Here is a 48,028-nt window from a genome sequence, read left to right on the forward strand (position 1 = left end):
GTCGAGGAGTTCCTGAGGGTAAAGGAGACCGCTCAGGAGCTTGGGATAAAAGGGTACTACATCTTCTATAGCGCAAGCGGCTTCGATAATAACGCAGAGGCGCTGCTGCGCCAAAACGAGATAATGTATGCAGATAAGAAAAGCTGGAGGTTACAAGCCGCGCAATAGAATAGCTTGCGCCCCCCAGCATGTTAACATGAGGCGTATGAAGCAGTCCCCAGCTACCAGGGTATTCTCATCATCAAGGCAACCCAACCAACGTCGCGGGCTATAGGGCTATAGCTATCGGCTCGAGTTAGAACCTCAGGGTAACCCCCAGCTGATGGGTGTTGCCGAGCCCCTGGTCACCGGCCCTGAGGCCCGGCCCGAGGAACACGTAGTCAACCTCCAGACCATCACCCTCAGACCTGTAGCCTATCCCCGCGGTGATTGACCCGCTCGTCTCGTCGATTTGATAATAGCCGCCCCGGATGGCGAGCTTCTTCGTCAGCCATCTCTCGACGCCAAATCGGATCGTGCCGGGCGGCCCGCCCTCGCCAGCTATATCATAGAGGTCAAAGGCAACTGTGGTCGCGTTATCCGGCCGGTAAGCTATCCCGGGCCTGATATTTACTGCCGTAGTGGTCTGGCTCCCGTCGCTCCATGCGACCGGCGAGCCGTTTATATCCTGGACGAGCAATCCCAGCGAGAGCCTGGGACTGGCCTTATACAGCATGCCCAGGTCAATGCCCCACCGGTTGCCCGTCGCCTCCACTACATCGGGGCGATAAAGGTTGTGCTTCTCATACCTGATGTTCGCGCCGATGTAAAAATCACGCGATGGGCGCTTGGCGTATGAATAAGTAAACCAGTTGCTTGAATAATATAGCTCCCCCGCATTATCCACCCGGAGGAGATAGTGCTCCTTGATCCAGCTTATGCCCCCTGCCCCTTTGCCGGCATCAGGCTCAGCGTAAACCAGGAACTCATCATAATTAAATATATCCCTATTATTGAGGGTGTGAGTCAACGAAAGCTCCTTGGATTTAAGCTGAATCAGGCCCGCCGGGTTCCAATAAACCGCCGACGAATCGTCGGCGACGGCTACGAAGGCGCCGCCCATGGCCAGCGGCCGCGCACCAACGCAGGCGCGCGCCGGCAGGGTAAGGCTGAACATGAACATGCACGTGAATATGGAGACGGATATTGTGAGGATGGGGATAAATGATAGGGCAGGGACCCGTAAACTTTCGGACCTTTTAGGCATGACAATCCCTCGAGGCATGGAATTCTTCCCACCTTCTGGATAAGTTTCCTCTCGTATTTTATATGTTTCGCCTTTAAGGTCCAAAAACCTTCTGCCCCAGCAAATTTAGGCAAATTTAAAAAAGTGGGGGGTCTGATGAGAGTTAATGGGTCCGGGTCAAATTGAGCAACTTCTCGAGTTCTGCCACCCTCGCCTCCAGGTCCTTTACGGTCTTCACGAGCTCGGGGAGCTTCCGCCTCGCGACCTCGATCGAGAGGTCCTCCTCGTGCGGGCGCGCCGGGTTGCCCGAGTAAAAGCGCCCGGGCGGGATGCTTCCGGTAACCCCCGACATGCCGCCGATGAGCGCCCCCCGGCCGATCCTTACGTGATCGACGACGCCAACCTGGCCCCCGAGCACTGCCCCGTCCTCGATCACCGCGCTCCCGGCTATACCCGCCTGGCCGGCTATTATCACATTCCGGCCGATCTGGCAATTGTGGGCGATCTGGACCAGGTTATCTATCTTGGTCCCCCGCTTTACTATTGTGGCATCCATCATCGCTCGATCCACGCACGCGTTGGCCCCGATCTCGACTTCATCTTCAATTATCACGGTTCCGATCTGAGGTATCTTATGGTGCACACCCTCATCGTCCTGGACAAAGCCGAAGCCATCGCCCCCTATAACGGCCCCCGAGTGGATCAGCACATTTCTACCGATTCTGACCCGCTCCCGTATAACTGCATTCGCATAGATGCGCGTGCCGTCCCCGATTTCGGTTTCGTGGCCGATGTAGACCCCTGGATACAGGACGACCCGGTCTCCGATCCTGGCGCCCTGTTCCACAACTACAAACGGCCCGATAGATACGCCGGCGCCGATGGTAACGCCCTCGCCGATAACGCTGGTTGGGTGAATACCCGCGGGGGGCTCGCACTCCGGCGCAAATACCTCGAGCGCCCTGGCGAAGGCGAGGCGCGGGTTCTTCACAAGGATAAGTAGTTTGGACCCGGGAACATGCGATGGGCCAGACGGCAGGGATGCCAGAGCCGCCGGCGAGGTGATTACGCAGGCGGCCCTGCCCTTCAAAGCGGCCTGCAGGTGTCTTGCATCCACCGCAAAGGTGACCTGCCCCTCTTCTGCACCTTCAATCGATCCAGCGCCTGTGATCTCAACCTCAATGTCATACCCATCAGGACCCCCGATTATATCGCCACCTACGAGGAGGGCTAGTTCCTCAACCTTGATTGTACCCTTGGCGTCAACCTTTCCACCCAAGTCATTCACCATCCTATCCGTTAATCCCGTCAGGCGGGATAGAGGTGCGCCATCCGCGGTGAGCTCGCTAATGAGCCCGTTAGGCCACAAAGACCAATAAAGACCAGTGAAGGGCCAACAGGCAACAAGGGCTAAGAGGCAAGAATCTGTGCGCACCGCCCTGATTCAGTGAAAATACCGTATGACCTCGTCAGTAATGTCCAGCGCCCCGGCGGCAGTCACATCAGTCTGCTGCCCTCCCGGCTGTGCCCCTGGCTGCCCTTCCAGCCGCCCCTCCGGCCGCCCTCCCGCCTCGAGAAAACGAACTTCCAGGCCGCGCGCGTCAGCGATCGCACGCGCGGCAGCCTCGATTTCCCGCCTGATCTCAGCCTCGAGAGCGGCCCTCTCCTCCCGTAGCGCATCGTATCGCCTTCGAAAATGCTCCTCCTCGGCAGCCAGCCTCGAACCAAGCTCAGCCTGCCTCGCCTGGAGCTCGGCGTTGGCTTCCCTTATGATCTCCTCCCTGTGGCTTTTGGCATCCCTGGCCATCTCCTCATCCATTCGCTTCAGCCTGGACTCGGACTCCTGCTCGAGCTCTGCCCTGTAACGAGCAACCCTCTCCGCGGCAGCTTTGATCTCTCCAGCTTCAAACGTCGTGAGCTGCTCTTCGGCCTGGCGCCGCCTCTCGCTGGCGTACTGCTCGTAGCGCCCTTTCAATTCCTCATCCTTCGCCTTTATCAGGCCCTCCATCTCGCTCTGCAACCGCTCCAGCTCAGCCTCCAGGTCCTTTCTCTCGCCCTCCTTGAGCTGGGCGAGCTTCAACTTAAACTGGATATTGAGCATGGGCATGTAGTACCCCCTGACGGTCTCCTTCTTGAAATCATCAAATTCATTGTTCAACCTTCCCTGCTCGGCGTAGAGGTCATCCTCCACCTGCTGCCTCAGGATTTCGGCCTGAGCCTTGACCTTTTGATCCACCTCGGCCCTGACATCATCCTCGTAGCGACCGATCCTCCTCGTCATGGCCGCGGCTTCGCTCTGTATGCTGGCTGACCGCCTTTCCTCTATCGTCCGGGCGTCCTCCTCGAGTCGCGCCTTGACCCTGGCGTAGTAAGCATTGATATCCTGCTCGGTCAGAAGGGAATTATCCACATAGTCTTGCCATTTTGCCTTGCTCTCCTCCATCTCTCGCTCGATGGCCAGGACCCTTTCCCACCCGGGGTGCTCCTCTAATGCCCTCTTCATGTCGACGAAGGCAGGGGGTCTACTCTCCCTCCCCCAAACCCCTGCGAAGCCCGAAAGGCACAAAACGGCTAGACCTATGCCAGCTATTCCAGCTATTTCAGCTATTATAGATTTCCTCTTTAGCTCCTTGACCAAAACCAACACCGGCTTCGCTATCTTCATCTTCAACCAGCGCCCCCCTGGTATCAAAACGAGCAACCGAGCGCACTAGATAAAAGACACATGCGCCCGGCCGCCATACATCCACACTGCAAGATGACGAGAATGCCCAGTCATACCCGGCATACCTAGCTTACCAAGTTACATACATACTTACTTACTTACTTCTTCGAATTCGAACCCCCCAGCCTCTTTACAACATCATCTGTGAGGTCCTTTCCGCCATAGATCACTGCCTGATTTGAGAGCACCACAGAGATTCCGGACGCCCTTGCTGCATCCTGGATCGCCTGGTTCACCTTTTTCTCCAGGGGTCCGAGGACCTCGGATTTGCGCTTATCCAGCTTGGCCTGGTATTCGTCACGCATCTTTACCTTATTCTCGGCATCAAGCCCCGCGACCTTCGCGTCCAGTTCCTTTTGCATGGCCTGAAGCTCCTTTTGAAGCGCGGCCATGCCCTTCTGGAAATCGGGGTACTCTGCGAATATCTTGTTCACATCGACATAGCCAATAACCTGATTATCTTGCCCCGCGGCCCGCGATACCAGGGAGAACCCTCCTGCCGCTATAACAGCCACGATGACAATCCCTATCACTCCGAGGGCCAGAGCCCTCATGTTAATCCTGTTCATGCATGATCATTCCTTTCAATAATTCCGGAGATCTCATGAAGTCCGGCTAGAATATGCCCGGCCAGAATAGGTCTGCCTAGAATGTCTGGCCGAAGCTGAAGTAAGTCTGTCCCCCCTCGCGCCCGGTCCCATAATCGATGCGCAGCAACCCGATGGGTGTATCGATGCGCACTCCGGCGCCGAGGCCCGTGTAGAGGCTGTTGAGATCCATCGCCTCATCATTGGCCCAGGCATTGCCGGCGTCAGCAAACAAGACGCCCTGGAGACCCTTGGTGATCCGGAAACGATACTCCGCGTTGGCATACACCATCTTATCCCCGTAGAACCGGCCATACTTGTACCCCCGGATCGACTCCGATCCGCCTACCTTATACTGCTCTGTCAGCGGCAGCTCCCCGCTGGAGAAGCCGGCAGCAAGGTGCAATGCCAGGACCTGGTTTGGCCAGGTCTTGAAGTAGGTGCTGCCGTCGACCTGGTATTTCCCGAAGGTGTAATCCCCGCCCAGGAGTCCACCGGCAAGCTCCACGGATAGCTTCTTCCGGCTCCCTGCCGAGGGGTTCATAACGTTATCCCGTGTATCGTTGACGGCAGCGACGGTAATGCTCCTTGTTTCGCCACTCGCAGGGTTGACCCAGCCCAGGCCCTCGGTTATAGGTTGCAGATCTGTGTCATCGATTCTCAGGGTCAGGTAGAGCCGGGTATCGAGGTTGAGCGGCCGCCCGACTGTGACATCGCCACCCCTGCGGATTTCCGTGTACTTTACCTTTTCAGGAGGGTTCCCAGGATCGGGACTATACGTGTAAACCTCGCTATCCCAGCTTCTCTCGATATCGGCCCTGCGATTGTAGAGGTTGAAACCGAGGGATGTCCTATTTGCATCAAGCCAGGGCTCGAAGAAGCCTATCTCATACATATTCTTGTTAGCGCCAAATTCCCATCTCAGGTTGACCTTCTGGTGGTTCCCGAGGAAGTTCTCATCGCCGACATCTATGTACCCGAGGAATCCCTCCGTCGAACTCCAGGCAACCCCCAGGTTTGCGCTGCCGGTGCGGCGCTCCTTGACAACGTAGTTTACGGTGTAGCTATCGGTCTCCTTGTTGAGATCGAGCTTGACATCGACATTCTCAAATATGCCGAGGTTGTATATACGCCTCATATCCTCCCGGATCTTATTGACGTCGAATGTATCCCCGGGCTTGACCGATATCTCCCTGGTGATCACCCTTGCCTTCGTCTTCTGGTTCCCCTCGACCTTTATAGCCCCGACAGTGGCCTCGACAATCGAGACCGTCACCGCACCTTCCGGGGTGACGCTGACATCGGATATCCGGGCCGAATAGCCCTGGTTGTAGTAATACTTCAGAATCCTCTCGAGGTCGCCATTCAGCTTCTTGACATTGAGAACATCATTGATCTTCACGCTCATGAGCAGGTCTAGCTTTTCCGTGCTGACCATCTTATTGCCTTTAAACGTAATGCTTTTGAGCTTCGGGTTCTCGACCACCTCGTAAACCAGCCGGACGCCACCGGCCTGGGGCACGGTCTTCGCGCTTACATTATAGAAGTATCCCAGGTCGCTGATGGCCTTCATATCCGCCTTGACCTTTTCCTCTGAAAGCGTGTCGCCGGCCTTGACCCTCACGGCATCGAGAATGGTCTCGGATGGGATATTCGAGTTGCCCTGGACCTCCACGGCAACGATCTTATTCCCCTGGGTCTCCGCTCCGATGGCGGCCGGACCCGTCGCCATCGCTCCGAACATGACTGCCACGATAGCTACAAAAATCAGCACCTTCTTCAACCTTCCCACCGATCCTGCCTCCTTTTGCGCCCCAGAAAGACCCCCTGAGGCATATGGATTCGACTCACAGAGCATAATTCCTGCCCATGCCAATCAGCAAATGTTTCAGTACAAGGAATCCCCTTCCACCCTCTAGATCTTCCACCACCTGAATCAGACTCCCTGGGCTTTCTAGACATCTAGAGACCGCGTTCTAGATTTCTAGACACCGAATTTCTAGACACCGATTGGGTGATCATGACCTAGATATGGCTCAGAACCGGAACCTTGCCTCAACCCCAAGGCTGTAACGTCCCTCGTCCTCGAGCTGCCCGTTGAATATGATGTGGCGCCCTTGAAGGTATTCGAATCTCAGGACGTCGTGCTGCACAGGGCCAAGCGTCGTGGAATAACTCAGGTAGAGGTTATCGATCACGTACTTGCCCAGTTTGAGCGTGAGTTGCTGTTCCTTGCTGCGCTCGAGCCTGAATTCATCCAGGCTGAGCGCGTTCCTGAACATGTTCTCGATGCCCCCCACGACCTGGAGCCGTAGTTGCTGGTCGATGAGCCTCATGGCCTCGTCCTTCATGACGCCCTCAACATCCCCCCTGGCGAGCCGGGCCACAGCGCCTGGATAGTTCAACATCGCCAGGATCTCGCTCTGAGACATCGGGGGGCTGGACGTGAGGTCCGTCTGGATGGCGCCAGGACCCCCCTTCAAGGCAAGGTATATCCGCGTTGCATCTACCACAGTCTCCGCACGAACATCAACCGACGGCTCAATCCCCTGGAACTCGGTAAACTCTGCATAGGCCTCCGTCAGCCTGAACTCTGTCCCCAAATAGGCGAAAGTGCCGCGCCGGGACTCGACCTGGCCCACCAGCGCCGGTTTCCTGAGGGTTCCCGTGGCCTTCAAGCTGCCATGGAGCTCCACGTCTATACCATTCGCAACCAGGCGAACATCATTGCCCGTTGTAATACCCACATCCAGCCTGGTATCGAATGGAGCGCCGCCCGCGAGGCTCCAGCCACCAAGCCCGATCCGCGCCCTGGGAACCTTTACTGTGCCCTTGACCACGGCCCTCCCCGCGGGGCCCCGGACCGTCAGGTCCGCGTCGACAATCGCGTCGAGCTGCCCGGTGGCAATCCGTAAAGCGTTGGACTTCAACCAGAGATCAAGGTCGGGCTGCCTCAAGTCCTTGAGGCCGATCTCGCCCCCGAGGGCAAATTCCCCGCCCCTCGTGCTCCCCGTTATCCTGTCGATTCTCGCCCTATCTCCCTCAAAGACAATGCCACCCTTCAACGCGGTTACGGCATCCTGGAGGGGGGCGAGCTTGATGCTCCCGCCGGCGATCCTCACCGCGCCCTTTATGCGCGGCGAATCGAGCGCGCCAACGAGATGGAGCCCTACAGCCCCCGAGCCTTCAGCCCACTCAATCTGGTCGCTCAAAAGTCCCAGCAGAGACAGGTTGGCGGCCGGCATGTCGATATACAGGTCAAGGTCCTGTGTCCGCGCTCCTCCTCGGCCTCCCCGGCCTGGCCCTCCCCCCAGGCCGAGAGCCGCCAGGTATTTATACGGAACGGGCACCGAGCCATATACATTCAGCCTGTGCTGGCCCTGGCTCGCAACAACCCTTTCGAGGGCGACCACGCCGTTACGGAACCTCAGGGTCCCCTCCAGGCGATCGAAGTAGAGCCTGTCAAAACCCCAATTTGCGACCTCCCCCGTGCATGTGACCATGGGCGAGCCCGGGGAGCCGCTCACGTTGACCGTGAGGTCGGCGCTGCCCGTGAGCCTATGACGCAGGTTGAAGAACTCCCCCAGCGCGCTCAGGTCGAAACGCCTGGCCTCAGCGACGAGCGCGATATCCTTGCCTGGCACAAACATGCCCGAGGCGCCCAGGGTTCCTCTCCCCTGGGCGACCAGCAAGGACTTCAGGATAACCTTACCATCCTCACCCGAGATATTGGCTGTAACCCTCCCGATATTTGCCTCTCCAATCCTTGCGGCGTCCAGGGTCACCTTGAGCGAAAAGCTCGGTCGGCTCAAGGTCCCCGATATCCTTATCGTCCCGCTCGCCTCGCCGTCCATATCAGCTATGCCTGCAACCCGGGCAGGTCCCAATGCCGAGACGATATTCTTCAAGCGGACCCGTTTGGCGTCTATATCGAGGCTCAGGGGCGAGTCCTTCTCGAGGCCGGCCTTCCCCGTTACAACCAGCTCCCCGCGCCCGTCTTTAACGGTCATAGGCGAGAATGTGCATGCCCCGTCCTGGATTGCTATAATTCCCCTGGCGGAAACAAAGCTTGCAGCCTCGAGGGTTATATCCCTGGCCTCAAATTCACCCTTCATGGCCGGGTTAGCAAGCGTGCCCCCGACCTTCCCTTTGAAATCCACGATGGCACCGATGGCCAGCTGCTTCTCGCTGGCGCGGTAGATATCCTCGAGCCTCAGCCCCTTCGCGTCAACGGTGAGATCCAGCGACGCACCTCCCCCTGGACCCCCGCCTTTCGCTTTATTATTCCCAGGCCCGGACCGGATGCGCCCACTGGCAACAACCTGCGACCCGCCGCAGCGCGCCTCGAATCCCCTGATCTTAAAGCCCTCGCTGTCGGTGCTGAAGGAGAGGTCCGCCCTGTCGACCTTCCAGCCCTGTATGGTCCCGGGCGCGAGAGTCAAGGCCCCCTCGGTGGAAAGCTTGCCCGGGGCGCCCGACATGTGGAGGGCGCCCGATACGGTGCCTGTGATATCCGCCTCAATCCTGGAAAGCCTCAGAAGCTGACGCACATCAGCGTGGGTCACCTTCATGGATACATCCACAGGCCCCGCGCCAAACCCAACTACACCTGTTAGATTATAGCTGGCCGGGCCGTCCTTTATGCTGATCCCATTCATATGGAGGCTCTCTTTGCTTACAGCCACCCTGCCCCTCAGGCTCTGGTATTTCTCCCCGTAAACCGTGCCATCCCTGGCGTCGATGATCCCCTCGAGCCTGACCCCGCCGAACCGCCCTGCAAGGGCGCCCACGAAATCCGCAGACCCCGCGAGCCATCCCTGGCCCGGGACAAATAAGCCCATGAGTCCCTTAAGATCGATATCCTGGCCCGAGAGGCTGATATCAACCGATCTTGCGGCGAGCCTGACCTGGCCGCGGGCGTGAATATCCGTCTTACCGCACTGTAGGACCAACCGGTCAAATGCGATCCCCTCACGGGTAAACCTTGTATCGACCTCCACGTGATCAAAAGGATACTGGCCGACCGACCCGGAAGCGATATCAAACGACCCCGTAGCCCTGTAGCTATCGCCAGCGCTCTTCACGATGAGGCTCCCCGTCAGGCGGCCGCTTAGGCCGCTCAACCCGAGGTGACCCGCATCCAGCCCGGGCGCTACACCAGACCCCGATACCAGCGCGCCGAGCGCCGCCAGGTCCACATCCCGGGCTTTCAGGGAAAACAGGGAATTCCCTGCCCTGGCTGCCCTGAATCCCGGCGCCTTGGATCCCACCGACCCCGCCGGCGCCAGCGGGCCGGCAGCCAGCGCCAGGACCCCGTCGCCCGAGATCGCCCCGCCGCCGATGGACCCATATAATTCCTTGACCATTATAGAGCCGTTCCCGTAACGAAAAGCAACCTTCGCCCTTTGCAGACTGGCCTCCCCGATAGCGAGCCTGTCAAAGCTCGCCTCGCCCACGATAAATGGGGCATCAACCCTGCCCTTGATCGTGGCCTCGAGCGCCCCTCTACCGCTCACGGCGAACTTACCCTTGCCCTGCTTCACAAGGCCGGCCACGGTAGCTACATCAAGGCCATCGGCCGAGAGCTTCAAATCGAGATCCGGGTCGTTCAAATTCCTGATGGCCCCCAGGGCCTTCACTCGGGCCCCGCCCAGCATTCCTTCGAGGGAGGCTATGTTAATGCTATCCCCGCTGAACCTTACCCGAGCCTCCACCTTCTCGATGGGCGCCGCGAGGGATTTCAGCCTGAACGACCCACCGGCGAGCGCTACCGTGCCATCGCACGAGAACGCGCCCCCGTAACCCCGGACCCGGAGGTTGACTGCGGCCTTCCCGCTGGCTCCGGACCCGGATAGCATAGCTAGCGGCGCAGGCAAGGATCTCGACGATAACAGCCCGAGCCTGTTTAGACCCGCGATATTAAACCCGGGGGCTGTCACCGAAAGGTCGACCCTGGTATTCCTGCCCGGCCAGATGCGCCCCGAGATCGTCACCTCCGAGCCATCGATAACAGCGCGCGCCTGGACTATATTGATCTCCAGGCCGCCACCGCCCGCCCCGGAGCCTGAGCCGCCCGGCCGGGTTTCCTGGCTGCTGGCGCCGCTGGCGACCAGCGCCCCGGCCCCCGCGAGCCCCCCCTTGAACTCGAACTGCCCCTCCAGGGTGGCAGGCATCTCCGGCGCGGCCTCCGGCGCACCTTCGCCCCTGCGGCTCCCGGCGCCCCCGGCCCCGGCCTTCCCCAGCTCTATCCTGGCCTTCTTGAGGTTTATCTTCCCCCAGTAGCGCGGGGCGCTTCCAAACATCCCCTCGAAATTTATCTCGCCATCCACGGGCCCATCCACCAGCTTCAACCCGCTCCCGGAATCCCCGGCCCTAACCTTCGCGCCCGACATGCGGAGGACTCCGCGATAACCAGGCTTGTCTCCCCGCTTCCCCTGGAAAGCGACCTGGCCGTCGAGCGGGCCGCTTATCCCATCGATCCCCGGGATGATCGCTCCTATATCCACGTGACCACCTGCGATGGAGAACCGCCCGCTATAGTTTACCTCCTTCAGCAAGGCCTCAATACCGCCCACAAACTCCGGCCCGCTTGCTGCCGGCTTACCTGCCATCTCCGGGCCCGCACTCCCTCCCGCCGCCAGCAAAGCAACGGGGACCTTGCCATCAAAATCGATCTCGCCATTTACCCCGCCGGATAGCGACCTTATATCCTTATATACTTCCCTCGCAACAATATCGCCCTTGCCCAGGGCGATCTTTCCCTTTATGGCTAAATCTTTCGGTCCCTCGCTCTTGAACTCCACATTGCCGCTGAGATCGCCGCCGAAGCTCACCAGGCCGCCCGGCATGTTGCGTAGCTCCACCCTGACCCGCTTCAACGTCAACTTCCCTGAATATACAGGGGCGCCACCTGTCGCCTCCTCGAAGTCTACCTCGCCCTCGACCTCGCCGGAAAGGGCATCAACCCCCGGATAGATCTTGCTCAAATCCAGAATACCCTTTGTAATGGAGATTTTTCCCTTGACCGATGGTTGCGAACCAGCTACGCCGTTGAATTCAATGTCCCCTGTGGCCTCAGCTGAGAATTCCTTGAGGATTTTGAGAAACCCCATAAGGGCTTCAGGTGCATTTGAAACCCATACATCCTCAGGCAGCTTGAAATCCCCGAGGCTCACACTCTTCCCCCTTGACCCGGCATATCCGGCAGGAAGGGCATCGGCTCTGATCTTGAGGCTATAAGAGCGATCCCGGTAATTGAACCACCCGTCCGCCGTAATCCTGCCATCCCCGCCTTTCCCAGGCTTCACGGTGCCGAGCTTCATAGTCCCAGTGACAAGGCCATCTTTTGCGAGGGACAGGCATCCATTAACACCGGTAAAGATCTCCCGGGAGCCCGGTCCCCCCAGACCAGTGACTGTAACCTGGCCATCGACTATCTCAAGGTCGCCGGTGAACTGGCTCAGCCCATCGTTCTCCAGGGTCTTCCCTGCTAGGAGGTCCCCAAGGTTCCAATGGCCATCCGCATCCTTGGCAAGCACGACCCTGGGTCTGACAACCGTAATCCGCTTTATGCTGCTCGCCACGCTTGCCTTCCGCATCAGAATCCCCAGGGGATTGTAATTCACAACAACCTCGGGAGAACTGAGCAAATCAGCGCTCCTATAGGCTCCGTACGGGGCATTCTTCATCCTGACCCTTACGCCCGACATTCTGGCAACGCCAGGAGCGCCAAGCGTCACCCTGTCGATCTTCATTTCCACGCCAAGATTCCTTTCGAGCTCGGCCGCGGCGGCAAGCCTGACCCGCTCGCCGAGCACGCCCCGCTCAAGCAGATAATACCCTGACAGCACCGCGATGACCAGCGCGCTCGCGAAAATGGCCAGGATAAGGACCTTCTTTCTCATAGGCCGGCCCCTCCTCAGGAAATGGATCATTATGGCAAAAAGTCAGGAATGGCAGACAAAGTACACTTCGACGCCCCGCCTGCCATTCCTTCAATATTATCGATCGAAAGATATATCCTTTGGCGGAGGATTATATCAATCATACCATTTCTTTGCAGACGAGCTCGGAATCCCGGCCTCACCCTCTGGGGGACCTGCATCTACAGACTTTGCCCCCGTCTCTCCCTCCGGCCCCGGTTCCGGCTTCGCCTCTCCAGCCTCGCTCACCTGGATCTCTATCTCCTTATATCCCTCTATAACATATTCGGTTGAGATCTTCGATTTTATGGGCTCGCTATCGAGGGGCACAGCAGGAGCAGAAGCCGGTGACTCCCCCGGCTGGGCTCGCCGCTTCGCCCCGGGAGGTCCCGGAGGTGGCTCCTTATCCCCCTCGTGGCCACCCCCACCCTGACCCCCCAAGCCGTTTGAAACGCCGGAGGCGCCCAGATCGCCCGGGTTCGGGTAGAACTCCGCCACGATATCATTGTTCCTCTCTCGCTCTGAGAAGTCCTTGACCATCTTATCCAGGGCATCCCATTTACCCTTCTCCCCTTCTTTAGGTGGCTCCTTCCCACCAGCCCTGCGGGCTTCCTCATCTCCAGGCGCCACCCCGCCACCCCTCACAGTTACATACAAGCTCCCGGGCGCTGTATCCTCGGGGATGGTGAGGGCGATCACCTGGGTCACCGGCTCGGCGCGGAAGGGCCTTATCTTGACTTCTATGTGCACCGTATCGCCGGGCTTCACGCTCGTTTCCTTCACGGCCGCGCCCTCTATGCTCGCGGACACCCGTCGCTCATCGATATCGAGCTGGGCTGTAACCTCCTGGATATCAAGATCCTTGAATTCATTCGTCATGAGGAGCGAAACGGCCTCGCCCAGCTCCATGACGGAGCTCGCAGCTATGTCATGCTGGCTGAAGAACATATTCTCCCGCACCAGGCGATTCTCAAGCCCCCTGGCGGCTACCTCGAACTTCACCAGCGAGGTCCCACGGCCGATCCGGTCACTTGTGGCATCAATGGCCTGAAGCGCCAGGACCGTGATCAAATCAGGCGCCAGGTCCTCATCGGGAACCACTTCGGCCTTGAATTCCTTCGCCCTTTTCAAATTCCTGTCGTTGACCTTGACCTTCACAGCTATGGCTTCAGGGTTCGCCCTCGCATCGCCGAGAACGCCCGCGGTCCTGTCCTGGGTTATCATGCCCGCAGGCTGCGTCGGGGTCCCGATCTTAAACGGCATCAGCATGCTGGGGACCACGCAGTGAATATATACTCCGCTGGCAAAGAAGTTCACGCCCCCCTTGGCCATAAAGGGATGACCCAGGCCCAGGAAGGTGTCGCCCCACTTATATGTCACGGTTCCTATTGCCGTTACATTGGCGTCGCCCCGGACGAGCTGGATCCCAAAGGCGCTGCCGGGGGCGATACTATCATCCTCGCTGCCGCCAGAGGCAGAGGCACTGGCAGGGGGGGCACCGGTATGACCCGCGCCGACATACGATGATGTTGTTGCAGGCTCGGCTGCAGGTACCCCTCCCGCCGGCACAAGCATGAAATTCCCTCGTTTCTTGAGGCGACTGGAGAGGATGTCGAGCGCCCGCCCTGTTATCCCGCTCACCATGACCGGTGTTGATACAGGCACCATGCCCGGCACGCCCGGCGCCGCCCCAGCGGCAATCCCCTCGGCAATCCCTCCTCCAACCTTTATGGGGTCTGCCATTTCAAAGAGCTTCAACATGCTCTCAATGGGCGTTACCGCCCCGATGAAATGATCGGACATCTGGTATGTCATGGATATGGCGCCCACCAGCTTGCCATCGATGTATACAGGGCTCCCGCTCATTCCCGCGGATATTCCGCCTGCCGCCTCAACGGGCTTGCCGCTCACCCTGACAAGGATCAAATCGCCCTCGCTGAGGTCGCCCTCGAGCACCCCAAGGACCTCCACCCCGAATTCCTCGACCTTCGTGCCCTGTACCACCGTCTTGCCTATGCCATGCATCCCGCGTTTCACCGCGCTAAGCGGCATGAAATCGTCACGGGGGGGCCAATCCCTCCCGGCTGACCGGACCTGTGGCCCGGGCAACACGAGAGCGGCCAGTGCCGAGGTTAGAAGCAATACCAGTAACAGCAGCACCAGTGATGGTCTGCGAGATTTCCGCGTCTTGCCCATGTGGATCCCTCACGTCCCTTCCCTTTCCTACGCCGCCCGGGCCGCATGCCATTCTGCCGGGCTATTTACTGAGCCGGCGCGGCCATTGATCGGGCCGCTCCGTGATCAAACAGCCCCGAGCTTTCAACAAAAACGAGAATTGCATCGCTCACCTTGCGCTCAACTCCATCTGAAGGCAGGTTTATGACGTAGTCCCGCACAACCATCGTCGACGAGCCTCCCCCGTCAAGGTTCATAGCATCGACCGCGCCTTGCCGGACCATGAACTCGGCAAGCTCCTCCAGGGTCATCCCTATGCTTATATCCCGCCTCCTGCCCGAGACGGCTACCAGGAGGAGATGCCTATCCGCGGTGATCCCCACAGCCGTCCTCGGGGCACGGCTCAGAGCTATATCGGGTCCGAAGCGCTCCTCGGCGCTGGTTATATGAACCTGCCCATTCTCAACGAGCCTTGGCCCGCCCCCGACGGCGTAGACTACGCCCCTCTCCATCCAGTCGCTGGTGAGCCCGACCCTGATCTCCACCTCGTCCCCCGGCCTCAGGCCGGCGATAAGCTCCTTCGCCCTCCCGTGCGCCGAGATGACATACCCATCCCAGGGGATTGCGAGATCGCTATTCCCGACCTCCGTGACCCTCCCGCCGGCAACTGCCACCTCTATACCGTAGTCATTGGTCCTGGTCGTGGCGCCGAAAAAGGGCGTATAGAGGATGACCTCCCCCTCCCTGCGCACCCTGTTGATCCCGTCGATTGCAAAGCTCCTCGATACGAGACCGCCCGCCCTGACGGTCACGGTTGCATCAAAACCGACGTTGCCCATGAAGACCTCTTTATCCCGCGTTATCCCAAGCGCCGTCCGGCCGAGGAGGGGCTCGGTTATGATCTGGCCATCAAGGATTATAAGGCCGAGCGGCCTCCCTGTCGAATCGAAATACACGCCATTTACCCCGGCTATAGCCCCCTCGCGAGCGACCATTGCACTCACAGGGGCGCGGCCGAAGCCCGATTCCTGAGCCAGGGAGGTCCGTATACTGATCTTCGGGTCATTCAGGTCTACATCAAGCATGTCGATCATCACCGGCCCGAGCGCAGTCCCTCTATCGATTTGAATGTACCTTATGCCGCTCGCGATGGAGATGCGGCGCTGTTCCTCGTACTGCTTGGGAATATCCACGACAATCCGGTCCGGGTCCGCCAGGGCAAAAACCTGGCACCTGGGCAGCGCGTACCTCAGGTCGAGCACTGCGCGCACGCGATCGCGATCGACCTGGTTGATCCTGATGGCTCGGAGCGTTACATCATCAACCGCCTGGACCTGTCGGGGGGCATTCTCGCGGGCCTCGTCGACATATACATAGGTACTCTCCATTTCTATTACGATCTTGGGTGGGTTATGCAACTGCGATACCGTGTAGGTCGCTGGTGAGGTGAGATCGAATACGACCCTAACCTTTTCAGGGTAGGCCCTGAATCTGACGCCCGTGAGTATAGAAGGGCCGGGGCTCGCCTGGGAACCCTCCAAATCCCGGGGGCCTCCAGAATCCGGAGCCTCCTGAGGACCCTGATAACTCTGAGGACTCTGGGAGTCCTGGGAATGCTGAGAGTCCTGGGAAACCCGGAAATCCTGGGGATGCTCAAGCTCCCCGGAGGCTGCAAGGGCGCATGGTCCGGGAAGCCAACCAATAAAGACGAATGCCAGGAGGATAAGGGAAATGGTGAACGCAGGGAGAAAAACGGTGAACGCAGTGAGAGAAAAACGGGAGGGGAAACACCTGTACATCACGGCACGCCTCCGGGGTCAGAGTAAGCAATTTATAGCCTTACTCTACTTCGCCGCGCCGCTTACATATCCTTCTTGATACCGCGATTTTGCCTCGAGAAGGGGAAACAAATGGTGTGAATCAGCGAGGCTCTCGAGAATCTTCCCGGTCCCCCGCACAACACAGCCGAGGGGGTCCTCGGCGACCTGGACCGGGATACCAGTCTCCTCCCTCAGCAGGCGGTCAAGGTCCCTTAGTTTCGCCCCCCCGCCCGTCAGCACCATCCCCTTATCGACAATATCCGCAGAGAGCTCAGGGGGGGTCCTCTCCAAAACGCCCCTGACACTATTAACGATGGCGCTAACCGGTTCGGCGAGCGCTTCAAAGGCCTCAGAGGACGTGTACCTTATTGTCCGGGGGAGCCCGGTCAAGAGATCACGCCCCCGTATATCGAGGGACCGGAGTCCATCATCAGGGTAGGCGGAACCTATCTCCATTTTGATTTCCTCTGCCGTCCGTTCGCCGATCATCAGGTTGTACAGTTTTTTGATGTGCCTTATAATCGCCTCGTCGCACTTGTCGCCACCAATCCTCAGAGCCTCAGCAACTACGATCCCATTCAGCGACAGGACGGCAACGTTAGTCGTACCCCCGCCTATATCCACAACCATATTCCCGCCGGGCTCCGATATATCAAGCCCTGCCCCGAGCGCGGCCGCCACCGGCTCCTCAGCGATGTAGGTGCGCCGGGCCCCAGCCTGCGTAGCTGCCTCGAATACCGCTCTCCTCTCTACATCTGTAACGCCAGAGGGGACGCAGATGACCACCCTTGGCCGGAACAGGCTGCGTCTACCGCATACCGCGCCAATGAAGTGCCTGAGCATGGTCTCAGTCACATCATAGTCTGCAATCACCCCATCCTTGAGGGGGCGGACCACACTGATGTTCCCGGGGGTGCGTCCAACCATGTCGCGGGCCTCATTGCCGACAGCGAGAACCCTATCGGTCTCCTTGTCCAGGGCCACGACTGAGGGCTCACAGAGGACTATTCCCTTCCCCTTGACATAAACCTTGATATTGGCGGTCCCGAGATCGATGCCGATGTCTGGAGATAGACCAAACATGGCTGGATCCCCCTTCACCCTCCGGATGATATGGATGAAACTATAGATGCCAGTATTGGGACTTCTACATACGTACATATTTTCCTCCCGAAATAACCGGAAATTACTCCTTTTTTCCCTTATATTTTTTTCTGGTGGCCTCCCCACCCCGGATATGTCTCTCGGCTTTATTCTGTTCGAGTATTTTCTTAACCTTTCGCGCAAGCTGTTTATTCATTGCCGGAAGCCGCTCGGTCATGTCCTTGTGGATGGTGCTCTTGCTGACATTATAGAGGCGCGCCGCTTGCCTGACCGTGGCCTTCGTCTCGATTATGTAATTTGCCACCTCGATTACACGGCGACGTATGTAGTCCCTCATTCCCCTGGCCCCCCACCTCTGGTTTAATACATTTATATGCGGGGACCAGGTGGATATGCTACTATCGCCATTACTAGTGCCATTACCGGGATTACCGCCGGGGTGAGAGCCGCAAGAATGCCCCGGGGTCTACCGGTTTGCCGCCTTTATGCACCTCGAAATGCAGGCAGGGACCGATGGGTTCTCCCCCATCATAGACCCTTCCGATCACGCTCCCCTGCTGGACCTCCTCCCCCTTTCCGACAAGAATCTCCTCACAGTGATCATAGATTGTCTGCACGCCGTTATCGTGCAGCAGGACCACCCTCCTGCCCTCGGGAGGGCCACCCTCAGCCGTGTCCACATCAGTCACAACCCCTGAGAGCGCGGCGCGGACCTCCTCGCCGGGCACAGTGGCTATATCCCACCCCCCGTTATACCGCCAATCGTCGTAGAGAGGGTGCTTCACCCACCCGAATCCCACGGCTACCTCCCCATTTACCGGCTCCATCATAGTCTCCGTAGCTTCCGTAGTTTTCATGGCTTCCATAGCTCCCTGTATAGCCCCCTGCCCCCCTGGTTCCCGCTCAAACCCCGGGGGTTTGGGACCCCGGGCCCCGGAATTCGGACTCTGTGTCCGCTGTATCTCCGGCCGCTGCCCAGCTTGCCCAGCTTGACCCGCCGGCCCGGCCACGTGCGCCATCTCAGTCGATTCAGTTGCTATGGTCGATATAAAGGACTGGCCCGCCAGGATGAGCCCGATCGAGAGCCCGGCCGCCACCGCCCCCACAGCCAGGCCACGCCTCAATCTAAGGGCTGACCGGAGACCTAACCGGAAGCCTGACCAGAGGCCCCCCACAAGCCTCGCCCCTGATGTGAACCGCACCGTAGTGGCCAATAATAAAGCCCGGGGCGAGATCCATGATTTCCATTTGGGCGCCTTGACCATCTTATCACCCCGGGCTTTATTATCCCCACATATTTCCTCTTTATGCAAACCCGACCCAACATGATATTTTTTAGCAGATTCACCGCTCAACGCCGGTGGTGAGCCTGACCACCTCAACCCCTGTGTAATAGTACTTTAAAATATCCTCAAAGCTCTTGCCCTGCCGCGCCATACCATCCGCCCCATACTGGCACATGCCCACGCCGTGGCCATAGCCGGTGGTCTGAATCAGGACGCTATCCCCGTTTATCCTCCAGGAAAGCCGGGTCGACCTGAGCCCGAGCCTATCCCTCAGGTCCGCCGCGCTAAATGTTCTATTCCCTATCCGGATCGTCTTCACGCGCCCTCGCGGGGATTGGGCTAGCACCTCAACCGGCCTGGCCATGGGGTCGCGGCTGATCACTTCCACGACCCTCCCGTTCACCCTCTGCGTCGTTACCTTCCTCACCCCGAATGTGACCCCCAACCTCCGCTCGAGTTCCTCCAGGCTGAAGACCCTCTGCTCTCGAAAGACCTGGCCGCCCCTGTGAAAATTGCAGGGCTTCCCCTGAAGATAGGGAACCGGGGCCGACCATACGTCTGCTGCATCATCCGTCGAGCCCCCGCAATTCGAGTGGTAAGCTGCATCTATTAATTCCCCATGGTAGGTTATGACGTAACCCTCTGTCGCCCTGACAGCCTGCGAGATCTTGTAGTAATAAGGGATGAATTCAAGATAGCCCCATGTCCTCCGCATATCATCCGTGGATTTCCAGGCCTGGCAGTGGCGATAGTCTGTACATACGTCGGCCCCGGGGTGTTCGAGGCACCCCTTGCCACCAAAGGCCCTCATACGCTTTAAAGCAAAGGTGCGGGCGGCTACGGCCTGCGCCTTGAGTGCCTCGAGCGCAAAGGAAGCAGGCATCTCCGCCGCAACGACCCCAATAAGGTATTGCTCTAGGGGCATCCGGACGATCTTCTTTTGCGGCTCAATGTATACGGATATCTCAGGACTCGAGGTTTGCGGGGGTGCAGGCGGCACATTGAAGCTGCATCCCCTGAGAGCTATGATTGAGGGAAGGACAATGATGACCACGAAGCAGAAGGCAACGATGAAAAAAACCATTCTCTTCATTAAAGATAGCGCCCCCTGGACTGGATCGCAGAGCTCCGCCGCAGGGCTGGCTGGCCAAGGCGGAGCCAAAACCAGATATGCTTGTCTAAACCGTCTATAATCTATCTATATTGCGATGTCCAAGGGTTTAGAACCTTCCAGGCACCCGGCGAGCCCCGGGCCAGCTTGCTCTCTCTCAACCCTCTCAATCGTTGCGCCCAGCTTCGAGAGTTTAATTTCGATATTCTCATATCCGCGATCGATGTGATGAACCTCTGATACCTCTGTTTCGCCTTCTGCAACAAGCGCTGCCAGGATGAGGGCCGCACCGGCCCGCAGGTCGGTGGCCTTCACTGGAGCGCCCGTGAGGCGGGGCATACCCTCAATAATGGCCGTCCTCCCATCGATCTTGATGTTCGCACCCATCCTCTTCAGTTCATCAACATACATGAACCTGTTTTCAAATACCGTCTCGGTTATAATGCTCGTGCCCTGCGCGATCGACAGCAATGCCGCCACCTGCGCTTGCAGGTCGGTGGGGAACCCGGGGTACGGCATGGTCTTGACATCAGCGCTCTTCAACATCACGCTGGACCTTACCCTGATCCCTGTAGCCTCCTCATCGACACGTACACCTATTTCCCGCAATTTGGCGATGAGCGGCTTGAGGTGTTCAGGCAGTGCATTCTTGACAAATACATCCCCATGGGTTATGGAAGCGGCTATCATATAGGTACCAGCTTCGATCCTGTCGGGCAGGATCGCGTGGGTTGCTCCCCCGAGGCGTTTCACGCCCTCGATGCGGATGATATTGGTGCCGGCGCCGCGGATGTTGGCCCCCATGGCGTTGAGAAAGCTCGCCAGGTCCACGACCTCTGGTTCCTTGGCAGCATTCTCGATGATGGTGGTCCCCGTGGCCAGCGTTGCAGCCATCATTATATTCTCGGTCGCCCCCACGCTTGGAAAATCGAGATAGACATGGCCGCCCGAGAGCCCGTTCCCGGCGGTGGCCTCCACATACCCATGTTCCCTAGCGATGCTGGCCCCCAGCGACTCAAAACCCTTGAGGTGAAGATCAATGGGCCTGGTCCCGATGGCGCACCCACCAGGCAAGAATATCTTGGCATACCTGAAGCGGGCCAGCATGGGCCCCATAATAAGAAAAGAGGCCCTCATCTTCCGGACAAGGTCATAAGGAGCCTCTACGGCCCTGACATCGCTGGCATCCAGCCTCAAAACGCTCGATTTCGAGGATTGACCGGCTGCAATCTTGACACCGAGGCTGCGCAGGACCTCCTGGATCGTGCGAACATCCTCCAGCCTCGGGATATCCTCCAGGATCACCTCGCCGTCCGACAAAAGGGATGCCGCCATTATGGGCAATGCTGCGTTCTTTGCGCCGCTTATCTTCACGATGCCGTCAAGTCGTCTGCCACCTTGAATTCTGATCCTAGTCACCGGCTATCCTCCCAGATTAGTGGCTCCCCTACAACGTAGAGTGTAACATCTGCCCAGCTAAATATGCAAGCGGCAATTCATGGATTTTAAAATCACAGCTTCATGGATTTCAAAATCATGACTGGTTGGTCCCGCCGCATGTTACGGGGCCGATCCCCCGCTGACCGCCCTGACATTCTCAGCAAACTGGGACTTTACAACAAGCTGCCTGAATTCCTCGTTGCTCTTCGTGTGGGTGAGGCGCTCCAGCACGAGCTCAGTTGTATCGGCAATTCCAAGGGATCCGAAAGCCTTCCTCAAGAGCCAGACCATATCCAGCTCCTCCGGCGTCAGGAGCAGCTCCTCTTTCCGCGTCCCGGACCTGTAAATATCGATCGCCGGGAAAATCCTCCGCTCGGCAAGGCGCCTGTCGAGGTGGATCTCCATATTTCCGGTCCCTTTAAATTCTTCGTAGATAACATCATCCATGCGACTCCCTGTCTCCACAAGAGTCGTCGCGAGGATGGTCAGGCTTCCTCCTTCTTCGATGTTGCGCGCGGCGCCAAAAAAGCGCTTGGGCCGGTGAAGCGCGCTAGGATCCAGCCCTCCGGACAGCGTCCTGCCACTAGGAGGTTCTACAAGATTGTACGCGCGAGCGAGCCGGGTTATACTATCCAGCAGGATAATCACGTCCTTTTTATGCTCAACAAGCCTCCTGGCGCGCTCGAGAACCATCTCGGCAACCCGGATGTGGTTATCAGGCGGCTGGTCAAAGGTTGAGCTCGTCACCACCCCTTTGACCGACCTCTCCATATCTGTGACCTCCTCGGGCCTTTCATCGACCAGGAGCACGAGGATCTCTATCTCGGGGTGGTTGGCGGATATGGCGTTCGCGATCTTCTTGAGAACGGTCGTCTTCCCGGCCTTGGGCGGGGATACTATCAGCCCTCGCTGCCCCTTGCCGAGAGGCGCCATGATATCTATCATGCGCGTGGTGATCTCCTTTGGATCGGTTTCCAGCTTGATCCTCTGGTTTGGATAGATCGGCGTGAGATCCTCAAAGTGCAGCCTCTTGCTGGCGGCCTCCGGGTCCGCCGAGTTTACAGCCTCAACCCTCAGGAGGGCGAAATACTTCTCGTTCTCCTTGGGCGGCCTGACCTGACCGGATATAAGGTCACCCGTCCTGAGGTTAAACCGGCGTATTTGAGACGGGGAGACATAGATGTCATCCTGGCTTGGTGACAGGCCCGCAACCCTGAGAAAGCCGAAGCCATCCGGCATTATCTCGAGGATTCCCTCCGCGAATAGCAGGCCTTCCCTTTCGATCTGGACCCTCAGGATTTCAAATATGAGATCCTTCTTTCTCATCTTTGAGTAGCCCGCAATCTGGAGCCCACGGGCGATTTCATATAATTCTGGTATCGTCTTGCTCTCCAATTCGGCAATATTCAGCATTGGGTAACTCACCCTCCATAGTCTCTAAACGTTTTTCCCAACCGCATCTTTTCCTGGATATATCTTATATGACAAAAACATACAATAATACAGGCTTCTATAAATCTAGCCACATCCAAAAATGATTCCCAAGGGAGCCAGCTCCCACTGAGGCCGGCTCGTTTCTCTCGTATTCATTTCCATGACATATCTGCACCAGTTAGGGTATCGACAGCCCCGATAATCCACCCGGTGGCTGTCATAATCAGCAGGAGAATCCATGGGCAACGCGATAAAATAGATACGGGAAAACTCTGCAGGAGAGAGGTGTAGGCCCGCGGTCTCAGCTCTTCTTATGCGTCTTGCGTGTACCGAACTTGCCGGCATCGATACAATTGAAACCGCCCTTGGTAAGCTCGATGCTCTTTACCTTCCTGATAACGTCGAGGTCCTCCCTTGTCTCGGCATATATTATGTTTATGCTATCGCACCTGGGACAGTGAAGCTCCAACTTCTCGGGGTAGATATCCACTTCGATATTATAATTACCACATTGACAATATAAATTCCCGGAGCTTGCGATCTTATGAAGGAGCTTCAAAGTCTCAAGCATGACCTCAGGGGTCTTGAAGTAGCCCTCGAAACCGAGATCGCTTATGAGGGCCTCCACATCATATTGATAACTTCTTATTGCGCTCTTGATCTTCTTGGTACGGCCAAGATATCCGAGCTCCAGGGCTGTTTCGGGGCACACCAGGGTAGTCAAGTCATCCTGGCAGAACCTGGCTCCATCAAGCGGGATTACATGAGAGGTCTCGCACACCAGGCAGGGGATATTAAAGAAGTACCTCCTGTAATCTTTGGTTGATATGACGGCCTTAGTCTCGCCGCAAGGGCAGGTGACCTTAAGAACCCTGTTGTGGGTGAAGTAGAAAAGCGAGAATACATGATAATCGAGCCTTCCACACGAAGGGCACCTCAACGCCAAAGTCCTCGTCGTCTTGATCAACATCTTGCTACCCCCAAGCCCCGCCCGACTTCACTATCACGACTTATTCGCCGCCCGCATAGAAATTCCTCTTTCCCATGCAGGAGGATAACACAAGTATTACCCTGCACTAAAAATCTATTCCTGGGAACATCCTTGTGTGCCTCTGCATTCTCTACATTCCAGGGCAGCTCCAATAAAGCTCTTGAAGAGAGGGTGCGGCCTGTTGGGTCTCGACTTGAATTCCGGGTGGAACTGGGTACCGACAAACCAAGGGTGCCCGGGCAGCTCAATTATCTCAACGAGCCGTTTATCCGGGGAGATGCCGGCTATCCTCATGCCAGCATCCACCAATTTAGCCCTGTATTCATTATTGAATTCATACCGGTGACGGTGCCTCTCATATATCACCTCACGTTCGTATGAGCGCGCCGAGATGGAATCATTGGTCAGGCGACACGGGTAAGTCCCAAGCCGCATGGTGCCCCCGAGATCCTCAACGTCCTTCTGCTCCGGCAGGAGGTCGATGACAGGGTGCGGCGTATCGGGGTCGAACTCAGAGCTGTTGGCCTCCTCGAGGCCACATACATCCCGCGCGAATTCTATGACCGCACACTGCATGCCGAGGCATAAACCAAAATACGGCACCTTTCGCTCCCGGGCGAAACGGGCAGCCTGGATCTTCCCCTCGATGCCGCGGTTGCCGAAGCCTCCCGGCACCACCATCCCATCAACCCCGCTTAACTCAACCTCAGGGTCCCTCTCCTCGAGCAACTCAGAGTTTACCCAGCGCACCTTGACTTCGGCCTCGTAGGCTATCCCAGCATGACGCAGGGCCTCTGTCACGCTGAGGTAAGCGTCGGGCAGGGCGACATACTTCCCCACGATGGCTATCTCGACCTGGCGCTTCGGGTTCTTGATCTTTGAGACAATCTCCCTCCACTCGTTCAGGTCTCTATTGCCGCAAGGGAAGCCCAGCCTCTTCGCTACGATATCGTCAAGACGCTCTTCCTCAAAGATCAACGGGACCTCATAGATGGTCTGGGCATCTATATTGGGGATTACGGCCTCCTCATCGATATCGCAAAACAAGGCTATCTTGCTCTTGACCTCCTTGGACAACGGCCGGTCGGACCTGCACACAATGACATCGGGCTGGATTCCTATGCTCCTGAGCTCCTTGACGCTGTGCTGAGTCGGCTTTGTCTTGAGCTCCCCGGCTGCAACGATATACGGCACAAGCGTTACATGAATGTACATGACCTCTTCCCTGCCGAGATCGGTCCTCAGCTGGCGTATGGCCTCCAGAAACGGCAGGCTCTCGATGTCGCCGACCGTCCCGCCGACCTCGACGATCGCCACATCCGCGTTGGACTCCTTGCCAACCCTCAGGATGCGCGTCTTTATCTCATTGGTTATATGAGGAATGACCTGAACTGTGCCGCCGAGGAAATCACCCCGCCTCTCCTTGGAGATGACCGACCAGTAGATCATGCCCGTCGTTACGTTGTTGGCCTTGCTCAGGTTCACATCCATGAAGCGCTCATAGTGTCCCAGGTCCAGGTCTGTCTCGGCGCCATCGTCGGTGACGAAAACCTCACCATGCTGGTAGGGGCTCATGGTGCCCGGGTCGACATTTATATATGGGTCGAGCTTCAGGGCTGTGACCTGCAATCCTCTGCTCTTTAATAACCTCCCGAGGGACGCCGCCGTTACGCCCTTTCCAAGGGCGGAAACAACCCCGCCCGTAACGAAGATATATTTTGCCATAGCCTGCGGTGCTATCGCCTACCCCCTTGCATCCTGAATCCAGCTCTAAAATTCAGCTCCAGAATCCACCCCTGAATATCTCACGCACCGGGGATAACCGTGGATCACTCGTAGGAGAACACATAAATCGTCCTCTCCCCCGGGATATCCTGGGCTGAAAGCTCGAGTGATACAGAATTCGTCCGCACTATATTATCCTTATCTATGAGGAACTTGTCAACAGGATCTATGGGAAAAGCCAGGGCAGGGGTCTTATAGTGCATCGGGACTATCACGGCTGGCTTCAGCGCGTCAATAACCCTCGTGGCGCCCGCGGCATCGATGGTGAAGTTGCCTCCGACCGGGACCAGCAATATGTCGACATGTCCTATCTCATCCACCTTGGCAGGGTCGAGCATGTGACCGAGATCACCTAGGTGGCATATCTTCAGACCATCCACGCCAATAACAAACACGATATTGGGCCCCCGCTTCCTGCCCCCCTGGTTATCGTGGAAGGTGGAGACCCCATGGACGGGCACGCCCTTTGCCTCGTGCCTGCCGGGCGTCTTCACGACAACAGGGTCGCCCTCGACGCACCCGACATTGTTGTGGTCGAAATGGTCATGGCTCACCGTGACTATATCGGCCCTGACGGATGGCACGGGATAGCCTACCGTTTCATCAAAGGGGTCGGTGAGGATCCTGACCTCCGGGGAAGAGCTCGTGATCATGAAACACGCGTGACCAAACCACCTAAGCCTCATCATCTACACTCCCTTCTCCTCTTCATTGAAACTCCTTTCTCCAGTGGATGATTCCTCCGGGATGCCTGGGATTTCCGGGGTATCCAGGATATCCGGAGTATAGGGTTCCTCCTCCGGGACCGTATGGATATTATATTTCTTGAGCACCTCCACGGCGCCATTACCCTGGAGGAAGCTCAGTATCCCCATAAAAAGCAGCGCAAAAGCGGGAGCGATGACGATGCATACGACTGCCACCAAGAGGTTGAAAAAAGACATGAGGATCGAGAAAAAGGGGTTATCCAGGATGAGTAGGGCCGACCGCTTTAACGCCTTCCCGGTGCCGGTATCCTGCTGGACAACCAGGGGGATCAGGTAGTTCATCATCATCAAGACGAAAAGAAGGGCATATATCCATATGCCGCCCACGGCCTTGATAACAGGGTTCTTATTTGTGAAACAGAATACGATGTCAGCGAGGAGAACCGCTATCAGGAGAAGCTCCGCAGCCATGAGGCCCAGCGCCCGGACGCCAAATCGCCTGAAGCCCACGATGAAATCCCTGATCCCGATATCCTCCCTCTTCAGGACCAGAAACACGACATATGAAGCGGCGGCGGTGGCTGGCGCAGTCCCCACCAGCGCGAGCCCCGCCACCACCCATGGCGACCTTGTGAAGAGTGAGGCTCCCATGACCACAATGACGGCCCAGGCAAACCACATAATGCTATTCATGAGCACGGTGCCGAGGTAACCATAGGAATCCTTTATTGATTTGACAAAAACGGATCCAGCCTTCCTCAATTCCTGGCCGGCTCTCCCCATCCCCTTGCCCCCTCCCGCCTTCTGAGTTATTGCACGCCTAGTGATATGCTATTGCACGCCTGGTGATGCGCCTGACGATACGCATGGCGATACACATGGTGATTGCATGCCCCTTACAGGTGGATCACATGCGCTCCGGAGCCGAAACCCCCAGGATCCCCAGCAGGTTGCGTAGGACAATCCGGGTTGCATTCGCCAGCACCAGCCTGGCGGCGGTCAGCTCCCGATCATCGCTTATCACCCTGTAGCTGTTATAAAAGGAATGGAACATGCCCGACAGGTCCAGCGCATACTTGGCCATGCGATTCGGCGCCCTGTCCCGGGCCGCCGCGATGATCTCATCCGGGAACGCCGCGAGCTTCTTTATGAGCTCCACCTCGGCATCCTCGACCAGGAGCCCGAGGTCGGCCTCTCGCGCAGGGACGCACTTCACCCCAAGCTCAGCGGCCTGTCTCATGATGCTCGAGAGCCTGGCGTGGGCATACTGGATATAGTACACCGGGTTCTCCTGCGACTGCTCCTTGGCGAGCTCCATATCGAAGTCGAGATGGCTGTCGATGTTCCTCATCACAAAGAAGTAACGCGCGGCATCCCTCCCGACTTCCTGGATCAGATCGTCCATTGTGATGAACTCGCCGGCCCGCTTCGACATCCTGACCTGCTCACCGTGGGAGTAAAGGGTCACAAGCTGGAGGAGCAGGACCTCCAGGGCGTCCGCAGGGTAGCCAAGGGCCTGCACGCCCGCTTTCGTCCGTGCGACGTAGCCGTGGTGGTCGGGGCCCCATATATCTATGACCCTGTCAAACCCCCGGTCGAGTTTGTTCTTGTGGTATGCGAGGTCGCGCAGGAGGTAGGTGTATTTCCCGTCGCTCTTGACGACAACCCTATCCTTATCATCCCCGAAGGCCGTCGACTTGAACCAGACAGCCCCGTCCGCCTCGTAGAGCAGGCCCTTCGAGCCCAGGATCTCCATGACCTGCTTGTCCGCGCCAGAATCCTCCAGGGTCTTTTCCGAAAACCATACATCGAACTCCACGCCAAAGGCGCGGAGCGATTCCCGCTGCATGCGCAGTATCTCTGATACCGCGTAGCCCTTGAAGAAGCCCCGCCGTTCCTCGCCGGACATGCCAGCGATATCCTGGCCCTTCTCCTCAAGGGCCCGGCGCGCAAGGTCGGTGATATATTCCCCCTGGTAGCACTCGGGGGAGAGCTCCACGGGCTCCCCCAGCAGCTGCCTGTATCTCAGCTCGACGGACTTGCCGAGCACGTCCACCTGGTTCCCAGCATCATTAATGTAGTATTCGCGCGACACCTGATAGCCTGCGGCCGCGAGGATGTTGGCCAGGGTATCGCCGACGGCCCCCGCCCGGGCGTTCACCACATTCATCGGCCCGGTCGGGTTTGCGCTCACGAATTCGATCTGGATCTTCGCGCCCCCGCCAAAATCGCTGGTCCCGTAGGCCTCGCCGGCCTCCTCAATCATAGCCAGCGTTTCCTCGAGCCACGCCCGCCTCAAAAAGAAGTTTATGAAACCGGGGCCGGCGACCTCAACCCTCTCCACGTAGCCGCGAGGGGCGCCGCTAACGCTGATGCGCCTGGCCAGAATCGCGGCGATGTCGCGCGGGGACCTGCGCGCGCTCCTGGCCAGCATAAGCGCGACGGTGGTTGCAAAATCACCGTGCGACCTGTCCCGGGAGGTCTCTATTGGAATGGCCGGTATATCAAATGGCGGAAGCTCGCCTTCCGCCTGCGCCTCGCGAATCGAGTTCCTTATCATCTCCTCGAGCTCAATCCGGATTTTCTCTGAGATGTTATACGACACTGTTTCCCCTCCAATTTCCCACCAGACACTCTTTCCCAATTCCCCCTCCGGCGATTTCCCCACCGGATATCCTCGGATATCAAATATCTCTAAACCTAAATACCAGTTATCCAAATACCAATATACCAATGCGGGACCGCTACTGCACCATCGTCGCCGCCTCCATGTCCTTCTCATCCTTAAAGGGTCCGACGGCCGCCATCCTCAAATCATCAGGGCGAAGGATGTCGGCAGCGACGCGCTTGATATCTTCTAAAGTTACAGCCTCGATCTTGGCCAGGACTTCATCCACCGGGATCACGCGGCCGATAAGAAGCTGCGAATCGCCCATGCGCAGCGATAGATTCAGCGTATCCTCGAGCCTCAGGGCGAGGCTTCCCTTGAAGAAGTTCTTCGCGAACCGGAGCTCCTCCTCGGAGAGGCCGTGGTCCCGGATCTTCCAAAGCTCATCAAGGACAACCCTGGTCGCCTCGGGCCCCTTGGCTGGGTCCACGCCTGCGTAGACTTTAAAGAGACCCGTGTCAACGTAGGTCTCGAAGTCCGACCCGACGGCGTAGGCAAGGCCCCGCCTGACGCGAACCTCCTGGAACAACCGGGAGCTCATCCCCCACCCGAGAGCCGCGTTGAGAACCTCCAGGACGTACCGGTCAGGGTGGGTCCGCCCGTAGGCTCGAAGCCCAACTGCGAAATTGGCCTGCTTGATATCGCGCTTTTCGACCAGGATTTTCGAGCCGCCCGGGGTGTTCGAGCCGTTCTCCCCCTGCCCGGGCTCCGTCCGCTTGCGGCCGGGCTCGCCCTTCCCTCCCGACCCTTCCGAGAAGTAGTTGGATACCGCATTGATCACATCTTCAGTCTTGAAATTCCCCGCGATGCTCACGACGATGTTTTTAGGGACGTAAAGGCCGTGGACATACTCCAGGATATCCTCCCGGGAGAGGGACCGGATCACGTCCTCGGTCCCGGCGATGCTCCGGCCGAGGGGATCCCCCGGCCACATAAGCTCATCCAGCAGGATGTGGACCCAGGCGTCGGCCTTGTCATGGACCATTCTAATCTCCTCAATTACGACGGTCCTCTCCTTCTCTATCGCCTCGGGCAGGAAAAGGGAATTGAGAACAATGTCGCACAGAACATCGAGCCCAACCCCGAAATGCTCGCTAGGGACCTTCACAAGGTAGCATGTGGCCTCTTTATTAGTGAAGCCGTTAATGGTGCCCCCCACACCCTCTATCGCAACGGACAGCTTCTGGTTATCCTCCCGCTTCCGGGTGCCCTTGAACAACATGTGCTCTACGAAATGGGATACCCCGTTGATGCTCTTATCCTCGTATCTCGAACCCGCTCCGATCCAAATGCTGATGGATACCGATTTCATGTGAGGCATCTCCTCGGTGACGACGGCGAGGCCGTTGCCGAGGACCTCAGCGTGAGCCATGCATATCACCCCTGAGTATCTTTTCCCGAGCCTGAGAATATCTATACCCGGGCCAATAACCCGGGCTGATACCCGGACTGGCAACCGGCCTACGCCCGGGCTACACCCGGACCGACCCCCTGCCGAGGCTCTCGAGCACGCGGCGTATCTCCGGCAGGCTCGCCCTCGCAGCATCCCTGCCGCGCTCTATACATTCGGGGATTCGGTCGAAATCCAGGAGCCCCACATCGTAGATTTTCGGTTTTATTATCACGTCAGCCGAGCCCGCAAGCTTGACATCTGTGAGCTCACGCCCCATTATGTCACTGGCCTGCATCACTATCTCGAGCACGTTGTCCACGGGCTCCCGCCTCTTGCCCGCATATCCCAGGTCCACGGCTATGACGGCATCCGCGCCCATGCTCTTCAGGATGCCGGCCGGGACGTAGTCCTTGACCCCCCCATCTACAAGGGAGCGCCCCTTCACCTCAAAAGGGGTGAAGATGCCTGGAATGCCGCTGCTGGCGCGCGCTGCAACCGAAACTGGCTGGTCAGTGATGAATACCGTATCGCTAAATGCTGTGTCGCTCTGCACGCCCCGGTGGGGGATCCAATGCGGCGCTGTAAAGATTATAGTCTCGCCGGAGTTGATGTCCGTCGCGATTATAGCGCAGGGTATGTAGAGGTCCTCGAAGCCCTTGCCGCCCGAGGCCTTTCCTATCAGCGCCTCGAGCTCCTTCCCGTCTATGATGCCGGCTGGCACGCCCTTCAGCTTTGGGCACTCCAGGTGCAGCCAGTCGCAGACGATCTTGAGGAGCATCTTCCCTAAAACCTTCAGGCTTATCTTTATCGTGAAAAGCTCCTCCGGGTGGATACCCCGCACCAGCCTCTCGAGCTCGCCAGGGTCGAGCCCCGAGGCGTAGAGGCCGGCCACTATGCTCCCCGCGCTCGTGCCGGAGATCATGTCGGGATGAATACCCTCTTCTATGAGGACCTGGAGCACGCCGATATGAGCGGCCCCCCTCAGGCCGCCTGCACCAAGCGCCAGGCCGATAGTAGGCTTCCTCCGTATAAAGGCCAGCTTCCCGCTCATCCCTGCCCACCTCCGATTTCCATGCCCTCGCTATGCATATATTACCATAAAATCATCCCTGCTACATCCCCGCTCCCCGCTACATCCCCGCTACATCGTGCCAGGCCACTCATGGTGTTCCATCTTTACATTAATATACTATACCGTATTTAAAAAAAATGATAGTTCCCGCTTGCGCTCTGAGATTCCTCCCAATCCAACAGGGGGAACTAGAAGCTACATCCATACCGGTCAGGCCCCGCGTTCCCTGACTATCTCCTTGACCTTCATGAGCCTGGTGAGATTCCCGCGCTCCATCTCGTCGAGCTTCATGGTGATATAGCGGGCCGTCTCCTCAAGCTGTGGGATCAGGACGTATTCCAGGGCGTTGACGCGCCTCCGCGTCTTCTCGATCTCGGCCGAGAGCAGCTCCACGGACTTCTCCACCTCGGCGAGCTCGACCATCCTGGGCAGGACCCCGGCCAGCGAGCCTATGGCGAAATCAAGCTCACTTGCGGTAGCCGCCAGGCCGTACGGATATATCTCGCTCTCCTGCGCCTCGCCCCTTTCCGCCCATGAGAACTTCGGAACCTTCACGCTCAGGACGTTTACGCTGGTGGCATCAAACTCCAGCGTCCGCTTGGGATACATGATGGCCTCCTCGATAACCTCGGGGGGCATCACGGCGCGGGCCATGAGAAAACTCTTGAAGGCCTTCCCGAGCTTACCCTCTACCTCCTCCCGTAGCTCCTTGTTGCGTCTGACGAGGGCGAGGAACTTCTTCATAAGCTCATCGCGCTTATCCTTGAGAAGCTTATGGCCCCGCACCGCCATCGCAAGACGCCTGCGCGTGCGCAGGAGATGCATCCGGGTTGGGCTTACCCTTACCTCCATCTACCTCACCCCTCCCCACAGCCAAGACCTAGGACGCCGCGGCAGCCCCAGGCAGGTACTTCTCGAGGTACTCATCGCGCACGCGCTTGAGCTCCCTCCTGGGCAACATGGCGAGGAGTCCCCACCCGATATTCAACGTCTCCTCGATGGTGCGGTTCTCATCCCTGCCCTGGGTGACATAACGCGCCTCAAATGCATCGGCAAACTTCGCAAACTGCCTGTCGATGCCGGACAACGCCGCCTCGCCGAGGATCACAGCCAATTCCTTTGCCTCCTTGCCCCGGGCGTACGCGGCGTAAAGCTGGTTCATGGTATCCGAATGATCCTCGCGCGTCTTGCCCTTGCCGATGCCCTTATCCTTCAGCCGCGAGAGCGAGGGCAGCACGTCGATGGGCGGGTAGATGCCCTTGCGGTGCAGGTCACGCGACAGAAATATCTGGCCCTCCGTTATATACCCCGTCAGGTCGACTATGGGGTGTGTCTTATCATCCTCGGGCATTGTCAGGATCGGTATCTGGGTTATCGAGCCCTTCCTGCCCTTTATGCGGCCAGCCCGCTCGTAGATAGTCGCCAGGTCCGTATAGAGATAGCCAGGATAGCCCCGCCGGCCCGGCACCTCCTTGCGCGCAGCGGAGACCTCGCGCAAGGCCTCGCAGTAGTTCGTCATGTCGGTGAGGATGACCAGCACGTGCATATCCTGTTCATACGCCAGGTACTCGGCGGCCGTCAGGGCCATCCTGGGCGTCGCGATCCGCTCGATGGCAGGGTCGTTAGCGAGGTTTACGAAGAGCACCGCGCGCTCTATGGCACCGGTCCTGCGGAAGTCCGAGATGAAGTAGTCGGCCTCTTCGAAGGTAATCCCCATGGCGCCAAAGACCACTGCAAACTTCTCCTCCGTGGCCAGGACCCTGGCCTGCCTCGCGATCTGGGCGGCGAGCTCGGCATGGGGCAGGCCCGACGCTGAGAATATGGGAAGCTTCTGGCCCCTCACGAGGGTATTCAGGCCATCTATGGCGGATATCCCCGTCTGGATAAACTCCGACGGGTAGTCCCTGGCATAGGGGTTTATCGGGTTCCCGTTGATATCCAGCTTCTTCTCTGGTATGATCCGCGGCCCCTTATCCCGGGGACGGCCGAGGCCGTCGAAGACGCGGCCGAGGATATCCATGGATACGGCAAGCTCGATGCCATGGCCGAGAAATCTCACCCTCGCTGATGAGATGTTGAGGCCCGTCGAGCCCTCAAACAACTGGATAAGGGCATTTGTCCCCGATGCCTCGAGCACACGCCCCCGGCGGACCTCCCCGCCCGGGAGCTCGATCTCCACAAGCTCGCCGTATTTCACGTCCTCCACCTGCTCGACGAGCATCAGGGGGCCGGCAACCTCGCGAATCGTCAAATATTCCTTAAGCAACCTCCTCGCCTCCCGTCTCCGTCGCACCAAGCGCACTGACCTGCTCCTTTATATCCCTCTCGATATTATCAAACCTCTGCATCTCCGTCTCGGGGATATACTTCATCCTTGCGATGGACTCCCTCACGGGCAGCTCGAGGATGGCGTCCAGTGCCGCGCCACCCTCCAGGACGGCCCGGGCTGCATGGTGAAAATGAAGAATCGCCTTGAGCATCCTGTACTGCTTCGCAAGGGATGTATACGTATCAACCTCGTGATAGGCGTTCTGGTGGAGGAAATCCTCTCGCAGGGACTTCGCCGTCTCCAGCGTCAGGCGGTCCTGCGTCGAGAGGGCGTCCACGCCAACCAGCCTCACGATCTCCTCCAGCTCGGACTCCTCCTGCAGGATCTTCATGGCCTCCCCCCGCAGCTCCCCCCAGTCGCCCGCTATGTCGCGCTTTATATACTCCTCGAGCCTATCGAGGTAGAGGGAATAGCTCCTCAGCCAGTTGATGGCGGGGAAATGCCTCCTCGCCGCCAGCGCGTCATCGAGCCCCCAGAAGACCTTGACGATCCTCAACGTGGCCTGCGTCACGGGCTCCGAAAGGTCGCCGCCCGGCGGCGAAACCGCCCCTACAACTGTGAGCCTGCCCTCCCGGCCGTCCTTCCCCAGGCAGACCACGCGGCCAGCCCTCTCGTAGAATTCAGCGACCCGGGACCCCAGGTAAGCTGGATACCCTTCCTCGCCGGGCATCTCCTCGAGCCGCCCCGATATCTCTCTCAGGGCCTCGGCCCAGCGCGAGGTGGAATCCGCCATCAGGGCAACGCTGTAACCCATGTCCCGGAAGTACTCTGCAATCGTGATGCCCGTATAAACCGACGCTTCGCGCGCCGCAACCGGCATATCCGAGGTGTTTGCAATCAACACGGTCCGCCTCATGAGCGGCTCGCCGGTGCGAGGGTCCGTCAACTCCGGAAAATCCATGAGCACCTCGGTCATCTCATTGCCGCGCTCGCCGCACCCGATGTAGACTATGATATCAGCATCAGCCCAGCGCGCGAGCTGGTGCTGGATGATGGTCTTCCCGCTCCCGAACGGCCCGGGCACGCACGCCGTGCCGCCCTTGGCCACGGGGAAGAGGGTGTCTATGATGCGCTGGCCCGTGATGAGCGGCTCAACGGGCGGCAGCTTCTCCCTGTAAGGCCTGCCCCTGCGAACAGGCCACCGGCTCATCATCGAGATCTCGCGGACCCCGCCCGCAGTGCTGATCCTGGCTATCGTCTCCGTCACAGTTGCCTCGCAGGGCTCAATCTCCTCGACCAGTCCCTCGACGCCGTAGGGCACCATTATGCGGTGCTCCACCACAGGGGTCTCACTGACCACCCCCAGGACATCGCCGGGACCGACGTGATCGCCAACCCTGGCCCTGGGCTCAAACCGCCACTTCCTCGCGCGGTCCAGGCCCGGCGCCTCAACGCCGCGCTCGATGCGGTCGCCTGCGGTCGCGCGGATCACATCGAGCGGCCTCTGAATTCCGTCGTAGATCGCCTCGATGAGGCCCGGTCCCAGCTCAACGCTGAGGGGCTCACCCGTTGTGTATACCGGGTCCCCAGGGCCAAGCCCGGCCGTCTCCTCGTAGACCTGTATCGACGCCTTGTCCCCGCGAATCTCGATTATCTCCCCGACGAGCCTCTTCTCGCCCACCCGGACTACATCATACATCTTGGCATCATGCATCCCCTCGGCGACTACGAGGGGGCCTGAAACCTTGATGATCCTTCCTCCATTCATAGCTGCTTACCTGCCTCTTTTTGAAATAGGATGTCGGCTCCGACCGCCCTCTCCACGGCCGCCTTCATCTTACGCATAGCTATGCCCAGGCTCCCTGCGTTATTTGGAATGAGAAGGATAGCGGGAAGCGGCTCCTGGCTGAACCGCTCCAGCTCCTCTTCCATGCCTGCCGCAAGCGCCTCGGTCAGGAAAATACAGGCAAATCCCTCCTTTACTATATCGCGGAGGGTTTTCTTCGCGCTCTCGGCATCGGCAACAGGAAAGACCGAGACGCCCAGGGCTCGAAAGCCCAGCACCGAGTCCCTATCCCCTATGACACCGATCTTATACATAGACATCACGTAACCTTTCCCTGATGGTCTCCCTGGGAAGGCCGTTGGCCTTGCCGACCAGGATGATCCTGAGCATCCGGATCTCATTCTCCTTGGCCAGGAGATAGCCGATCAAGGGCTCAGGGCCAAATGCGACATATTTTGCCCTTTTTAGATAATTGAGGAGGTAGACGTCACGGGCTTTTTCAAAATATGAAAGGCTTCCGTCCACAGCGAGGCGCTTGAGTCCATCCTCAATTATGGACGCGTAATCGCTGCCGGCAAACTCATCCGCTACAGCCTCCATGGGCCGGTCATATGCGTCCAGGAATTTGCTCAACTCGAGCCTGCCGCCCGGCAGGAAGGCCTCCGCAAAGGAGGTTCTATCCTTGCCCATCTGCTTCGACCGGATGAGGGCCGCGATATTAATGAGATCGGCCTGCCTCGCCAGGTAATCCACAAGGAAGTCGATCCCCTGCCCTGCCGCCTCGGCGCACATGAAAGAATATGCCTCCCTGTCCAGCACATTATCTATCGTAACAGGATCACGAGTCTCTTCATATGCGGCTAAGGCGCGCTGGAGGGCCGCCCGGTGCGGCTCGGGAAGGTCGCGGACTTCACCCTCATTCACGGCCCGCGCCAGCGCCTCCAGCCTGACCGAGCCAATATCGAACAGCCCGCGCTCCAGCGCCTGATCCGGTCCCGATCCTGGCGCCCCCGGCATCTGGCCTTCACCCAGCCCACCTGGCACGCCCGGCCCGCCTCTTCCCGAACTCTCCCTCCCAGAGCTCTCGCCCAACAGGTGCGCCTTCAGCAATACCTTCAAATTATGGAAGTCGTACCTCACCAGGAAAATCCGGATAAGCCCGGGATCCGGCGCCATCTCCGCGAGCACAGCATAAATCCTCTTGAGCTCATTTGAGAGCATGGCCTCATAGTCGGAGGCCGAGACGGAATACTCCGTTTCCTGCAGCACCTTGAGCGCCTCATCAACATCAGGCGCGTCCAGCATTCTATCAAGCCTACCCCAGTCAAGGAGCCTTGTCTCGAGGACGCGCGTCCTCGCAACGGCATAGGCATACTTTGACTCAAACTCCACCATTGATTATCCACCCTTCTCGCCTGCGTGCCTGCGAGCTCTGCGGGCTGGTGCCTGCGGGGGAATGCCTGCACAATGCCTGGGCAATACCTGCACAATGCCTTAGGGAATGCCTGCGGGCACCGCGCCGCCGCGACTATGCAACTATGTGTATGCGGTGTATGCGGCTGGTTATAACCGGTTACGGCTACGGCTCCTGGCCGAAGAGTATATCCGCAACCCTGGCCAGGAGCTCCTCGCGCTCGCCCGCCACCACGGCCTCCATGGAGCTGTTGATCTCCATCGCCTGGGTCTTGAGGATAAACCCGCCAGCCAGCCCCCTCGTCTCGGTGGACATGACCAGCCGGCCCGACCCGCGAGCCGCCCGGAGCCCCTCGCTCACCTCATCGAGAAACGCCTGCCCGAGCCTCTCGCGGTCGCGAGCGGACAAGATCACCTCGATCTCTCTCGCGCCTGCGGGGGCGGCATCAAGGATCATGCCCTTCAACATGGCACGATAGCTTCCCTCATCGAGGTCCAGCAGCGCCTGGAGCCCCTCGCGGAATACCTCCTCGATGAGCTCCTCCTTCGCGCTGAGGATCGCCTTGCGCGCCTCGAGCTCCGCGAGGGTGATCATCCGCTGCTTTCGCCCCGCCGCCTCCTCGCGGGCGCGGCCCAACATCTCATCCCTGCGCCTCTCAGCCAGGACCCTGGCCTCCTGGAGTATGGCCTCAGCTTTCTTCTGCGCCGCAGCCCGGGCCTCCCCCGCGGCCGCCCGGGCCTCCTCGAGGATCCTACCTTTCAGCCTCGAAAGCCCTTCGCGTCCCGCAACCACAGTGCTTTCGCTTTCTACCCTCTCCATCATCGATTATGCCACTCCCTTGATGGGGATCCCGAAGATCAGGAGCAGGGTCGCCAGGAATGCGAGAACCGCGTATGTCTCGACCATCGCAGCAAATGTAACGGCCTTCCCAAGCTCCTCAGGCCTCTTGGCCGCTACCCCGACGCCCGCGGCCGCAACCTTACCCTGGTGTATTGCGGAGAACCACCCGACAATGGCTACGGGGATGGCCGCCATGACAACGAGTGCCCCTTCATGTGTAGTGAGCATCAATGGATTGCCGAAACTGAAAACATTCAGCTTGCCCATGAGAAGTAGCCCAGATAGAAGACCATAGATCCCCTGAGTGCCCGGAATGACCTGCAACAGCAATATCTGACCGAACTTATCAGGGTCTTCCGTTACTACGCCAGAACCAGCGGTCCCAACGAGGCCAACCCCTATGGCCGAGCCCACTCCCGGTAGTGCTACCGCGATTGCGATGCCGAAGAATCCTAGGATCGTCCCAAGTGTAATGTCCATACGTTATGCCTCCCTCTCTCCCACTAGATCTATATCATCTATATCTATATATTTTGTCCTGACTCTAAACGGGGAGAATCTCCTCCCGCCGCCCTCAAAGAATTTATTGAAAAACTCTACATACTGCAACCTGCTCGAATGGACAAATGACCCGACGACGTTGATGAGAAGATTGAAGGTGTGACCTACGACCAGGAGGATTACCATGCCGATCCACCCGAGGATCGGGATTCCCGTCAACCGGAGGGCCAGATCATCGATGACGTTGGCTATGACGCTCGATGCAAGACCCAGGGCCAAGAGACGTGAATATGAAAGGACATCGCTCAAATAGCCAGTGATCCCGTAAAGGCTCAAAACCCCAGAGGCCAGCCTCTTTATAATGCCCTTATTGGCCCGTCCCTGCGTCGCAATGAGCCCGACGGCCCCGACCGCCGAAAGCCACGTGGCGAGGGTCGATATGCCGGCCACCTTGACCTGCCCACTCACCATGATCAAAGCTAGGCCCAAGATGAGCAGGAACCAAAACCCCTGGTCGAACACGGCATCTACGATGCGTCCCCTCCTCACGTTCATCCCGAACTTTATCCCAAGGCCCACGAGTATCTGTATGAGGCCGAGCGCAAACGAAACCCCCAGCATGAGGATGGGATTATCAAGAGGATTGAACCATAAAGGCTTGACCTTGACCAGGTTTCCAAGCCAGCTGCCCGTGACCGCCCCCATCACCGCAGACGAGACCCCGCTGATCGCAAGGAGTATGAAAAGCTTCTTACCGAGGCCGGCCATCCTGATCTTCTTGAGCAGTATGACGCAAAGCAGGGTCAAGAGGATGCCGTATCCCACATCCCCGAGGCACATGCCGAAAAATACGAAGAAGAACGGCGCAAGCCACGGTGTAGGATCGATGCCCTCTGGATGAGGCATGCTGTAGATCTCGGTCACGGCCTCAAACGGCGTCACAAGCGATGTATTCTTGAGCGTAACCGGGACGGCCTCCCCATCCGCCGGGGGTTCATCCTTGATAACGATGGAGTCGAACCTCTTCATTAGCAAGTCGCGAAGCGCGGGAATATTATCGCTCGCCACCCACCCCTGGATGGCAAAGGCTCGCCTTGTCGCGACCGACTGTCTCGACGCCGCGAGCCTGTCCCTCTCGAGGGAGAGCGAATCATACAGGGCATAAATTCGAGTCCTGTAGCTCAGCAGCTTACGCGCCTCACCCAGGATGCCCTCCCTCTCCCCTGAGATGGCGTCCAGGCGTTGCCTGGCAGCCCCGGCACACTCGCGCGGCGTGCCCGTCAGGGCCGGAAACTGGTGCCTTGTATATTCGTGCTTCTTGAGCACGTCGAAAAGGGCCTGCTCGTCCTCGCGAGCATAGATAACCACGAAGTAGACATCTCGCCCGTCGTCCGATCGCCTGGCCTCGATGTAGAGACCATCACATGCAGATCGCGCCTCGCTGGCCAGGTTATCGTAAGCCTTTGCGGCTACGCTCCCCAGAACTATGCCCGCGTGCCGCGTGCCCCCGAGCTCCTCCAGAGGGAGATCGAGCCATACCCACCCCGCAAGCTGCCTCAAGAGGTTTTGAATCTGGTTCTCCTCGTTACGCAGGGCGGACAATCGGCTATCGTAATCCCGGCACTGGCTGTGGACCGGCCGGAACCAGCCCTCATCCCGCGTCATGTTGCCGAACTCATCAAGATCGACAGGTATCTTTGAACCAGCGAATTGCTGGATGAGGCCCTTCTTTACCCTCTCGAGTTTATCGAGGAAATCGATGCAGAACTTCAGCTCGGCGATCCGCTGCTCAACAGCACCGGTCTCGACGCCGGTGCTAGCTTCCACGTCTCCCGGGCCCGCGCCTCCCGGGCCCGGCCCGGACTCGGTCTCCTCCTCGATGGCCTCGAGCTCCATGACGCCCGCTCTCTGCAGCTCTCCGGTAATCGCTGCGCGATCGGCGAGATGCCCGATTATGGTAACCTTCCGCATCTCAGCTATGGCCATAAGCCTTCACGACCTTCTCCACCACCAGATTTACAGCCTGGGCCTTGCGATCTCTCGCCGCCCGGATGATCGACTCGCAAAGCTCCTCGTTTCTCTTGCGAATAGATAGGGCCTCAGCCTGCCCCTCGCTCTCCGCCGCCGCGATCAAGCTATCCGCCTCGCTGCGGGCTGCCTCGGTCGCCGCCGCGACAATCTCCCGGGCCTTTTCACGGGCCTCGGCCACGATCCTGCGCGCCTCATCACGAGCCGACTTGATCGCCCGCTCCGCCTCGAGCTCAGTCTCTCTTATCTCCTTCAAGGCCTCGATCGCCATGCCGCTTCACCCCCTGGAGCAACGTTACCAGCATTAGCTCACCGGCACTAGTTCGACAGCTCATCCATGTTTTCCTGCAAATCTTCTTCAGAATTCGTGAAATCTGTTACGATTCCCTCCAGGCCCTCATCCCTGCTGACGGTAACCGCTGGCCAGATTCCGTCCCGCAGGTATACAACTGATCCCAAAAGACCCAAAATCATTTTAAAATAATCAGCCACAACAGCGCAACCCCAGGCCGGTTGCGATAATGGCCTCCCGCACAAGCTTCGCCGCCAAAAGTGACGTTATCTCGCCGCAGTCGTATGCTGGAAGGACCTCCACCAGATCAAATCCGACAATATGAAGACCCGCAAGCGCCCACACGGACTCAAAGAGCTCTCGGGGGCTTATGCCGCAGGGTTCCGGCGCACCCGTCCCAGGCGCAAAGGCGGGGTCGACAATATCGATGTCTATGGTCACATACACTGGCCTGTTTTTCAAGTGCGAGAGCCTGCCCACCAGGGCCCCGGGCAGCTCCCCCGGAATCAAGCTGCCCATCTCCCGGCCGAGAGCGAATTCCTCCCTTGTGCCTGACCGGATGCCGAATTGAAACAGGGAGCTTCGTTGTGGGGCACGCGGTGCACGCACACCCGCTCCCGGCCTTGATGGACCCATGCCAAGCACACCAGCCACCCGCCTCATGACCGTGGCATGCGATAGCCCCTCGCCGATGTATTCGCCTCTCAGGTCAGCGTGGGCATCAAAATGCAACACCACCACATCGGGATAGACGGCCTTTACCGCTTGGACCACCGGGAGCGTCACAAGGTGTTCGCCGCCCAGGGTGATGGGGATTTTCCCATCGGAAATGATGCAACCCACAGCCTCACGGATCACCTCGAGGCTGCGGGCCACGTTCCCGAAAGGAAGGGCAGGGTCCCCTGCATCGAAGAAGGGGATTTCAGCAAGCTCCTTCTCCAGCCTCGGGCTGTATTCCTCGAGGCCCCTGGAGACGGATCTTATCCTTTCCGGTCCAAACCTCGACCCCGGCCGGAAGCTCGACGTGTAGTCCATGGGCGCGCCTAAGATGACGAGCTGTGCAGCCTCATAGGAGTCGACCGCGCCGATGAATCTATCCGTGTGCTCGAACGAGAAGTCCTTAAACACCCGGATCACCTCGTATCTCCGGAGAACCATGTTATGGTCATGCCATGCTTCTCATGCCTGCCATGCTTGTCCCGCTTGCGGTCTAGGCTTGTCCCCTCCAGGATTCACACGCGCCCCTCACGAGCGCAGAAGCTCACCCACAAAAGCCGGTAGCATAAAGGCAGCCCTGTGTACGTCAGGAGTGTAGTACCTGGTCTCAAGGCGCGCGGACCTTCCCCCGCCCGGGTCGCGAGGCTCTGCTGGATCATACACCCTGGACCCCGCCGTAAAACTCCAAAGCCCGCTCGGGTAGGTTGGCACCGGGGCGAGGTAGAGCTTAGCGATGGGGAACGCCCTGGAGATGTCCGCGTAGACCTGTCGTATCAGGCTCTGGTTCAAAAAGGGCGACTCCGTCTGTGCGACGAAGATGCCGTCCTCCTCGAGGGCATCGGCCACAGCACTGTAAAAGTCGTATGAGAAGAGCCCGACGGCGGGCCCGACCGGGTCTGACGAATCAACGATGATCACATCGTAGGCCCGCCTCGCCTCCTTCACGTACTTGATGCCATCCTCTATGCGAATATTTACCCTTGGGTCACCAAGCCCGCTGCTTGTCTCGGGCAGCAGGTCCCTCGAAACCTCCATCACGCGCCGGTCTATTTCCACAAGCGTAACCTCGCGCACGCCCGGGTGCTTCAAAACCTCCCGCACCGTGCCGCCATCACCGCCGCCGATCACAAGCACCTTCTCAGGGGCAGGGTGAGCCAGCATCGGGACGTGAGCGATCATTTCGTGGTAGACGAATTCATCCCTGACCGTTGTCTGGACGGCCCCGTCCAACACCAGCATCCGGCCGTATTCAACGGTATCGACAACGGCCAGATCTTGAAACTCCGTTTTCTCCCTGTGCAAGGTCCTGGTTATCCTGCATGAAAGCCTGAGATCTTTCGTCTGATTCTCCGTGAACCACAGCTCCATCAGATCACTCAAAACCCCCTTAATTACAACCCCAGCAATACAACCCCATTAATACCAGAGGGCAGCCCCAGCAAAGGCGCAACCGATCTTCTCAACCCTGTGCTCGACGCCCTTGACCATTATCTTGCTCAAAGGTATGTTCCGGACCTCAAACGCCTCGCGAATCATCTGGCTTATGCGCTCCTCAGCTTCCTCTTTCGAGCACTTACCCTCGTATTCCATTATAACCCCGAAGCTGCCATCGTAAATGCCCACACCGATCGCGGCCGCAATCAGTTCACCCTCAACTTCACTTATAATCGAGCCATACGCCGTGGGTGTGAGGGACCCCGGCGCTATATCGAGCTTCTCAACATACTCGGCACCCGGCGGCAAGATACTGCTCACCTTTAAAAGGTTGAGGTTCCCTATCCCCGCGGCGAGGAGCGCCTTATCAAAGGCAGTCAATGGGGTCTTGCCCTCTGCGCTACCGCAGACCAGTGTGAACTTTTTAGGCGTCGGCAACATCCTACTTAGACCCTCCCAATCAGTTTGTAAAGATAGAGTCTTAGGGGCCTCTATCCCTTCACTCCATTATGATATGAAGAAAACCTAAATTGGCGCATATCCACTTAATTCTACCCTGCCTACCCTGTCATCAATGAATCCCCTTCTGGTGGTTTACCCCACCATTACCCTTTCCTCGGGGAATTTAACCCCGTTTATACAAAGCCTCTGGGCTATGGCTGTAGCTATCGTAAGAGGACCGACCCGGCCCGCGAACATGGTAAGAATTATAGCGATCCTTCCAGCCATCGTGAGGCCCGGCGTGATCCCGGTGGAAAGCCCAACCGTGCCGAAGGCCGATGTAGCCTCGAATAAAACCCTAACAAATGCCGTTTTCTCAGTAATGGAAAGGAGCATGGTAACCACTACAACGAGCGTTAGCGAAATCATGGCGACGGCCAGCGCCCGGTAGACCGCTCTGTGTGGGATCCTGCGGCCGAAGGCCTCGGGGTCTTCCCGGCCCCGCACGACGCTCCAGACCGCGATCACGAGGACTCCGAAGGTAGCAGTCTTGATTCCACCCCCCGTGGATCCCGGTGAAGCACCGATAAACATCAATATGATCGTGAAGAAAAGCGTCGCGCTGCGCATATCGCCGATGGGCAAGGTATTAAACCCCGCCGTTCTCGGCGTTACGGCTTGAAAATAGGAACTCAATACCTTGCTGCCAAGAGGAAGCCCTCCCATTGTGCGCGGGTTGTCCCATTCGAGCAAGAGAATCGTAGCCGTGCCGATCAGGATCAGCATCGCCGTCACCGCCAGCACTATCCTGCTGTTAAGCGAGAGGTGTTTTGTTGTGAAGTACTGCCGGACATCGGTAATAACGGCGAAACCTATGCCCCCTATTATTATAAGGCTGGTCATGACCAGGTTGACCAGGACATCATCCCTGTAGCCAGTGAGGCTCCTGAAGCCCCCGAAGAGGTCGAACCCGGCGTTGCAAAAGCCCGACACCGCGTGGAAAGCCCCATAATAGAGGCCCTTCACGAATCCCATTTGCGGGATGAATCGAAACGCTAGAAGCAGAGCGCCGGTCCCTTCAACGATGGCCGTCACAGCGATGACCTGCTTGATCAGCCTTATCATTCCTTCGAGCGTAAACTGGTTCATGGCCTCCTGGATCAAAATCCGGCCCCTCAGGCCTATCCGGCGCCCTAGGATGAGGGCGATCAATGTCGAAACTACCATTATGCCGAGCCCGCCGGCCTGGATCAGGAGGATTATCACCAGCTGCCCGAAAAGGGAAAACTGATCATGTGTATCAACAACAACCAGGCCGGTGACACAAACAGCCGAAGTTGCGGTGAAAAGGGCATTGATAAAGCGTAACGGCTGGCCGTCCCGGGATGCGATAGGGAGGCTCAGCAAAATGGCGCCCAAAAGAATTAAGCCCGCAAAGCCTATAACCAGGACCTGTGATGGAGTTAAACGCTGAAGCCTCGGTAGCTTCTGATACAGGTGAAAGATAACGTCCAATATGCCAGCCATGTTCCCACCCCTGTCCCGACTCGCACTGGAGGAAATGACCCGTGACATTAGCAAAGACCTTGCCGGAGATTCGCGCGCCCTCACGCGCTCGCCCCGACGAAGGTCTTTTGCGTCCCAATTCCGTGCAGTCCTGTTTTATTATAGCACCCGTTCCCCCTATGTCAATACCTGCAATCCCCCTATTTCCCCCCATTCCCTGATTATTCTTCTCCTCTACCCTTCAATCATCTATTTCGCTATGGCCCCGGGGACTGGGGCATCTATCTCTACCTCTTATGCCTCTTCGACCATGCCAAGCCGGAGCTCTTCCGCGACCCTCGCTATGAAAAAGGAATTGGTCGGCGGCTTACCATCCCGTAAACTGATAGCATAGCCGAAGATCCTGTTTATATACTCCAGATTGCCCTGCTTCCAGGTCTTCTGAATCGTATACCTTATGGCGGCCTCGACTATCAAGGGGGTGGTCCCGTACTTCTCGGCTATCCTGGGGTACAAGACCTTGGTCACGGACCCCAGCAGCCCGATCTCCTTCGTCACCATTATGATGGCATCCTTTAGATAAACATATCCCTTGAAGTAGGTCGGCGCCCCCATTTTATAAAGGATCCTGGATACATCCCCTTCCAGCCTATCCTCGGCATCACGCCTCGGTGGCTTGGCCTTCCGCAGTGGTGTCGCTTCTTGATCCCCCCTGGCAAGCTGCCTTATCCGCTGTATAAGGCTGTCACTATCAAACGGCTTGAGTACATAGTAGTCAGCCCCCAGTTTGACGCTCTTCTTGATCAGCTGCTCCTCCTCGAACGCCGTCAGCACAATGATCCTGGGCCTCTTCGTGAGATCCATATCACCAAGTCGTTGCAGGACCCCCATACCGTCGAGGTTGGGCATTATGATATCCAGAAGCACGACGTCGGGCGAGGCCTCTTTGATCTTCTCCAAGGCTTGTAACCCATCATAGGCTGCGCCCGCCCATTCCATATCCTCCTCATTTTTTATAAGCACCTCGAGGATCTCGCACAGGTCCCTATTATTCTCGACCGCAAGAACCCTGATCTTACTGTCATCCCGCACACCCTGCACCCCCCCGAAAAGGTGAAGATTACGTCCCCCTTACCACGGTTCGGCCATAGATGCTCATAGACACTTATAGACGTGTAAAAGGAAAAATATGGGACAAGAAGATGAGACAGATCTACCTCTAAATCACCTAATCTATATTTATCTATTTATCTATCGCTATGCCCCTTGCGAGGTTCCATTGGGGTACTATAGCTAATTCTCTATAATTTAGAAATTTCCTCCGTCCCATCTTCGATTTTTCCCTAAAGGGAGATGCAGGGTTCGACAAGATCCCGCCAGAAGATTCCGCCAGAATCCTCGAGCACAGTGGCTTGCAACTACTTTCCCAATTTCGCTATTCTCTAGGTGGCACAGGCTGACGCGGTGGGAACCAAGGCCTGTTGGTCCCGAATCTTGTATCCAGGACTGCTCCGAGGCCGATTACCGCCACCGCGATGGCGACGATAAACCCCGCCCCCGGGATCCACCCGAGCACGGCGATGATGAGGGCTCCAACGACCACCTTGACGAGCATCGTCATGGTTGTATTTGCGAGCCCCGCGATCCTATCTCCGACTAAAATCGCAATAGCGGCGTGTCCCAGCACCCCCGCTGCTATATATAGCGCCACCCAGACGGGGATAAGCGGGATTCCGATTAGTGTAATTGCCAAGAATATGATAGCGGGCACAAAGAGGAGCCACCCTACCAGACCGGTGAGCGCCACGTGTCCCAGCTTCGTCTCGATCGCCCTAGCCACAGATGTTGTATGATTAGGCCAGACTGCAACGACGACGAGGGATAGAACCAAGGCACCCAAGAGCCGCGCGATCCACAAGGCCCCAAAAAATCCCCAAGACATGCCCCAGGGCATGTTCCAGGGTCCCATATTCCAGGGCATCCAGTGGGCCCCGGGCCACATCATACCGCGGAAGCCGAACCTGAATGGGAACCCCCCGCTTCTGACATCCCCTTCAACAATGGAACCCTCAGCCCTGTAAACTGTCCCGCCAACGCTTGTGACATCACCGCCTACCCTGGCATTCTCCCCTAGCGAGACCTGGGACCCTATAGATACTACGTCTCCATCGACAACCCCATTCACCTCCACCGGTCCACCGATCGATACGGCGTTTCCGGTTACATGCCCGTCTATTGTGACCTTCCCGCCGAAGGACACTGCGTCGCCCTCCACCGTCTCGTCCGCAGCAACGTAGATGGGCCCTCCGAACACCACTGAACTGCCGTTTCTCCTGGTTTCTGCAAACGCGGCCGACGAAGGCCCACCCGGGAGGATCGATATCACGGCCAGAGCCAGCATGGCCGCGATGATCGCGAGCCCTAGGCGCGCAGAGCCCCTCTTCATCTTCCTCATATCCCCCATATTTCTCATGTCCTCCATTTTCATATTCATATTCATAATACGCCCCTCACCTTCTCAGGTTTTTCAGTCTTCTCAAGCTCTTTCCAGCGTCTTTCCAAGTTAACCGGCCTACCCGGCCGGATTTGCCTGCTTATCCAACCGGGCTCGCCTGATCCCCTCCCGGTTGGGACAGGAGGCGAACCAGCACGGACCCTATCGTAAAATTGACACCAGGAGTATGAACCCTCAACGTGCTTCCCTTTTGTGCCGCAGGCCGCGCAATCGAACGAGCCGTAGCGATGTAATGAAGTGCAACGATGTAACGATATAAACGACAGTTGTAAAACGGCCTTGAAAGAGCACGAGTGAGAAGGCATGAGGAGGGGGATAATGATAAAAAATGGTGCGCCTAGCAGGACTCGAACCTGCGCACCCGGCTCCGGAGGCCGGCGCTCTAATCCTCTGAGCTATAGGCGCACTCGAAACTGGCTTTAACTGGCCTCTGCATAAATCTGGCATAGACTCGAGGTCGATTTTACCCTTTTTTACCCCTTTTTAGCCCTTTAAGGTACCACGGCCTCGTATCTCCCCGCTGGAAATTGGTTTTCGTAAATAGAGTATACTACGGTCCAAACGCAAAAGTCAAGAAGGCTTATATCCGAAAAATATCTCCAGTTTATGTCTGTAAAAATATACCTCTTCTGGAAAAGAGGCAGGGAAAAAGGGACGTCGGCCCCCTTTTTTCTGTAAAATTTTCCCCTCCTCTTTCTTAGAGTTTCATTTTTCCTGAATAGGATAAAAATGAGACCAAAATAGGGAGGGGAACAAAACGACTGCACTAACTTGTTTAAAAGAACTGGATGAAGCATTTGGAGCCCGGGATTACGGCGCACTGAAAAGCACGATTCTTGA

Annotated in this window: 39 protein-coding genes and 1 tRNA gene; 2 read left to right on the forward strand and 38 right to left on the reverse strand. The window is 57.9% G+C overall.

The genetic code is table 11. From position 1 onward, the window contains the following. Positions 1–168, forward strand: a 168-nt coding sequence (locus HPY71_12935; protein NPV54399.1) for a hypothetical protein, incomplete at its 5' end; no start/stop codon positions are given. A gap of 127 nt (positions 169–295) precedes the next feature. On the opposite strand, the gene HPY71_12940 is transcribed toward HPY71_12935, so the two are convergent. From HPY71_12940 to HPY71_12975, 8 genes are all read right to left on the reverse strand, one after another. Next, positions 296–1,264, reverse strand: a complete 969-nt coding sequence (locus tag HPY71_12940) for a hypothetical protein (GenBank protein ID NPV54400.1) — start codon at positions 1,262–1,264, stop codon at positions 296–298. A gap of 124 nt (positions 1,265–1,388) precedes the next feature. Then, on the reverse strand, positions 1,389–2,516 hold the full coding sequence (gene lpxD, locus HPY71_12945) for a UDP-3-O-(3-hydroxymyristoyl)glucosamine N-acyltransferase (GenBank protein NPV54401.1): 1,128 nt from the start codon (positions 2,514–2,516) through the stop codon (positions 1,389–1,391). 153 nt (positions 2,517–2,669) lie between these two features. Beyond that, positions 2,670–3,890, reverse strand: coding sequence for a hypothetical protein (locus tag HPY71_12950; protein ID NPV54402.1), 1,221 nt, complete (start codon positions 3,888–3,890; stop codon positions 2,670–2,672). A 158-nt stretch (positions 3,891–4,048) separates the two neighbouring features. After that, entirely contained in the window at positions 4,049–4,519 is a 471-nt protein-coding gene (locus HPY71_12955; GenBank protein NPV54403.1) for an OmpH family outer membrane protein, read from the reverse strand. A gap of 76 nt (positions 4,520–4,595) precedes the next feature. Continuing rightward, positions 4,596–6,329, reverse strand: a complete 1,734-nt coding sequence (locus HPY71_12960) for a BamA/TamA family outer membrane protein (GenBank protein ID NPV54404.1) — start codon at positions 6,327–6,329, stop codon at positions 4,596–4,598. A 244-nt stretch (positions 6,330–6,573) separates the two neighbouring features. Continuing rightward, complete coding sequence (locus HPY71_12965) at positions 6,574–12,441, reverse strand: hypothetical protein (protein NPV54405.1); 5,868 nt, start codon at positions 12,439–12,441, stop codon at positions 6,574–6,576. A 135-nt stretch (positions 12,442–12,576) separates the two neighbouring features. Next, on the reverse strand, positions 12,577–14,655 hold the full coding sequence (locus HPY71_12970) for a hypothetical protein (GenBank protein ID NPV54406.1): 2,079 nt from the start codon (positions 14,653–14,655) through the stop codon (positions 12,577–12,579). Between the two features lie 65 nt (positions 14,656–14,720). Then, a complete protein-coding gene (locus tag HPY71_12975; protein NPV54407.1) occupies positions 14,721–16,175 on the reverse strand; it encodes an AMIN domain-containing protein in 1,455 nt (484 codons plus the stop codon). Between the two features lie 72 nt (positions 16,176–16,247). On the opposite strand from HPY71_12975, the gene HPY71_12980 reads away from it, so the two are divergent. Beyond that, complete coding sequence (locus HPY71_12980) at positions 16,248–16,460, forward strand: hypothetical protein (GenBank protein NPV54408.1); 213 nt, start codon at positions 16,248–16,250, stop codon at positions 16,458–16,460. An 18-nt stretch (positions 16,461–16,478) separates the two neighbouring features. On the opposite strand, the gene HPY71_12985 is transcribed toward HPY71_12980, so the two are convergent. The 30 genes from HPY71_12985 to HPY71_13130 form a co-directional block, all read right to left on the reverse strand. After that, positions 16,479–17,567 carry a rod shape-determining protein gene (locus HPY71_12985; GenBank protein NPV54409.1) on the reverse strand — a complete coding sequence of 363 codons (1,089 nt, stop codon included), beginning with the start codon at positions 17,565–17,567 and terminating at the stop codon, positions 16,479–16,481. A 73-nt stretch (positions 17,568–17,640) separates the two neighbouring features. Continuing rightward, complete coding sequence (gene spoIIID / locus HPY71_12990; protein NPV54410.1) at positions 17,641–17,895, reverse strand: sporulation transcriptional regulator SpoIIID; 255 nt, start codon at positions 17,893–17,895, stop codon at positions 17,641–17,643. A gap of 91 nt (positions 17,896–17,986) precedes the next feature. After that, positions 17,987–18,772: a M23 family metallopeptidase gene (locus tag HPY71_12995; GenBank protein NPV54411.1), complete on the reverse strand. Its 786-nt coding sequence runs from the start codon at positions 18,770–18,772 to the stop codon at positions 17,987–17,989. A 130-nt stretch (positions 18,773–18,902) separates the two neighbouring features. Next, complete coding sequence (spoIID, locus tag HPY71_13000; protein NPV54412.1) at positions 18,903–19,937, reverse strand: stage II sporulation protein D; 1,035 nt, start codon at positions 19,935–19,937, stop codon at positions 18,903–18,905. Between the two features lie 105 nt (positions 19,938–20,042). Further along, positions 20,043–21,374 (reverse strand): UDP-N-acetylglucosamine 1-carboxyvinyltransferase, encoded by a 1,332-nt coding sequence (gene murA, locus HPY71_13005; protein ID NPV54413.1) that lies wholly within the window; start codon positions 21,372–21,374, stop codon positions 20,043–20,045. A 141-nt stretch (positions 21,375–21,515) separates the two neighbouring features. Next, positions 21,516–22,805, reverse strand: a complete 1,290-nt coding sequence (gene rho, locus HPY71_13010) for a transcription termination factor Rho (protein NPV54414.1) — start codon at positions 22,803–22,805, stop codon at positions 21,516–21,518. 325 nt (positions 22,806–23,130) lie between these two features. After that, positions 23,131–23,799 (reverse strand): hypothetical protein, encoded by a 669-nt coding sequence (locus HPY71_13015; GenBank protein ID NPV54415.1) that lies wholly within the window; start codon positions 23,797–23,799, stop codon positions 23,131–23,133. A gap of 114 nt (positions 23,800–23,913) precedes the next feature. Continuing rightward, positions 23,914–25,545 carry a CTP synthase gene (locus HPY71_13020; protein NPV54416.1) on the reverse strand — a complete coding sequence of 544 codons (1,632 nt, stop codon included), beginning with the start codon at positions 25,543–25,545 and terminating at the stop codon, positions 23,914–23,916. A gap of 104 nt (positions 25,546–25,649) precedes the next feature. Then, positions 25,650–26,291 carry an MBL fold metallo-hydrolase gene (locus HPY71_13025; GenBank protein ID NPV54417.1) on the reverse strand — a complete coding sequence of 214 codons (642 nt, stop codon included), beginning with the start codon at positions 26,289–26,291 and terminating at the stop codon, positions 25,650–25,652. Between the two features lie 3 nt (positions 26,292–26,294). Continuing rightward, complete coding sequence (locus HPY71_13030) at positions 26,295–27,095, reverse strand: DUF624 domain-containing protein (protein NPV54418.1); 801 nt, start codon at positions 27,093–27,095, stop codon at positions 26,295–26,297. Positions 27,096–27,219: 124 nt separating this feature from the next. Continuing rightward, on the reverse strand, positions 27,220–28,872 hold the full coding sequence (locus tag HPY71_13035) for an arginine--tRNA ligase (GenBank protein ID NPV54419.1): 1,653 nt from the start codon (positions 28,870–28,872) through the stop codon (positions 27,220–27,222). Between the two features lie 184 nt (positions 28,873–29,056). After that, on the reverse strand, positions 29,057–30,352 hold the full coding sequence (locus HPY71_13040; protein NPV54420.1) for an insulinase family protein: 1,296 nt from the start codon (positions 30,350–30,352) through the stop codon (positions 29,057–29,059). 100 nt (positions 30,353–30,452) lie between these two features. After that, the gene (locus tag HPY71_13045; GenBank protein NPV54421.1) at positions 30,453–31,424 is read right to left on the reverse strand and encodes a patatin-like phospholipase family protein; all 972 of its coding nucleotides are present in this window, start codon (positions 31,422–31,424) and stop codon (positions 30,453–30,455) included. Positions 31,425–31,655: 231 nt separating this feature from the next. After that, complete coding sequence (locus HPY71_13050; protein ID NPV54422.1) at positions 31,656–32,297, reverse strand: V-type ATP synthase subunit D; 642 nt, start codon at positions 32,295–32,297, stop codon at positions 31,656–31,658. Between the two features lie 28 nt (positions 32,298–32,325). Continuing rightward, complete coding sequence (locus HPY71_13055; GenBank protein NPV54423.1) at positions 32,326–33,711, reverse strand: V-type ATP synthase subunit B; 1,386 nt, start codon at positions 33,709–33,711, stop codon at positions 32,326–32,328. Then, positions 33,704–35,482, reverse strand: a complete 1,779-nt coding sequence (locus HPY71_13060; GenBank protein NPV54424.1) for a V-type ATP synthase subunit A — start codon at positions 35,480–35,482, stop codon at positions 33,704–33,706. The genes HPY71_13055 and HPY71_13060 overlap by 8 nt, the downstream gene beginning before the upstream one ends. After that, positions 35,479–35,820, reverse strand: coding sequence for a V-type ATP synthase subunit F (locus HPY71_13065; GenBank protein ID NPV54425.1), 342 nt, complete (start codon positions 35,818–35,820; stop codon positions 35,479–35,481). The genes HPY71_13060 and HPY71_13065 overlap by 4 nt, the downstream gene beginning before the upstream one ends. Then, a complete protein-coding gene (locus tag HPY71_13070; GenBank protein NPV54426.1) occupies positions 35,807–36,895 on the reverse strand; it encodes a hypothetical protein in 1,089 nt (362 codons plus the stop codon). Before HPY71_13070 ends, HPY71_13065 begins: the two co-directional genes overlap by 14 nt. Before the next feature lie 184 nt (positions 36,896–37,079). Next, positions 37,080–37,736, reverse strand: coding sequence for a hypothetical protein (locus HPY71_13075; protein NPV54427.1), 657 nt, complete (start codon positions 37,734–37,736; stop codon positions 37,080–37,082). A gap of 3 nt (positions 37,737–37,739) precedes the next feature. Then, on the reverse strand, positions 37,740–38,234 hold the full coding sequence (locus tag HPY71_13080) for a V-type ATP synthase subunit K (protein ID NPV54428.1): 495 nt from the start codon (positions 38,232–38,234) through the stop codon (positions 37,740–37,742). Between the two features lie 3 nt (positions 38,235–38,237). Continuing rightward, a complete protein-coding gene (locus tag HPY71_13085; protein ID NPV54429.1) occupies positions 38,238–40,241 on the reverse strand; it encodes a V-type ATP synthase subunit I in 2,004 nt (667 codons plus the stop codon). Further along, complete coding sequence (locus HPY71_13090; GenBank protein NPV54430.1) at positions 40,228–40,554, reverse strand: hypothetical protein; 327 nt, start codon at positions 40,552–40,554, stop codon at positions 40,228–40,230. Before HPY71_13090 ends, HPY71_13085 begins: the two co-directional genes overlap by 14 nt. Positions 40,555–40,601: 47 nt before the next feature. Next, the gene (locus HPY71_13095; GenBank protein NPV54431.1) at positions 40,602–40,742 is read right to left on the reverse strand and encodes a hypothetical protein; all 141 of its coding nucleotides are present in this window, start codon (positions 40,740–40,742) and stop codon (positions 40,602–40,604) included. Between the two features lie 25 nt (positions 40,743–40,767). Then, the gene (gene speB / locus HPY71_13100) at positions 40,768–41,733 is read right to left on the reverse strand and encodes an agmatinase (protein NPV54432.1); all 966 of its coding nucleotides are present in this window, start codon (positions 41,731–41,733) and stop codon (positions 40,768–40,770) included. Between the two features lie 87 nt (positions 41,734–41,820). Beyond that, complete coding sequence (speE, locus tag HPY71_13105; GenBank protein NPV54433.1) at positions 41,821–42,660, reverse strand: polyamine aminopropyltransferase; 840 nt, start codon at positions 42,658–42,660, stop codon at positions 41,821–41,823. 48 nt (positions 42,661–42,708) lie between these two features. Continuing rightward, complete coding sequence (locus tag HPY71_13110) at positions 42,709–43,167, reverse strand: arginine decarboxylase, pyruvoyl-dependent (protein ID NPV54434.1); 459 nt, start codon at positions 43,165–43,167, stop codon at positions 42,709–42,711. 153 nt (positions 43,168–43,320) lie between these two features. Beyond that, positions 43,321–44,694 (reverse strand): Trk family potassium uptake protein, encoded by a 1,374-nt coding sequence (locus tag HPY71_13115; GenBank protein NPV54435.1) that lies wholly within the window; start codon positions 44,692–44,694, stop codon positions 43,321–43,323. A gap of 273 nt (positions 44,695–44,967) precedes the next feature. Beyond that, positions 44,968–45,765 (reverse strand): sporulation transcription factor Spo0A, encoded by a 798-nt coding sequence (gene spo0A / locus HPY71_13120; GenBank protein ID NPV54436.1) that lies wholly within the window; start codon positions 45,763–45,765, stop codon positions 44,968–44,970. A gap of 343 nt (positions 45,766–46,108) precedes the next feature. Continuing rightward, positions 46,109–47,137 carry a hypothetical protein gene (locus HPY71_13125; protein NPV54437.1) on the reverse strand — a complete coding sequence of 343 codons (1,029 nt, stop codon included), beginning with the start codon at positions 47,135–47,137 and terminating at the stop codon, positions 46,109–46,111. Between the two features lie 380 nt (positions 47,138–47,517). After that, positions 47,518–47,593: transfer RNA gene (locus HPY71_13130), tRNA-Arg, on the reverse strand. Positions 47,594–48,028: the final 435 nt, after the last annotated feature.

It is taken from the genome of Bacillota bacterium (assembly GCA_013178125.1).
Lineage (GTDB): Bacteria > Bacillota > SHA-98 > Ch115 > JABLXJ01 > JABLXL01.

Coding starts and splice junctions, on each gene's coding strand:
- HPY71_12970 (NPV54406.1), bottom strand. CDS start 14,655: ATGGGCAAGACGCGGAAATCTCGCAGACCATCACTGGTGCTGCTGTTA.
- HPY71_13065 (NPV54425.1), bottom strand. CDS start 35,820: ATGTCTATGTATAAGATCGGTGTCATAGGGGATAGGGACTCGGTGCTG.
- HPY71_13025 (NPV54417.1), bottom strand. CDS start 26,291: ATGAGGCTTAGGTGGTTTGGTCACGCGTGTTTCATGATCACGAGCTCT.
- HPY71_13070 (NPV54426.1), bottom strand. CDS start 36,895: ATGGTGGAGTTTGAGTCAAAGTATGCCTATGCCGTTGCGAGGACGCGC.
- spoIIID (NPV54410.1), bottom strand. CDS start 17,895: ATGAGGGACTACATACGTCGCCGTGTAATCGAGGTGGCAAATTACATA.
- HPY71_13090 (NPV54430.1), bottom strand. CDS start 40,554: ATGGCGATCGAGGCCTTGAAGGAGATAAGAGAGACTGAGCTCGAGGCG.
- HPY71_13045 (NPV54421.1), bottom strand. CDS start 31,424: ATGAGCGGGAAGCTGGCCTTTATACGGAGGAAGCCTACTATCGGCCTG.
- HPY71_12950 (NPV54402.1), bottom strand. CDS start 3,890: ATGAAGATAGCGAAGCCGGTGTTGGTTTTGGTCAAGGAGCTAAAGAGG.
- HPY71_13080 (NPV54428.1), bottom strand. CDS start 38,234: ATGGACATTACACTTGGGACGATCCTAGGATTCTTCGGCATCGCAATC.
- HPY71_13115 (NPV54435.1), bottom strand. CDS start 44,694: ATGGCTGGCATATTGGACGTTATCTTTCACCTGTATCAGAAGCTACCG.
- HPY71_13040 (NPV54420.1), bottom strand. CDS start 30,352: ATGGCTCACGCTGAGGTCCTCGGCAACGGCCTCGCCGTCGTCACCGAG.
- speB (NPV54432.1), bottom strand. CDS start 41,733: ATGGTTCTCCGGAGATACGAGGTGATCCGGGTGTTTAAGGACTTCTCG.
- HPY71_13075 (NPV54427.1), bottom strand. CDS start 37,736: ATGATGGAGAGGGTAGAAAGCGAAAGCACTGTGGTTGCGGGACGCGAA.
- HPY71_13030 (NPV54418.1), bottom strand. CDS start 27,095: ATGGGGAGAGCCGGCCAGGAATTGAGGAAGGCTGGATCCGTTTTTGTC.
- HPY71_13085 (NPV54429.1), bottom strand. CDS start 40,241: ATGGCCATAGCTGAGATGCGGAAGGTTACCATAATCGGGCATCTCGCC.
- HPY71_13035 (NPV54419.1), bottom strand. CDS start 28,872: ATGATAAGGAACTCGATTCGCGAGGCGCAGGCGGAAGGCGAGCTTCCG.
- HPY71_13125 (NPV54437.1), bottom strand. CDS start 47,137: ATGGGGGATATGAGGAAGATGAAGAGGGGCTCTGCGCGCCTAGGGCTC.
- HPY71_13015 (NPV54415.1), bottom strand. CDS start 23,799: ATGTTGATCAAGACGACGAGGACTTTGGCGTTGAGGTGCCCTTCGTGT.
- HPY71_12955 (NPV54403.1), bottom strand. CDS start 4,519: ATGAACAGGATTAACATGAGGGCTCTGGCCCTCGGAGTGATAGGGATT.
- HPY71_13110 (NPV54434.1), bottom strand. CDS start 43,167: ATGTTGCCGACGCCTAAAAAGTTCACACTGGTCTGCGGTAGCGCAGAG.
- HPY71_12980 (NPV54408.1), top strand. CDS start 16,248: ATGCTGAGAGTCCTGGGAAACCCGGAAATCCTGGGGATGCTCAAGCTC.
- lpxD (NPV54401.1), bottom strand. CDS start 2,516: ATGGTGAATGACTTGGGTGGAAAGGTTGACGCCAAGGGTACAATCAAG.
- HPY71_12965 (NPV54405.1), bottom strand. CDS start 12,441: ATGAGAAAGAAGGTCCTTATCCTGGCCATTTTCGCGAGCGCGCTGGTC.
- speE (NPV54433.1), bottom strand. CDS start 42,660: ATGGAGCTGTGGTTCACGGAGAATCAGACGAAAGATCTCAGGCTTTCA.
- HPY71_13050 (NPV54422.1), bottom strand. CDS start 32,297: ATGGAGGTAAGGGTAAGCCCAACCCGGATGCATCTCCTGCGCACGCGC.
- spoIID (NPV54412.1), bottom strand. CDS start 19,937: ATGAAGAGAATGGTTTTTTTCATCGTTGCCTTCTGCTTCGTGGTCATC.
- HPY71_12940 (NPV54400.1), bottom strand. CDS start 1,264: ATGCCTCGAGGGATTGTCATGCCTAAAAGGTCCGAAAGTTTACGGGTC.
- HPY71_13020 (NPV54416.1), bottom strand. CDS start 25,545: ATGGCAAAATATATCTTCGTTACGGGCGGGGTTGTTTCCGCCCTTGGA.
- HPY71_13060 (NPV54424.1), bottom strand. CDS start 35,482: ATGAATGGAGGAAGGATCATCAAGGTTTCAGGCCCCCTCGTAGTCGCC.